The 57,671-nt window shown below is 58.2% G+C and carries 46 protein-coding genes and 1 tRNA gene (2 of these 47 running past the window's edge); 22 read left to right on the forward strand and 25 right to left on the reverse strand.

Features of this window, described 5'->3' with window-relative positions; translation table 11 throughout:
* The 4 genes from ACFVTJ_RS01940 to trxB all read right to left on the reverse strand — a co-directional run.
* Nucleotides 1–1,061: the 5' portion of an alkene reductase gene (locus ACFVTJ_RS01940; RefSeq protein ID WP_386904168.1), read on the reverse strand. 52 nt of this gene lie to the left of the window's left edge; only the first 1,061 of its 1,113 coding nucleotides appear in the window; it begins with the start codon at nt 1,059–1,061; its stop codon lies off the left edge, out of view.
* A gap of 127 nt (nt 1,062–1,188) precedes the next feature.
* Nucleotides 1,189–1,479, reverse strand: coding sequence for an ArsR/SmtB family transcription factor (locus ACFVTJ_RS01945; RefSeq protein WP_386905245.1), 291 nt, complete (start codon nt 1,477–1,479; stop codon nt 1,189–1,191).
* A 598-nt stretch (nt 1,480–2,077) separates the two neighbouring features.
* A complete protein-coding gene (locus tag ACFVTJ_RS01950; protein ID WP_020011327.1) occupies nt 2,078–2,974 on the reverse strand; it encodes a LysR family transcriptional regulator VtlR in 897 nt (298 codons plus the stop codon).
* Nucleotides 2,975–2,998: 24 nt separating this feature from the next.
* On the reverse strand, nt 2,999–3,973 hold the full coding sequence (gene trxB / locus ACFVTJ_RS01955; RefSeq protein WP_386904170.1) for a thioredoxin-disulfide reductase: 975 nt from the start codon (nt 3,971–3,973) through the stop codon (nt 2,999–3,001).
* 267 nt (nt 3,974–4,240) lie between these two features.
* Between trxB and ACFVTJ_RS01960 the strand changes: the two genes are divergently transcribed.
* Entirely contained in the window at nt 4,241–4,708 is a 468-nt protein-coding gene (locus ACFVTJ_RS01960) for an Lrp/AsnC family transcriptional regulator (protein WP_004430414.1), read from the forward strand.
* A 31-nt stretch (nt 4,709–4,739) separates the two neighbouring features.
* Here the strand turns inward: ACFVTJ_RS01960 and ACFVTJ_RS01965 are convergent, their stop codons facing one another.
* Both ACFVTJ_RS01965 and greA read right to left on the reverse strand, forming a co-directional pair.
* Complete coding sequence (locus tag ACFVTJ_RS01965; RefSeq protein WP_386904173.1) at nt 4,740–5,795, reverse strand: glycosyltransferase family 4 protein; 1,056 nt, start codon at nt 5,793–5,795, stop codon at nt 4,740–4,742.
* Nucleotides 5,796–5,875: 80 nt separating this feature from the next.
* Complete coding sequence (gene greA / locus ACFVTJ_RS01970; protein WP_026363859.1) at nt 5,876–6,352, reverse strand: transcription elongation factor GreA; 477 nt, start codon at nt 6,350–6,352, stop codon at nt 5,876–5,878.
* A 221-nt stretch (nt 6,353–6,573) separates the two neighbouring features.
* Between greA and ACFVTJ_RS01975 the strand changes: the two genes are divergently transcribed.
* The 3 genes from ACFVTJ_RS01975 (at nt 6,574) to ACFVTJ_RS01985 (ending at nt 10,541) form a co-directional block, all read left to right on the forward strand.
* Nucleotides 6,574–7,806, forward strand: coding sequence for a putative DNA modification/repair radical SAM protein (locus tag ACFVTJ_RS01975; RefSeq protein WP_386904175.1), 1,233 nt, complete (start codon nt 6,574–6,576; stop codon nt 7,804–7,806).
* Complete coding sequence (locus ACFVTJ_RS01980) at nt 7,806–9,251, forward strand: UdgX family uracil-DNA binding protein (protein ID WP_386904177.1); 1,446 nt, start codon at nt 7,806–7,808, stop codon at nt 9,249–9,251. The genes ACFVTJ_RS01975 and ACFVTJ_RS01980 overlap by 1 nt, the downstream gene beginning before the upstream one ends.
* Nucleotides 9,252–9,401: 150 nt before the next feature.
* Entirely contained in the window at nt 9,402–10,541 is a 1,140-nt protein-coding gene (locus ACFVTJ_RS01985; RefSeq protein ID WP_386904179.1) for a GGDEF domain-containing protein, read from the forward strand.
* An 8-nt stretch (nt 10,542–10,549) separates the two neighbouring features.
* Here the strand turns inward: ACFVTJ_RS01985 and ACFVTJ_RS01990 are convergent, their stop codons facing one another.
* From ACFVTJ_RS01990 to ACFVTJ_RS02000, 3 genes are all read right to left on the reverse strand, one after another.
* Complete coding sequence (locus ACFVTJ_RS01990; RefSeq protein WP_386904181.1) at nt 10,550–10,777, reverse strand: hypothetical protein; 228 nt, start codon at nt 10,775–10,777, stop codon at nt 10,550–10,552.
* Nucleotides 10,778–10,991: 214 nt separating this feature from the next.
* On the reverse strand, nt 10,992–14,480 hold the full coding sequence (gene carB, locus ACFVTJ_RS01995) for a carbamoyl-phosphate synthase large subunit (protein ID WP_386904183.1): 3,489 nt from the start codon (nt 14,478–14,480) through the stop codon (nt 10,992–10,994).
* Between the two features lie 158 nt (nt 14,481–14,638).
* Entirely contained in the window at nt 14,639–15,505 is an 867-nt protein-coding gene (locus ACFVTJ_RS02000) for a LytTR family DNA-binding domain-containing protein (RefSeq protein WP_386904185.1), read from the reverse strand.
* Between the two features lie 47 nt (nt 15,506–15,552).
* Here ACFVTJ_RS02000 and ACFVTJ_RS02005 point away from each other — a divergent pair, with 47 nt between their 5' ends.
* Both ACFVTJ_RS02005 and ACFVTJ_RS02010 read left to right on the forward strand, forming a co-directional pair.
* The gene (locus tag ACFVTJ_RS02005) at nt 15,553–16,041 is read left to right on the forward strand and encodes a DUF2306 domain-containing protein (protein WP_386904187.1); all 489 of its coding nucleotides are present in this window, start codon (nt 15,553–15,555) and stop codon (nt 16,039–16,041) included.
* Nucleotides 16,042–16,139: 98 nt separating this feature from the next.
* Nucleotides 16,140–17,057 (forward strand): neutral zinc metallopeptidase, encoded by a 918-nt coding sequence (locus tag ACFVTJ_RS02010; RefSeq protein WP_386904189.1) that lies wholly within the window; start codon nt 16,140–16,142, stop codon nt 17,055–17,057.
* Between the two features lie 30 nt (nt 17,058–17,087).
* On the opposite strand, the gene ACFVTJ_RS02015 is transcribed toward ACFVTJ_RS02010, so the two are convergent.
* The gene (locus ACFVTJ_RS02015) at nt 17,088–17,567 is read right to left on the reverse strand and encodes a DUF2938 domain-containing protein (RefSeq protein WP_386904191.1); all 480 of its coding nucleotides are present in this window, start codon (nt 17,565–17,567) and stop codon (nt 17,088–17,090) included.
* A 303-nt stretch (nt 17,568–17,870) separates the two neighbouring features.
* A complete protein-coding gene (locus tag ACFVTJ_RS02020; RefSeq protein ID WP_386904193.1) occupies nt 17,871–19,961 on the reverse strand; it encodes a methyl-accepting chemotaxis protein in 2,091 nt (696 codons plus the stop codon).
* Nucleotides 19,962–20,292: 331 nt separating this feature from the next.
* On the opposite strand from ACFVTJ_RS02020, the gene ACFVTJ_RS02025 reads away from it, so the two are divergent.
* Complete coding sequence (locus tag ACFVTJ_RS02025; RefSeq protein WP_386904195.1) at nt 20,293–21,690, forward strand: MATE family efflux transporter; 1,398 nt, start codon at nt 20,293–20,295, stop codon at nt 21,688–21,690.
* A gap of 37 nt (nt 21,691–21,727) precedes the next feature.
* Here the strand turns inward: ACFVTJ_RS02025 and carA are convergent, their stop codons facing one another.
* On the reverse strand, nt 21,728–22,933 hold the full coding sequence (gene carA / locus ACFVTJ_RS02030; RefSeq protein WP_045531978.1) for a glutamine-hydrolyzing carbamoyl-phosphate synthase small subunit: 1,206 nt from the start codon (nt 22,931–22,933) through the stop codon (nt 21,728–21,730).
* A gap of 336 nt (nt 22,934–23,269) precedes the next feature.
* On the opposite strand from carA, the gene ACFVTJ_RS02035 reads away from it, so the two are divergent.
* From ACFVTJ_RS02035 to ACFVTJ_RS02050, 4 genes are all read left to right on the forward strand, one after another.
* A complete protein-coding gene (locus tag ACFVTJ_RS02035) occupies nt 23,270–23,722 on the forward strand; it encodes a GatB/YqeY domain-containing protein (protein ID WP_386904198.1) in 453 nt (150 codons plus the stop codon).
* Nucleotides 23,723–24,115: 393 nt separating this feature from the next.
* Nucleotides 24,116–26,101 (forward strand): DNA primase, encoded by a 1,986-nt coding sequence (gene dnaG / locus ACFVTJ_RS02040; RefSeq protein WP_386904200.1) that lies wholly within the window; start codon nt 24,116–24,118, stop codon nt 26,099–26,101.
* A gap of 393 nt (nt 26,102–26,494) precedes the next feature.
* Nucleotides 26,495–28,549 carry an RNA polymerase sigma factor RpoD gene (rpoD, locus tag ACFVTJ_RS02045; protein WP_386904202.1) on the forward strand — a complete coding sequence of 685 codons (2,055 nt, stop codon included), beginning with the start codon at nt 26,495–26,497 and terminating at the stop codon, nt 28,547–28,549.
* A gap of 195 nt (nt 28,550–28,744) precedes the next feature.
* A complete protein-coding gene (locus ACFVTJ_RS02050) occupies nt 28,745–29,662 on the forward strand; it encodes a DUF930 domain-containing protein (RefSeq protein ID WP_386905247.1) in 918 nt (305 codons plus the stop codon).
* 188 nt (nt 29,663–29,850) lie between these two features.
* On the opposite strand, the gene ACFVTJ_RS02055 is transcribed toward ACFVTJ_RS02050, so the two are convergent.
* Entirely contained in the window at nt 29,851–32,403 is a 2,553-nt protein-coding gene (locus ACFVTJ_RS02055) for an HWE histidine kinase domain-containing protein (RefSeq protein ID WP_386904204.1), read from the reverse strand.
* A gap of 250 nt (nt 32,404–32,653) precedes the next feature.
* On the opposite strand from ACFVTJ_RS02055, the gene ACFVTJ_RS02060 reads away from it, so the two are divergent.
* Both ACFVTJ_RS02060 and ACFVTJ_RS02065 read left to right on the forward strand, forming a co-directional pair.
* Nucleotides 32,654–33,076, forward strand: a complete 423-nt coding sequence (locus ACFVTJ_RS02060; protein ID WP_386904206.1) for a secondary thiamine-phosphate synthase enzyme YjbQ — start codon at nt 32,654–32,656, stop codon at nt 33,074–33,076.
* 152 nt (nt 33,077–33,228) lie between these two features.
* The gene (locus ACFVTJ_RS02065) at nt 33,229–33,564 is read left to right on the forward strand and encodes a hypothetical protein (protein WP_386904208.1); all 336 of its coding nucleotides are present in this window, start codon (nt 33,229–33,231) and stop codon (nt 33,562–33,564) included.
* Between the two features lie 161 nt (nt 33,565–33,725).
* Here the strand turns inward: ACFVTJ_RS02065 and ACFVTJ_RS02070 are convergent, their stop codons facing one another.
* Nucleotides 33,726–34,469 carry an SIMPL domain-containing protein gene (locus tag ACFVTJ_RS02070; RefSeq protein ID WP_386904210.1) on the reverse strand — a complete coding sequence of 248 codons (744 nt, stop codon included), beginning with the start codon at nt 34,467–34,469 and terminating at the stop codon, nt 33,726–33,728.
* A 178-nt stretch (nt 34,470–34,647) separates the two neighbouring features.
* Here ACFVTJ_RS02070 and ACFVTJ_RS02075 point away from each other — a divergent pair.
* A tRNA-Ile gene (locus tag ACFVTJ_RS02075) sits at nt 34,648–34,723 on the forward strand.
* A 140-nt stretch (nt 34,724–34,863) separates the two neighbouring features.
* On the forward strand, nt 34,864–35,679 hold the full coding sequence (locus ACFVTJ_RS02080) for a hypothetical protein (protein ID WP_386904212.1): 816 nt from the start codon (nt 34,864–34,866) through the stop codon (nt 35,677–35,679).
* A 180-nt stretch (nt 35,680–35,859) separates the two neighbouring features.
* Here the strand turns inward: ACFVTJ_RS02080 and ACFVTJ_RS02085 are convergent, their stop codons facing one another.
* Together ACFVTJ_RS02085 and ACFVTJ_RS02090 are read right to left on the reverse strand one after the other, a co-directional pair.
* Complete coding sequence (locus ACFVTJ_RS02085) at nt 35,860–36,231, reverse strand: hypothetical protein (RefSeq protein ID WP_386904214.1); 372 nt, start codon at nt 36,229–36,231, stop codon at nt 35,860–35,862.
* 206 nt (nt 36,232–36,437) lie between these two features.
* Nucleotides 36,438–37,067, reverse strand: a complete 630-nt coding sequence (locus ACFVTJ_RS02090) for an outer membrane protein (protein ID WP_386904216.1) — start codon at nt 37,065–37,067, stop codon at nt 36,438–36,440.
* Nucleotides 37,068–37,509: 442 nt separating this feature from the next.
* Here ACFVTJ_RS02090 and ACFVTJ_RS02095 point away from each other — a divergent pair, with 442 nt between their 5' ends.
* Together ACFVTJ_RS02095 and ACFVTJ_RS02100 are read left to right on the forward strand one after the other, a co-directional pair.
* Nucleotides 37,510–37,962, forward strand: a complete 453-nt coding sequence (locus tag ACFVTJ_RS02095; RefSeq protein ID WP_386904218.1) for a hypothetical protein — start codon at nt 37,510–37,512, stop codon at nt 37,960–37,962.
* Nucleotides 37,963–38,162: 200 nt separating this feature from the next.
* Complete coding sequence (locus ACFVTJ_RS02100) at nt 38,163–38,723, forward strand: dual specificity protein phosphatase family protein (RefSeq protein ID WP_386904220.1); 561 nt, start codon at nt 38,163–38,165, stop codon at nt 38,721–38,723.
* A gap of 198 nt (nt 38,724–38,921) precedes the next feature.
* Here ACFVTJ_RS02100 and ACFVTJ_RS02105 read toward each other — a convergent pair whose 3' ends face one another.
* Nucleotides 38,922–40,181, reverse strand: a complete 1,260-nt coding sequence (locus ACFVTJ_RS02105) for an AGE family epimerase/isomerase (RefSeq protein ID WP_386904222.1) — start codon at nt 40,179–40,181, stop codon at nt 38,922–38,924.
* Between the two features lie 179 nt (nt 40,182–40,360).
* Here ACFVTJ_RS02105 and metH point away from each other — a divergent pair, with 179 nt between their 5' ends.
* Nucleotides 40,361–44,134: a methionine synthase gene (metH, locus tag ACFVTJ_RS02110; RefSeq protein ID WP_386904224.1), complete on the forward strand. Its 3,774-nt coding sequence runs from the start codon at nt 40,361–40,363 to the stop codon at nt 44,132–44,134.
* A 69-nt stretch (nt 44,135–44,203) separates the two neighbouring features.
* Here metH and ACFVTJ_RS02115 read toward each other — a convergent pair whose 3' ends face one another.
* Nucleotides 44,204–45,535 carry an MFS transporter gene (locus ACFVTJ_RS02115; protein ID WP_386904226.1) on the reverse strand — a complete coding sequence of 444 codons (1,332 nt, stop codon included), beginning with the start codon at nt 45,533–45,535 and terminating at the stop codon, nt 44,204–44,206.
* 78 nt (nt 45,536–45,613) lie between these two features.
* Nucleotides 45,614–46,390 (reverse strand): AAA family ATPase, encoded by a 777-nt coding sequence (locus ACFVTJ_RS02120; protein ID WP_386904227.1) that lies wholly within the window; start codon nt 46,388–46,390, stop codon nt 45,614–45,616.
* 352 nt (nt 46,391–46,742) lie between these two features.
* Between ACFVTJ_RS02120 and ACFVTJ_RS02125 the strand changes: the two genes are divergently transcribed.
* Nucleotides 46,743–47,342: a hypothetical protein gene (locus ACFVTJ_RS02125; RefSeq protein WP_386904229.1), complete on the forward strand. Its 600-nt coding sequence runs from the start codon at nt 46,743–46,745 to the stop codon at nt 47,340–47,342.
* A 14-nt stretch (nt 47,343–47,356) separates the two neighbouring features.
* Here the strand turns inward: ACFVTJ_RS02125 and ACFVTJ_RS02130 are convergent, their stop codons facing one another.
* The 6 genes from ACFVTJ_RS02130 to ACFVTJ_RS02155 all read right to left on the reverse strand — a co-directional run bounded on the left by ACFVTJ_RS02130 (nt 47,357) and on the right by ACFVTJ_RS02155 (nt 53,607).
* Complete coding sequence (locus ACFVTJ_RS02130) at nt 47,357–48,400, reverse strand: zinc-dependent alcohol dehydrogenase family protein (protein ID WP_386904231.1); 1,044 nt, start codon at nt 48,398–48,400, stop codon at nt 47,357–47,359.
* Nucleotides 48,401–48,497: 97 nt separating this feature from the next.
* Nucleotides 48,498–49,556 (reverse strand): ABC transporter ATP-binding protein, encoded by a 1,059-nt coding sequence (locus tag ACFVTJ_RS02135; protein WP_386904233.1) that lies wholly within the window; start codon nt 49,554–49,556, stop codon nt 48,498–48,500.
* Between the two features lie 13 nt (nt 49,557–49,569).
* Nucleotides 49,570–50,352, reverse strand: a complete 783-nt coding sequence (locus ACFVTJ_RS02140; protein WP_003522814.1) for an iron ABC transporter permease — start codon at nt 50,350–50,352, stop codon at nt 49,570–49,572.
* Nucleotides 50,349–51,233, reverse strand: coding sequence for an ABC transporter permease subunit (locus ACFVTJ_RS02145; protein WP_065655785.1), 885 nt, complete (start codon nt 51,231–51,233; stop codon nt 50,349–50,351). Before ACFVTJ_RS02145 ends, ACFVTJ_RS02140 begins: the two co-directional genes overlap by 4 nt.
* Nucleotides 51,234–51,332: 99 nt before the next feature.
* Nucleotides 51,333–52,439 (reverse strand): ABC transporter substrate-binding protein, encoded by a 1,107-nt coding sequence (locus ACFVTJ_RS02150; protein WP_386904236.1) that lies wholly within the window; start codon nt 52,437–52,439, stop codon nt 51,333–51,335.
* Between the two features lie 289 nt (nt 52,440–52,728).
* A complete protein-coding gene (locus tag ACFVTJ_RS02155) occupies nt 52,729–53,607 on the reverse strand; it encodes a MurR/RpiR family transcriptional regulator (protein ID WP_386904238.1) in 879 nt (292 codons plus the stop codon).
* 174 nt (nt 53,608–53,781) lie between these two features.
* On the opposite strand from ACFVTJ_RS02155, the gene ACFVTJ_RS02160 reads away from it, so the two are divergent.
* From ACFVTJ_RS02160 to ACFVTJ_RS02170, 3 genes are all read left to right on the forward strand, one after another.
* Nucleotides 53,782–54,555: an N-formylglutamate amidohydrolase gene (locus ACFVTJ_RS02160; RefSeq protein WP_386904240.1), complete on the forward strand. Its 774-nt coding sequence runs from the start codon at nt 53,782–53,784 to the stop codon at nt 54,553–54,555.
* A gap of 222 nt (nt 54,556–54,777) precedes the next feature.
* Nucleotides 54,778–56,292: an amino acid permease gene (locus ACFVTJ_RS02165; RefSeq protein ID WP_386904242.1), complete on the forward strand. Its 1,515-nt coding sequence runs from the start codon at nt 54,778–54,780 to the stop codon at nt 56,290–56,292.
* Nucleotides 56,293–56,355: 63 nt separating this feature from the next.
* Nucleotides 56,356–57,671, forward strand: the 5' portion of a protein-coding gene (locus ACFVTJ_RS02170; RefSeq protein WP_386904244.1) for a glutamine synthetase family protein. The gene runs 52 nt beyond the window's last position; only the first 1,316 of its 1,368 coding nucleotides appear in the window; its start codon is at nt 56,356–56,358; its stop codon lies beyond the right edge, outside the window.

Raw genomic sequence — 57,671 nt, forward strand, 5'->3', positions numbered from 1 at the left:
GTCGGCTGGTTCGGTTCATTCAAGGGCGCGTTGTCCTTGAAGCGGCGCACTAGGTCCGGATTGGCGATGAAGGCCTTGCCGAAGGCGACAGCATCGACCTTGCCGCTTTCCACGGCTTCGATGGCGCTCTCACGGTCATAACCGTTATTGGCGATCCACAGGCCCTTGCCGCCGGCATTGCGATAGGCCGCCTTGAAGGCTGCGTAATCGAAGGGCTTGTCACCCTGTTTGAAATCACGCGGTCCGCCTGTTGCGCCTTCAACGACATGGATGAAAGCGAGATTGCGCTTGCCGAGCTGTTCCACCACGTAATTGTAGAGCGGCTGCGGGTCGGCCTCGAAAATATCGTTGGCCGGGGTAACGGGGGAAAGACGGATGCCGGTGCGGCCGGCGCCGATTTCTTCCGCGACCGCATCAACGACTTCCAGCAGGAAGCGGGCGCGGTTTTCGATCGAGCCACCATAATCATCCGTGCGCTGGTTGGTGCTGGATTTCAGGAACTGCTCGATCAGGTAACCATTGGCGGCATGGATTTCGACACCGTCGAAACCGGCTTCCAGCGCTGCGCGTGCGCCGCTGCGGTAATCCTCGAGGATGAGGCCGATATCGTCGATGGTGAGCGCGCGCGGCTCGGAGGTTTCGGCAAAGGCGCCAGTGCCGTCATCATTGATGATATAGGTCTTCGACTTGGCGGGAATGGCGGAAGGAGCAACCGGCTGGCCGCCATGCGGCTGTAGTGAGACGTGTGAAATGCGGCCCACATGCCATATCTGTGCGACGATCTTGCCGCCGGCTGAATGCACACCATCGGTAACCTGTTTCCAGCCCGCAATCGCTTCCCGCTTGTAAAGGCCGGGCACGTCCGCATAGCCCTGACCCTGCTGGGAAATCGGCGTGCCTTCGGTGACGATCAGCCCCGCCGTGGCGCGCTGCTCGTAATAGGTGGCGTTGAGGTTGTTGGGAATGGCGCCCGGCGAACGGTTGCGGGTGAGGGGGGCCATGACGATACGGTTGGCGAGTGCGATATCGCCGGCCTGTGCCGGTTCGAAAAGACTTGTCATGCGACTTCACTTTCTGGTCGGTTGGCGAAATTGCGCGGGGGACGCGCTGTCTTTCTGACTGGGTGCCGGAATGAAAGCCGCCTTGCGGTTCCCTGTCCGGCACCCCGAGGCTCAAAGCTTGGGAGGCTCAGAGATTGGATTGCAGATAATTGCGGAAGGCATCGATCGTTTCTTCGTTGCGTTCGAAAAACACCCATTGCCCGACCTTCTTCGACCTGATGAGGCCGGCCGCCTGCAACACCGCCAGATGCGACGAGACGGTGGACTGGGACAGACCGCTAATCTGAAACTGGTTGGCGCAAACGCCCATACTGAGCGGATGTTCCTGGCAGAAATGACCTTCAGGGTTTTTCAGCCATTCCAGAAATTTCAGCCTTGCCGGGTGTGAAAGGGCCTTGAGGACTTCCTCCGGGTTCATCTGGGTTTCTTTGATATCTGACATGATCGATATTTATATCGATAATTTTCGATATACAAGTCACGTCTCTGTGAGGACGATGCGGAGTGGCAGGTCGCTAAAAAAAAGAAGGCCGCTGGATGTCTCCGCGGCCTGATAAGTTTGAAGGTCAAAACCTCCAGAGGGGAACAGCTGTCGCGTGCCTGAGCAAGCGTGACAGCTGACTAAAATATGGGTGTGGGAATAATGCAAAACAAGGTTGCATCATGCGATATTTCGCCAATTCGGAGAAAATTCTTGCGGGTAAAAAAAGAGGGCCGCCGGATAGATCCAGGGCCCTTTAAGTGTGAAGGTCAAAAACCTCCAGAGGGGAACAGCTGATGCGGTGGAACTGGGAGGAAAAGCCACCGTGTGCATCAGCTGAGAGCGATATGGTGCTTTTTTGTGCACGAAACAATTCTTTTTTGTGCAGGTCAGGCATGCGCACCGCGCAGCCCTCGATATTTCCGGTATATTTTATGTGCAAAGCTGAAGAGGGACACCCATGCGCCCCTCTTGCTTCTGCCTTCGTAAATCTTTGAATTTAAAAGATTATCCGTTGACGTCGATTATTTTAACGTCAGAAGTTCCAGTTCCGAGCCTTTGCGACGATAAAGTCGCGGAAAGCTTTCAGCTTTGCAGCGTTTTTCATTTCGTCCGGATAGCAGAAATAGGTATCGAATGACGGAATATCTGCCGCGAGCGAAAGCTGGATGAGGCCGGGATCGCGGCCGACGATATAATCCGGCAAGCAGGCAATACCGATTCCCAGCAGGCAGGCGCGCTTGATCGAGGTTTGGCTGTTGATCTGCAGGTGCGGCGTGCGCGTATTGTCGGAGGAGCGTCCGGCATTCTCCAGCCAGTTGACATCAAGCAGATAGTTGGGTGCCGGCTCGCCGAAGGAGATGATGCGGTGATTGTCGAGATCCTCGATCGACTGCGGCTCTCCGTGTCGGTTGATATAGGACGGTGCGGCATAAACATGCATATGCACCGTGAACAGCTTGCGCTGAATGAGGTCCGACTGCTGCGGCTGGCGCAGGCGGATGGCGCAATCGGCGTGGCGCATGTTCACGTCCAGCTCCTCATTGTCGAGGATGAGCTGGATCGACATTTCCGGGTAGAGCTGCAGGAATTCCTGCACCTTGTCCGTCAGCCAGCCTTGGCCGAGACCGACGGTCGTCGTTACGCGCAGCTTGCCACTCGGCTTTTCCGTCGTTTCGGTGAGTTGCATCTTCACCGTTTCGAGCTTCAGCAGCACGTCGTGGGCGGTGCGATACAGCAACTCGCCCTGCTCTGTCAGAATAAGGCCGCGGGCGTGGCGATGGAACAGCTTGACGCCGACATCCTGCTCCAGCGCGCTGACCTGACGGCTGATGGCCGACTGGGACAAATGCAGCTTGTCAGCAGCATGGGTGAAAGACCCTGCTTCGGCTGCGGCATGAAAAATGCGCAGTTTATCCCAGTCCAATGGCATTGCCATGCCTATCCTGCCTTTCGGTTATTCCGCTGCGACAGCAAGCGGTTGATGCGCGGTGAGATAGCGTTCCGCTTCCAGCGCTGCCATGCAGCCCATGCCGGCGGCGGTGATTGCCTGGCGGTAGATGTCGTCGGTGACGTCGCCGGCTGCAAAAATGCCCTCCACGTCGGTGGCCGTGGAATCGGGGGCGGTCCACATGTAGCCGTTGTCTTTCAGCTTCACCTTGCCTTTGAACAGTTCAACCGCCGGCGCGTGTCCGATGGCGACGAAGACACCGTCGATGGGGGTGTCGCTGATGACGCCGGTCTTGGTGTCACGCAGTCGCACACCCGAAACGGAGGGCGGCATTGGCGGCTTGGCCGGTGCGCCGGTGATTTCGGCGATCTCCGTGTTCCAGAGAATCTTGACGTTTTCCTTGGCGAACAAGCGCTCCTGCAGGATTTTTTCCGAACGGAAGCTGTCGCGACGGTGCACGACTGTCACGGATTTGGCGATATGGGCGAGATAGAGCGCCTCTTCCACGGCAGAGTTGCCGCCGCCGACAACGATCACGTCCTTATTGCGATAGAAGAAGCCATCGCAGGTGGCGCAGGCGGAAACACCGAAGCCCTGGAAATGCTGCTCGCTCTCGATGCCGAGCCACTTGGCCTTGGCGCCGGTGGCGATGATCAGCGTATCGGCGGTCCAGACCTGACCGGAATCGGTTCTGACCACGAAGGGCCGCACGTTGGTTTCAACTTCAGTCACGAGGTCGCTGACGATTTCCGCGCCCACATGCGTTGCCTGCTTCAGCATCTGATCCATCAGCCACGGACCCTGGATCGGATCGGCAAAGCCCGGATAGTTTTCGACATCGGTGGTGATCATCAACTGGCCACCCTGTTCCATGCCGGCAATCAGCACGGGTTTCAGCATGGCGCGGGCCGCGTAGATCGCCGCGGTATAACCGGCGGGACCGGAGCCGATGATCAATACCTTCGTGTGGCGGGCAGACATGGAAACGTTCCTTTCAATAACGGGGCCTCTCGGTAGCTGTGACTTTCGGCACCAGAGCCTTCCAGCCGCAAGACGGCGGACAGGCCGCAACCCCTTCGTTGCCCGGTATTTAAGGTTGTCTAGTGTCTTTATTCAAGGGCAGCCGTGCGTTACCAACAAGGCAGTTGTGGATGCATGCGCAATTTTGTGACCGGGCGGCGTCATAATGTTGCGAATCCTGCGCCTGATAGTACAAGGAAGTTCTCCAGCTTAACGAGGTACTTCTCCGTGACCAGCGTCGAACTCGATGCCATCGATCTGAAAATCCTGCGCGAATTGCAGCGCGACGGGCGCATGACCAATGTGGAGCTGGCCGAAAGGGTCGGAATTTCCGCGCCGCCCTGCCTCAGACGTGTCCGCAAGCTGGAAGAGGCGGGGGTGATCGAAGGTTATCACGCCATGTTGAACGCGCCGAAGCTCGGTTTCGACCTTGTCGCCTTCTGCATGATCGGTCTCAAGCGCCAGTCGGACAGCAATCTGAAGGCCTTTGCGGCGGCAACGGCCGGCTGGTCGCTGGTGCGGCAGGCGTGGATGGTGTCGGGCGAAAGCGACTTTCTGCTCCATTGCGTGGCTAAAAACCTGACGGAATTTCAGGATTTCGTCATCGAGGTTCTGACGGCGGACGAAAATGTCGATACGGTGCGCACCATGCTCACCATCCGTCAGGTGAAGCGCGTCGGTCTGGTGGAAATCTGATCAACAGGCTTTTTGTCGACTTCGGGGGGCATCATCCCCGCCGCAACGCCTCGTAGACTTCGCCGAGACTTGTCGCTTCTTTTTCCAGCGGAAACGTGCTGCGCACATGCGCAAGTCCGGCACTTGCGTGGGCTTTGGCCAGAGCGGGATCGGCGAGATAGGTTTTTATCGCATCTTTCAGTGAAGCATAGTCACCCGCGTCAACTACCGCCCCGGTCTTGCCGGTGACGATCATTTCCTCGTAGGCGCCGGCATTGCTGGCGACAACGGCCGTCTGCGAGGCCATGGCTTCGAGCGGCGTCAGGCCAAAACCTTCATTGCGGGATGGGGCGACATAAAGCGTTAGCCGCCGGTACCAGGGCTTGATGTCGTCGACTTCGCCCTGAAACACGATGCGGTCGGCAAGGCCGGCTGCGGCGACATCGGCCTTCAGCGCATCCCCGAAAGCCCGGTGTTCCGCCGTGACGCGGCCGGACACCACGGCTGTCCAGTCCGGATAGGCGGGCAAAAGCTCGACCATGGCGCGCACGAAGAGATCAGTGCCCTTCTGGTGGCGCACCCGTCCAAAGCAGCCGAGGAGATATTGTCCCGGCAGGCCGGTTGCCGTGATCGTATCTTCCGGGCCGGTGCCGGGGTGGAACAACTCGATATCGACGCCATGCATGACGACGCGATGGGGCACTTCCAGAAACGAGCCGGAGCGGGCATTGGTCGCAACCACGGCATCCATCTTCGAAATCAAAAACCGGGTATAGGCGGAATGCCGCCTCTGCGCCGCGGAGGTAAAGAGCAGCTTCACCTTCATGCGCAGAACGTCACGCATGAGAATGCCCGGCAACATTTCCAGATTGCGGCGGGCGTGCCAGATGCGCGGGCCGCCCAACGGGCCATTCTGCCACAGCCGCCACAGATCGCGGAAGCGCACATGCGGCAGGTGCGGCGGCAGGCCGGGGCCGATGGTGGCGACCTTTTGTCCCAGCCGGTTCTGCGCCGGTATCAACTGAACGATTGTGGAGGTGACGCCGGAGAGCCTGCGCTTGAAGTTAGGCGCGAGTACCTGCACATCTTTCAGGCTGACGTGGGACAAGATGGGCTTCCGTCTTTACGGCTTAGGATCGATTCGTCAGGAAGCGATGCGCCCGCTCGGGGCGCATCGCATCGGGGCACTCAGCCCCACTGAACCGCGAGGATCTCGTAACCCTTGGCACCACCGGGTGCATTGACTTCGATGCTGTCGCCGACTTCCTTGCCTATGAGGGCACGGGCGATGGGCGAGGAGATGGAAATGCGGCCCGCCTTCACATCCGCTTCCTGGTCGCCGACGATCTGATAGGTCTTTTCCTCGTCGCTGTCTTCATCGACCAGCTTAACGGTGGCGCCGAACTTGATCTTGGAACCGGACATCTTGGAGAGATCGATGACTTCCGCGCGCGCAGTCAGGTCTTCGAGTTCGGTGATGCGGCCTTCATTGTGGCTCTGTGCTTCCTTGGCAGCATGGTACTCGGCATTTTCCGAAAGGTCGCCATGGGCGCGCGCTTCCGCAATTGCCTCGATGATACGGGGACGCTCCTCCTGCTGACGAAAGCGCAGCTCCTCCTGCAGCTTGACGAATCCACCCTGAGTCATCGGTACTTTTTCTACCATTTTTTTATCCTTCGCATTCCGGTCGCTGTACTTGCAGACACAAAAAGAAACAGGTTCCGGAGGGGAACTCCGGAACCATGCCAAAATCATAACTGAGCCGACTATATCAGAAGACGACAGCGAAATGCCAGCAAATTTGAGGCGGGCAATTTTATAGTCTTATTCATAGACTTAACCTTTACGATTGACATTTTTCAAAAGAACATATAGTGAACATAACTATGAAGAAGTCAATCAGGCAACGGCTGGCCATTCTCTCCGATGCGGCGAAATACGATGCATCATGCGCCTCCAGCGGCACAACGAAACGCCACTCGGCCGCAACAGGCGGGCTGGGTTCCACGGAAGGGTCCGGCATCTGCCATGCCTATGCGCCGGATGGGCGTTGTATTTCCCTGTTGAAGATCCTGCTTACCAATTTCTGCATCTATGATTGCGCCTATTGCATCAACCGTTCCTCCAGCAATGTCGAGCGGGCGCGGTTCACGGCAGAGGAAGTGGTGTGGCTGACGCTGGAATTTTACCGGCGCAACTATATCGAGGGATTGTTCTTGTCTTCCGGCATCATCCGCTCCTCCGATCATACGATGGAGGAGATGGTGCGTGTGGCGCGGGAACTGCGCGTGACGCATGGTTTTCGTGGTTATATCCATCTGAAGTCCATCCCCGAAGCATCGGCCAAACTCATAGAGGAGGCTGGGCTTTACGCGGACCGGCTGTCGATCAATATCGAGTTGCCGACCGATAGCGGTATCGGTCGTTTTGCGCCGGAAAAGCAGCCTGCCAATATTCGCCGCTCGATGGCCGATATTCGCCTGAAGATCGAGGAGGCGGGCGAGCCGACGCTGCGGACGCGCCGGACCAAACGCTTTGCTCCCGCCGGGCAGAGCACGCAGATGATTGTGGGTGCGGATGGTGCCGATGACAGCACCATCCTCTCCACCAGCGCCCGGCTTTATGGCAGTTATGGTTTGCGCCGCGTCTATTATTCGGCTTTCAGCCCCATTCCGGATTCCTCGAAAAACCTGCCGTTGATCAAGCCGCCTTTGATGCGTGAGCACAGGCTTTATCAGGCGGACTGGCTTTATCGGTTTTACGGTTTTGACATTGGCGAGATAACCGCAATTGGTGGCGATGGGATGCTCGATCTCGATATTGATCCGAAGCTGGCCTGGGCGCTCAAAAATCGCGACCGTTTTCCGGTGGATGTGAATGTGGCGGATCGGGAAATGCTGCTGCGTGTTCCCGGTTTCGGCACCAAGACGGTCGCTTCCATTCTCTCGTCGCGGCGGTTTCGGCGGATAAGGCTGGAGGATATTGCCCGCTTTGGGGTGTCCTTAAAAAAAGTGAAGGCCTTTATCGTCGCGGATGGCTGGACGCCGGGAAAACTGATTGAACGGCCGGATTTGCGGGCGATGTTTGCGCCGCAGCCCGAACAATTGTCGCTGTTGTGATGTATGGCCCGGTTCTTGAAGGGCGGGGCGAGTTTGGCGAGTGGCGTGATGCGGCTCGAATGGCGCTTGCCGCCAATGTGCCGCCGGAGGCGATTGACTGGCGGTTGCGGGATGACGAAGCGGGGCTGCTGGATTTCGACGGTGAGCCGTTGCCGATGCTCAAGGTTGGAGAAACACAGGTTTCCGTACCGTCCGCTTTCGTGGCGCTGGCGCAGGCCGTCATCTGTCACAGCGATCCCTGCCGTTTCGCGCTGCTATACCGGCTGCTGTGGCGGATGAGGCAGGATCGTGCCCTGCTGCAGTTCAAATCCGACCCGGATGTGTCACAAGCGCGGCTGCTCGAAAAGTCGGTCCGCCGTGACTGTCACAAGATGACGGCCTTCGTTCGGTTCAAGGAGTTACCATTACCGCAAGGGCAGGGCGGGCGTCGGCGCTTCGTCGCCTGGTTCGAGCCGGATCATTTCATCGTCGAACGGACGGCGGCGTTTTTCCAGCGCCGGTTCACCGATATGGACTGGTTGATCGCAACACCGAAGGGGTCAGCGCGGTGGGACGGAAATGTGCTGCAGACCTCTCGGGAAGCGGCGGTGAAACCCGATCTGACGGACGAAACGGATGAACTCTGGCGGACCTATTATGCCAATATTTTCAATCCTGCCCGTCTGAAGATCAAGGCCATGACGGCGGAGATGCCGAAAAAATACTGGAAGAACCTGCCGGAGGCGGACCTCATACCCGGTCTTGTCCTTGGGGCGGAAGCGCGGGTGCTGGAGATGGCGGCGAAGGCGGCGAGCCAGCCGCAACCCTTTCACCACCGCCTGCAGGCCGCAGCATCTGCGCGCGAGATGCCGCAACCCGTGTTGGATGGCAGCCTTACGTCGCTGGCGCGGGAGGCTGGCCAATGCACCCGTTGTCCCCTGCATTGCAAGGCCACGCAGACCGTTTTCGGCGAGGGGCCGGACGATGCCGATATCATGATCGTCGGTGAACAGCCCGGTGATCACGAAGATCTCGCCGGCAAGCCCTTCGTTGGCCCGGCGGGTCAGCTTTTCGACCAGACCCTCCGTGAGATCGGTGTCGATCGCAAAAAGCTTTATGTCACTAATGCCGTCAAGCACTTCAAATATGAGACACGTGGCAAGAGGCGCATCCATCAGCGGCCGGATGCGGGAGAGGTAGAGCAATGTCGCTGGTGGCTTAACCGCGAAATTGCGCTTGTCCGGCCAAAATTGATCGTTGCCATGGGCGCGACCGCGCTTTATGCGCTGACCGGTGGCAAGGAAAAGGTTTCCGACATCCGCGGGCGTCCGTTACCGATGGAGCAAGGTCGGACGCTTTTTGTGACCGTGCATCCGTCCTATCTCCTGCGCCTTGCCGATGTGAGGGTGAAGGAGGCGGAAATGGCACGCTTCCGGACGGATGTGAGCATAATAAGGAAATTCTAATATATTGTTTTATGTATTATGTAGCTACTTCGAAAGTTGAATTTTGTCGTAGACAATACTTTTATATCTTGTTTATCTCTTATTTTTATTGAAATTTTATATGTACCTTGTAATAGGGTCTCATAAATTTATTTACCGTATGGACATATTATGCTGGGCGAACTCGACCTTGCGACAGTTATACTGATGCAAAAATGTTCTTACATCGTTGGGCTGTTAAGCTTTATCTACCTGAAGATGAGTAATCGGGCTCTGCCCGGCCCCATTCCTCTTGCGGCGGGTTTCGCGGCGATGGCGATCGGTTCGACGCTTGCCGGGTACGGTGAATGGAAAATATTATCGCCGGCTCTCTGGGAGCTTGGCAGCATTTTGTTCGGTATTGCGGGATACGCGCTGATCTGGCTCGGTCTGAAGACGTTGAGCGACGGGCGCTTCGTAAATCGCAAAACCGTAGTCTTTACATGTCTTATCGCCGTGCTGGCGATTGGCGTCGCGCTGCAGGTGGCCGGCAACAATGCGTTTCGTGCCGCGCTCTTTAATGGCTGTGCGGCTCTGGCCTATCTTGGCGGGGCGGGTGTGCTTTTTGCACGGTGGCGGAAAGAGCCGCTTCTTTCGCGACTGGCGCTTGGCGCAATCACCGGTGTCTCCGGCCTGCTGTCGCTTGCGGTAATGAAAAGCGTGCTTTTCCCCGGTTATGCCACCATCAATCTGGTCAATGCGTTTTTCTTCATCATCATGCTGAACTTCGCTATCGCTCTCTTCGTGATGATCCTGGTTGCGGAGCGGTCTGAACGGAAATTGCTGGTCCTTGCGAACACCGATCCGCTGACGGGCGTCAAGAACCGGCGTTTCTTCTTCCAGACCATGCCCGCAACTCCCAATCCCGCAGATGCGGCCATGCTGCTTGATATCGATCACTTCAAGTCGATCAATGACCGTTTCGGCCACGCCGTCGGTGACAGCGTGCTGCAGGAAGTCGCAAGGCGCATCGGCGGCAGCATCCGCGGCGGCGACGTGCTGGCGCGTTACGGCGGCGAGGAATTCATTATTTTCCTCCCGGGTGCGGGCGTGAGCAAGGCCTGCATGATCGGCGAACGCATTCGTGACGCGGTCGCGATAAATGAGGTCGATTGTGGGGGCCTGCGTGTCGGGGTGACCATCAGCATCGGCGTTGCCGCTACCGGCGAGATGCGTTGCGATCTCCAGACGCTTGCCGAAATGGCCGATCGTGCGCTTTACCGGGCAAAGACTGAAGGACGCAATTGCGTTCGTGAGGCGCTGGCCGCCTAGGGCGTGGCCTAGTCTGCCGCCCCTCTTTCCAGGCTGGCGGCCTTCTGCTCACCTTTCGGTTCGTTCGTCGCCTCCGCAGCGGCGCGATGTCGCAGAGCCTCTTTCAGCAGAATTTCGATCTGGGCATTGATGCTGCGCAACTCGCCGCTCGCGGTCTGCCGGATCGCGTTCAACGTCGCGGGTTCGATCCGAAGCGGAAATGCCACCCTCTGCGGGCCAGGTGGACGTCCGATCATGGGTTAACCCTCCCATTCAGGGAAACGGCGCGGCCGATGGTGGAGAAACGTTTTTCGGGAATGCAAAAGGACATCACGAGCCTCATGTGAGAATGATGCCGTTTTGATACGGGAAATGAATTGCAGCAGAATTGCGCAAAATAAAAACGCCGCGGGCAAGACGACCCGCGGCGTTTGTTTTCAATATTGCATTGCGGGCTTTCCCGCAGAAAACTTAGTTGAAGTAGCTCTGCAGCGGCTTCACTTCCAGATTTCCGGCCTTCAGCGCCTTGATGGCAAGCGCTGCTGCTTCCGCACCCGCCATCGTTGTGTAGTAAGGCACCTTCTGCATCAGCGTTGCACGGCGCAGCGATTTGCTGTCCGAAATCGCCTTGTTGCTGTCGGTGGTGTTGATGACCAGCTGGACCTGACGGTTGCGAATGGCGTCTTCGATATGCGGACGGCCTTCCTGCACCTTGTTGATCTTTTCGGCGTTGATGCCCTTTTCGGCAAGGAAACGCTGGGTGCCGCCGGTCGCCAGCACTCTGAAGCCGCTTTCCACGAGAATGCGGATGGCTGGCAGAACGCCTTCCTTGTCCTCGTCACGGACCGAGACGAAGACCGCGCCCGAGCGCGGCAGGTCGACACCTGCGCCGAGCTGGCTCTTGGCGAAGGCGAGCGCGAAATCCGTGTCGAGGCCGATGACTTCACCGGTCGAGCGCATTTCCGGTCCGAGCAGAATGTCGACGCCGGGGAAGCGCGCGAAGGGGAAGACGGCTTCCTTGACGGCAATGTGCTTGAGGTTACGCGGATCGGGCTTCTCGCCATAGGCGGCAATTGCCGGGCCAAGCTTTTCGCCGGCCATGACGCGGGCGGCGATCTTGGCGATTGGCGCGCCAATGGTCTTGGCAACGAACGGCACGGTACGCGAAGCGCGCGGGTTGACTTCAAGAACATAGATCGTGCCGTCCTTGATGGCATATTGAACGTTCATCAGGCCGCCGACCTTGAGCGCCTTGGCAAGTGCCGTCGTCTGGCGCTCCAGTTCGTCGAGCGTTTCCTTGCTGAGCGAACGCGAGGGTAGCGAGCAGGCCGAGTCGCCGGAGTGGATGCCAGCCTCTTCGATGTGCTCCATGATGCCGGATACGAAGACGTTTTCGCCATCGCACAGCGCGTCGACGTCGACTTCGACGGCGTTGGTGAGGTAACTGTCGAACAGAAGCGGGTTCTTGCCGAGCAGGGTGTTGATCTGGCCGGTCTTGTCGTTCGGGTAACGCTGCTTGATATCCTCGGGAACGAGACCCGGAACCGTGTCGAGCAGGTAGGTCTGGAGCTGGCCTTCCGAATGGATGATCTGCATGGCGCGGCCACCCAGAACGTAGGACGGGCGAACGACAAGCGGGAAGCCGATTTCCGACGCCACGAGCCGGGCCTGCTCGACCGAATAGGCAATGCCGTTGTTCGGCTGGGCGAGATCGAGCTTCATCAGCAGCTTCTGGAAGCGGTCGCGGTCTTCTGCAAGGTCGATCATGTCAGGCGCGGTGCCGAGGATCGGGATACCGTTCTTTTCCAGCGCTTCGGCGAGCTTCAGCGGGGTCTGGCCACCGAACTGCACGATGACGCCGACCAGTTCACCCTTTTCCTGTTCGGCACGCATGATCTCGATCACGTCTTCGGCCGTCAGCGGTTCGAAATAGAGGCGGTCGGAGGTGTCGTAGTCGGTAGACACCGTTTCCGGGTTGCAGTTGATCATGATCGCTTCGAAGCCGGCATCCTTCAGCGCGAAGGCGGCGTGGCAGCAGCAATAATCGAACTCGATGCCCTGGCCGATACGGTTCGGGCCGCCGCCGAGGATGACGACCTTCTTGCGGTCGGAGACCTGCGCTTCCGAACGGGCGGCGCCGACGAACGGGATTTCATAGGTCGAATACATGTAGGCGGTCGGCGAGGCGAATTCGGCGGCGCAGGTGTCGATGCGCTTGAAGACCGGGCGGACGTTCAGGCTGTTGCGCAGCTCGGCCACTTCCTTCGGGCGCTTGGAGGTCAGGCTGGCGAGGCGGGCATCGGAAAAGCCCATTGCCTTCAACATGCGCAGGTTCTCGGCATCCTGCGGCAGGCCATGCTCGCGAATGCGCGCTTCCGTGTCGACGATCGCCTTGAACTGGGCGATGAACCACGGATCGATCTTCGAATTTTCGTGGACTTCTTCTTCCGTCATGCCCATGCGCAGCGCCTGGGCGACCATGCGCAGGCGATCCGGCGTCGGCGTGCCGATGGCGGCGCGGATCGCGTTCTTGGAGCCTTCACCTTCTTCAAAGCCGGGGATTTCTATTTCATCGAGACCGGTAAGGCCAGTTTCCATTCCACGCAGCGCCTTCTGCAGCGATTCTGCGAAGGTGCGGCCGATGGCCATGACTTCACCGACCGACTTCATGGCGGTGGTGAGGATCGGCGAAGCGCCGGGGAACTTCTCGAAGGCGAAACGCGGGATCTTGGTGACGACGTAGTCGATGGACGGTTCGAACGATGCCGGGGTCGCGCCGCCGGTGATGTCGTTTTCGAGTTCGTCCAGCGTGTAGCCGATAGCGAGTTTGGCGGCGATCTTGGCGATCGGGAAGCCGGTCGCCTTGGAGGCCAGCGCAGAGGAGCGCGACACACGCGGGTTCATTTCGATGACGACGAGGCGGCCGTCCTTCGGATTGACGGCGAACTGCACGTTCGAGCCGCCGGTCTCCACGCCGATCTCACGCAGCACCGCAATCGAGGCGTTGCGCATGATCTGGTATTCTTTGTCGGTCAGGGTCAGCGCCGGGGCGACGGTGATCGAGTCGCCGGTGTGGACGCCCATCGGATCGATATTTTCGATTGAGCAGATGATGATGCAATTGTCCGCGGTGTCGCGGACGACTTCCATCTCATATTCCTTCCAGCCCAGAACCGATTCTTCGACCAGAACTTCCGTGGTCGGCGAGGCGTCGAGGCCGCCGGAGACGATGTCGAAGAATTCCGAGCGGTTATAGGCAATGCCGCCGCCGGTGCCGCCGAGCGTAAAGGACGGGCGGATGATGGCGGGCAGGCCTACATGGTCAATGGCCTGGGCGGCGATTGCAATTGCATGCGCCATGTAGCGCTGCTTGCGGTCGGTCTCTCCAAGGTTCCACTGGTTTTCCAGATCGTCCAGCGCCTTGTCGAGTTCAGCACCCGAAAGCTTCGCCTTGAGTTCAGCGCGGGCAGCTTCGTGCTTCTTGCGGTCGGCGTCCTTGATTTCGGTGGCGTTGGCCAGCATCGATTTCGGCGTTTCAAGGCCGATGCGGGCCATGGCTTCGCGGAAGAGGGCCCGGTCTTCGGCCATGTCGATGGCTTCGGGCTTTGCGCCGATCATTTCGACATTGTAGCGGTCGAGAACGCCCATGCGCTTGAGAGAAAGCGCGGTGTTGAGCGCGGTCTGGCCGCCCATGGTCGGCAGCAGCGCGTCCGGGCGCTCCTTGGCGATGATCTTGGCCACGACCTCAGGGGTGATCGGCTCGACGTAGGTAGCGTCCGCGAGACCCGGATCGGTCATGATCGTCGCCGGGTTGGAGTTGACCAGGATGACCCGGTAACCTTCTTCCTTCAGCGCCTTACAGGCCTGGGTGCCGGAGTAATCGAATTCACATGCCTGACCGATGACGATCGGTCCCGCGCCGATGATGAGGATGGACTTGATATCTTGGCGCTTCGGCATGGCTCTCTCGTTCCGCTTTTCGGTTGCGCAAAGCACCGGCCAGGGTGAGGGATCACCGGCCGGGGGGGCGCAATTCAAATGTTTTCAGGCTAGAAGCGGCTTATAGGCAAATGTTTTTGAGAACGGAACCCCATAAATTCTGGAATCGACAGAAACTCTTAACGGGCAGGGGCAAGCGTGGCGAAATGGGCCTGCACCGCCGCGCTGTGAGAGCGGCTGACGGGAATTTCCGTGCCATCTTTTGTGATGATGTGCAGACGGCCCGTCTGCTTGCGCAGGGAAGTAAAGTCGGCATCGGCAATCCAGTGGGAACGATGCACCTGCAGACCCGCCGTATGGCCGAGTTCTTTCAGCGCATCGGCAAAACGCAGCAGAACCAGCTGCTGCCCGCGCGTGGTGACGATTTGCGTGTAATGATCCTGCACCGATAGTCGCAACAATTCTCCGCGTTTTTGCGGCGGCAATCGTTCCAGCAAGGGGATGATGCCTTTGACCTCCCGATTTGCATTTGCATTTGTGCCCGTTTCAGCCTCCGCCGCTTTTTCGAAGGACTGGCGGGTTGTGAGGTAACTCAACAGGCAAAAGATCGCGGAGAGGGGCAGGGATGAGAGGCTGCTCTTTAAAACCGGTGTTAAACCCATCTCCTTGCCGTAGAAAATCTGATTGGTGATGGTGAGCAGCAGCCCGATCGGCAGTGCCGCCGTCAGCGAGCCGATCATCATGCGTGCCAGCATGTTGTCGATGTGGCCTGATAGGATCGTATTGGCGATGACCGAAAAGGAGATGGCGAGCATCCAGGCACCCGCCTGAACGATTGTCCAATAGAGCAACCGGTCGGCGAAGCTCATGGTTTCGCTCGTTCCGAAAGGCCCGGTCACGATGAAGATCGCCAGCACGGCAAGGAATGTCAGCCACAGCCTGCGCGATTGCAGAACCGCATGCATTTCACGAAGCGTGGATTGCAGATACGGGTGATCCACGAAGTTTTCCTGCTGATGGCGCCAATCCGTTTTTCCTGTCCGCATGTTTCGCCGAAATTGCCGGTGATTTCAACCGAGCCGAAACAGCACCCATGTCATTCCAGCCTCTGTTAGACGCACCGCTTGCCGTGCAATTCCATGTCGCCACCGTCGTGCCCGTAGCCATTCTCGGCGCCTTCATCTTCCTGCGCCCCAAGGGAACCGCCATTCACCGGCTGCTCGGCAAGATCTGGGTGCTGCTGATGGTTTCGACTTCCGTTTCGACGTTCTTCATCCATGAATTGAGGATGTTTTACGGTTTCAGCCCGATCCATCTCCTCTCCGCTTTCACGATATATGGCTGTCTGCAATCGATCTACTTCGCACGGCGTGGCGATATCAGACGCCATATGCGGATTATGCAGAGCGTTTATCTGGGCGGCATCGTGATTGCCGGAGCGTTCACCTTCCTTCCCGGTCGCATCATGAATAAGGTTGCTTTTGGTGGCGGCGGAGCGGGATTTGTGGCCGTTTCCGCCGGCGTTATCGTCTTTGCCTTCCTGTTTCTGACCGTGCTGAAACAAAGGCGCAGAGCCGCATAACAGACTCCGCTGACCGCCTCTGCTTTCTTCCGGAACAAGATGTATTATAGTGCCGTTATAAGGCAGCTTGTTGAGGCGATAGTCGCCGGGAGAATAGCATGGAATGGAGAGGGCGCCGCCAGTCGGACAATATTGAGGATCGGCGCGGTATGTCGGCGGGGCCGAGTGATCCTTTTTCCCGAGGCGGGATGCGCGTCCCAATCGGGCGTCGCGGCGGCGGTATCGGGATTGGCGGTCTTCTGGTCATTCTATTGATCAGCTGGGTGCTCGGCATCAACCCGCTGACGCTGCTGACCGGCGGTGACCTGTCGATGGATGGCGGCGGTACGACGCAATCGGGAACCCAGCAGTCCGGCACGCGACCACAGGGGCAATCGTCCGACGAGACGACGGCCTTCGTCCGCACCGTCCTTGCCGAGACTGAGGATACGTGGAGCGGCATTTTCCAGTCCGCTGGCGAAACCTATCAGAAACCGACCCTGGTGCTGTTTTCTGGCCAGGTGGCATCTGCCTGCGGTTCTGCGTCGGCGGCCAGCGGTCCGTTCTATTGCCCTGGTGACCGCAAGGTCTATCTCGACACCAGTTTCTTCAATGAGCTGGACAAGCGTTTCGGCGCGGCCGGGGATTTTGCTCAGGCTTACGTGATTGCGCATGAGGTGGGACACCACGTTCAGAACCTGACCGGCGTCCTGCCGGAGTTCAACCGCCGCCGTCAGTCCATGAGCCAGACGGACGCCAACAAGATGTCGGTGCGTGTGGAGCTTCAGGCGGATTGTTACGCGGGCATCTGGGGCAAATTCACTGAACAGAAGGGCATTCTCGAGGCCGGTGATCTCGAGGAAGCGCTTAACGCTGCCCATCAGATCGGCGACGATACGCTGCAGAAGCAGACTCAAGGCTATGTGGTGCCCGACAGCTTCAACCACGGCACCTCGGCGCAGCGCATGGAATGGTTCAAGCGCGGCTTCCAGAGCGGTCGTGTCGAGGACTGCGATACTTTCTCGGCGAATATCTAAGGAGAGGGGGCTTTTCAGCCCCTTTTTCGTTTAGCGCATCAAGAGCGCCACGACATACATGCCGAGGGCGAAGATCGTATGCGCCACGAGGTTGAGGACGCGAACCTTCGTGGGGTTCGGTGTTTTCGATGCGGCCCAGCCAATGCCGAGTCCCGGTTGCAGCAGGAACCAGCCTGCGCCCACCGTGATGATGCCGACGATCCACGGCGCTATGAAGGACGGGTTTGCAAACCATGCGGCCGGGACCACAAAGGCAAGAATGACACCATAGAGAATGCCGACGGCGTAATGCGAAATCCAGCCGAGCGCCAGTTCGTGCTCATAGGGTTCAGCCGTGGCGATGCTGTCGTGAAATATCCGGCCCTTCGGCACATGCCAGAACCAGCGGCCGACCGGCGCCCAGTTCGGGGCGGACTGGCCGAAGAACCGGTGCAGTATGATTGCCCATATATCCATAAACACGGTACCGCCAATGCCCATGGCAATGCCGCGCCAAATCAGTTCCAGCATATGTCCCTCCGCATGATCGTGATCGATCAAGATCTAGCGGATCGGGACGGTGGCGGGAACAGGCTTTTTTCGATTGCTGCGAATGGACATGAGAATGGCCGGATCGCTCCGGCCATCAGAGTGGTGAGAAAGGCGCAAGACCTCTCTTCCGTCATGCTCGAGCTTGTCCCGAGCATCTGCAACCGATCGGATTTAACGCGACGTGGTTGGATCCTCGGGACAAGCCCGAGGATGACGGAAGAGAGTAGCTAGCGGCTGGCAGCGATCTGGTGACGATAGCGCTCCGGCCACGGTCTTTTCCCATTAAGCAGCTCGCCCATATTCCGGCTGCCGCCGGCTGGCCGTGGCGAGCTGGAACTGTGCGAGCAGCTCATTCAGCGCCGCCGCTTCCGAGGCGAGGCCATGACTTGCTGCCGTCTGTTCCTCGACCATGGCAGCATTCTGCTGCGTGCCTTGATCGATGGTATTGATGGCGGTGTTGATTTCCTGAAGACCGGTCGACTGTTCGCGCGATGCGGTGACGATGGCGTCGATATGGCGGTTGATCTCCTGCACTTCGCGGACGATGGTTTCCAGCGCCTTGCCGGCATTGCCGACGAGTTCGACGCCGGACTGCACCTGCGATGTCGAGGCGTTGATCAGCGTTTTGATCTCCTTTGCCGCATTGGCGGAGCGCTGGGCAAGTTCACGGACTTCCTGGGCGACAACGGCAAAACCCTTGCCGGCCTCACCGGCGCGGGCGGCTTCAACACCGGCATTCAGCGCGAGCAGGTTGGTCTGGAAGGCGATTTCGTCGATCACGCCGATGATGTTGCTGATCTCGGACGATGATTTCTCGATGCCTTCCATGGCGCGCACGGCATCTTCCACGATGACGCCGGACTGTTCGGCATTGCCGCGGGCGCGGTCGACCAGACGGCCGACTTCTTCGGCGCGACGGGCGGAATCCTTCACTGTCGTGGTGATTTCCTCGAGTGCTGCTGCCGTTTCTTCGACGGAGGCTGCCTGCTGTTCGGTGCGTCGGGCCAGATCATCGGCCGACTGGCGGATTTCACCGGCACCCGCATCGATTGCGAGGGCGTTCTGGCCGACGGTGCTGAGGGCTGCGTTCAGCTTGGCGACCGAATTGTTGAAATCGTTGCGCAGGCGGTCGATGCGGGCCACGAAAGGCGTGTCGATGCGATAATTGAGATCGCCGTCCGAAAGATGCGCCAGGCCCTGGGCAAGTGAATCGACTGCGAACTGGATATCCGCCGCGTCTTTTGCTGCCGTTCTTTCACGCTCGTTGCGCTCCTGTTCGGAGAGCGTACGGTTCTGTTCGGCGTCGCCTTCAAGGCGCAGGCGCTCCATGGCGTTCGAACGGAACACAGCAACGGCTGCGGCCATAGAGCCGATCTGGTCCGTGCGCTCCTGACCGGGAATGGCGACATCGAGATTGCCGGCGGCAAGGCCTTCCATGGCGGACGTCATCTGCGTGACGGGGCGGACGATGAAGCGGGAAAGGACGGTTGCGAGAAGTCCGATCATGATCGTGGCTGCGAGGATCGTGGCGATGGTCGCCGCCAGCCGGAACTGGCCGATTGCGCCGTAGGCAACATCGGAATCGACGACAAAGCCGAGATACCAGTCGACCGAGGGCAGGCCGGCGACCGGAATGAAGCTGGTGATCTTGCCCTTGCCGTCGATCTCGGTCTGGGAAATCGCGGAGGAAATCGCTGGCGTATTGACCTTGAAGAGGTCGGCCATCGGCTTGTCGACGAATTTTGGGTCGGGATGGATGAGTATCTTGCCATCCTTGCTAACGAGGAAGGCATATCCCTCCGCGCCGGCATCCACCGACTTGATCATCTTCACCAGCGAGTCCAGCGAGAAGTCACTGCCTGTCACGCCAGCAAGCTTGCCATCGATGGAAACGGGAATGGCGGCGGTGATGATGAGGCCGCCGGTCGATGCATCATTGTAGGGTTCGGTCAAAACCGTCTTGCCAGCTTTCACCGCATCCAGATACCACGGGCGCTTGCGCGGATCATAACCTTCAGGCAGCGGCGTTTTCGGGAAGGTGGTGAAGCTGCCGGTGTCGGCATTGCCGAAATAGGTCGACATGAACTGTGCCGTCAGCACGTCGTTTTCCAGAAAATGCAGCTTTGCTTCGTTATCCGGAAGCTTGGCCAGCGTCTTTGCCACCGTTTCGGTCAGCATGATGCGGCCATTGAGCCAGTTGGCAATGCTTTGCGCTGCCTGTTTGCCTGATGAATCGATGTTTTCCGCCACCGCTTCCGTCGTGACGCGGTGCTGAAGGCTGTCGATGTAAAAAGAGAAGCCGGCAAAGGCGGCGACGACAAGTGATGACGCAGCAACAAGAATGCGCGTCATGAGATTGGTTTTTTTAGGCAAGCTACACGTCCTTGAAACCGGGTGAATCCGTTCGGCTCATCTAGGGGAATGGTGGGGAGAGACATGCCTTAAAGGCGGGAATATTCTGCGTCATGCAGCTTTTGGTTTAGAAGAACTACGCAATATTCTAATAAGTAAATTGAAATGGTAAAATTCGGCTAAATTTGTCTTTCGTCACTTGATGTAGGCCAAGGGGCGCGTCGGATTGCCGTTTTGCGTAAATTTTGATCATCGATCTGCAAAGGTTGCGTGCAGGAGGGGAATATTTTATTCATCACCGTGCTGCCGTTGCGCAATTCGCGGGCAATGGCCAAAGTTCAGGTGAATTACAATGTCTTCGTCGGTTGTTGCAGGAACCGTTCCTTCCGGATCGGGTTCGTGGTTTTCGCATTTCAAGGCTACGCTTGTGCTGGGAATTCCGCTTATCGGCGCACAGCTCGCGCAGCTTGGCATCCATACCACTGATATGGTCATCGTCGGCCAGCTTGGCGCCGAAAAGCTGGCGGCCATGGTGCTGGCCGGACAGTTCTTTTTCGTCGTCTTCATTTTCGGCTCCGGCTTTTCCGTCGCTGTTGTGCCGATGGTGGCGCAGGCTTACGGGCAGGGTGATGCGACATCCGCGCGCCGCTCGCTGCGCATGGGCATGTGGGTGGCAATCGCCTATTGGCTGCTTGCATTGCCGATTTTCTTCAATGCCGAGCGCATTCTCATTTCTCTTGGGCAGAACCCCAATGTGGCGGCGCTGACCGGCCATTATCTCGCCATCGCGAAATTCGGCCTTTTGCCTGCGCTGCTATTTTACGTGCTGCGCGGGCTTGTGAGCGCCATCGGGCGGGCGGGCATCATTCTTTATGTCACCATCATCATGCTGGTAATGAATGGTGTGCTGGCCTATGCGTTGGTATTCGGCCATTTCGGATTGCCCACCATGGGCATGAATGGTGCGGCCGTCGTTGCGGTCATCGTCAACGCCTTCAGCTTCATTTTCATTGTCGCCTATGTTCAGACCCGCGAGGAAACGAAGAAATACGAGCTGTTCGTTCGTTTCTGGCGGCCTGATTGGCACGCGCTTTTCGAAGTGCTGCGTCTTGGCCTGCCGATCAGCATCACCATTCTCGCCGAGGTGACCCTGTTTGCGGCCGCCTCAATCCTGATGGGGCAGATCGGCACGGTGCAGCTTGCGGCGCATGGCATCGCCCTGCAGCTCGCCTCCATCGCCTTCATGATTCCGCTTGGTCTTTCTCAGGCGGCGACGGTCCGTGTGGGCGTGGCGCGCGGGCAGGGGGATTTCAGGAATCTCATCCGTGCTTCCATCATGATTTACGCCATCGCCTGCGGCATCGCCATTTGCGGCGGCATCCTGTTTGCGGCGGTGCCGGAATTTCTGGCGAAGTGGTTCCTCGATCCGAAATTGCCTGAGGCCGCCGAGGTGCTCGCTTATGCCAGCAGCCTCGTGGTGATTGCCGGCATCTTCCAGCTTGTCGATGGCATTCAGGCGGTCACCGCAGGTCTGCTGCGCGGGTTGAAGGACGCCCGCATACCGGCGATGCTGGCGCTGATCTCCTATTGGCCGATCGGTCTGGCGCTTGCCTGGACCATGGCTTTTCCGCTCGGTTTCGGCGGGCGCGGTGTCTGGTTCGGCTTTGTGATCGGTCTTTCGACAGCCGCCGTTCTTCTCACCATCCGCTTCGTGCTGCTTGTGAAGCGTGAAATGAAAACGGCCCGCTGAGAAGCGGGCCGCATGTAACGTCCGGATTGGAAAAGTATCAGCGCTCGGCGAGCGCTGCCTCGCCCTTCTTTTCACGCAACAGGTTGACGAAGCGGCGGAAGAGATAGTGGCTGTCCTGCGGGCCGGGCGATGCCTCCGGGTGATGCTGGACGGAGAAGACCGGCTTGCCGGTGATGCGCAGGCCGCAATTGGTGCCGTCGAACAGTGAGATGTGGGTCTCTTCGACGCCCTCGGGCAGCGACTTGGTATCCACCGCAAAGCCGTGGTTCATCGAAACGATTTCCACCTTGCCGGTCGTGAAGTCCTTGACCGGATGGTTTGCGCCATGGTGGCCCTGATGCATCTTTTCAGTCTTTGCGCCAACGGCAAGGCCGAGCATCTGGTGACCGAGGCAAATGCCGAAGATCGGCAGGTCGGTCTTGATGAGGTTCTGGATGACGGGAACGGCATATTCGCCCGTCGCGGCCGGATCCCCGGGACCGTTGGACAGGAACACGCCATCCGGCTTCAGCGCCATGATGTCTTCGGCCGAGGTCTGTGCCGGCACGACGGTGACCTTGCAGTCGAGGCCGGCAAACAGGCGCAGGATGTTGCGCTTGACGCCAAAATCGACGCAGACGACGTGATATTTCGCATCGGCTTCGCCGAGCGTGCCGTAACCCTTGTTCCACACCCACGGCGTCTCAGCCCAGGTGGAGGATTGGCCGGAGGTGGCTTCGATGGCGAGATCGAGGCCGACGAGGCCGCTCCATGCCTTGGCTTCCGCCTTCAGCGCCTCGATGTCGAAGACGCCGTTCGGATCGTGGGCGATGACAGCGTTCGGCGCACCGTTTTCGCGGATCCATGCCGTCAGGGCGCGCGTATCGATGCCGCAGAGGCCGATGACGCCGCGGGCCTTCAGCCAGGCATCAAGGTGCTTGACGGCGCGGAAGTTCGAGGGGTCGGTGATATCGGCCTTGAAGATGACGCCGACAGCACCGCGGCGGGCGGCGGGCGTCAGGTCTTCGATGTCTTCCTCATTGGTGCCGACATTGCCTATATGCGGGAAGGTGAAGGTCACGATCTGGCCGAGATAGGAAGGGTCGGTCAGGATTTCCTCGTAGCCCGTCAGCGCCGTGTTGAAGCAGACTTCGGCCTGAACCTTGCCGGTTGCGCCGATGCCCGTTCCTTCAATCACCGTGCCATCGGCAAGAACAAGCATTGCGGTCGGTTTGCGGGTAGTCCAGGGCGCTGTCTCGGTCATCTCGTTCCGTTTCTGCCGCTTCGCACCCCGCCTCTTGAAAGGCAGGGGGTAAGGGGCCATTTTTGTCGCAGGCTTCGTGACATAAAGGGGCGCGCGATAAAGCTCGCGTTCCGACCCTTCGTTAAAATCTCGTGCAGGTGCCGGAAAATAACGAAAGCAGCCCAAGCGGTCAACCGCAGGGCCAAGATTTACGCGGAATTAAACCGCCGTATATTCAAGGCCTTATGCATTTGATTTGCTTGAGCCTGTTTGCTCGTTTATGTCGTTTCGAAAAATAGGGTGGAAAGTTTCCGTGTCGAGAAGCTGCGGAAGGCGCTTTCCCAAGGAGAAGAAGAAATGCTGCGCGACGTGTTCGCTAATACTTTGAAAGACGCTTTGAAGGCTCGTGATGCACGCCGCACCTCGACCGTGCGTCTCATCCAGACCGCCATCAAGGATCGCGATATCGCCAATCGCGGCGTGGGCAAGGATCCCGTCAGCGATGAGGATATCATGCAGATTCTGACCAAGATGGTGAAGCAGCGGGAAGAGTCCGCCAGCATCTATGAAGGTGCCGGCCGTCCCGAGCTTGCGGCTCAGGAGCGCGAAGAAATCGTCATCATCAAGGAATTCATGCCGGAAGAAATTCCGGCTGAGAAGGTGCGCGAACTCTGCCAGGCCGTCATCAGCGAGACCGGTGCCTCCGGCCTGCGCGACATGGGCAAATGCATGAATGCGCTGAAGGAACGTTATCCCGGCCAGATCGACTTTGCGAAGGCCTCGGGCGTCGTGAAGGATCTGCTGAAGTAAATTCGGCAATGCCAAAAAAGTAAAGGCAGGGCAGATGTGGGCTGCCCTGCCTTTTTTCTGTCGACGAAAACGCATTCCGGCGGATCAGAATGCTCTCAAGCGCAGGCGTTTTTTCGGGGGACGTGCCTGCGGGCGTCGGCAGATTTCTGCGATTTCGTTACTTTGACTGTGACTATGTTTTTACATCGCGCGGACCGACTGCTCAAATTACAAAAACATAATTTTTAGTGATGATGCAGCGCCACAAATTTGCCCAAAGCAGGCGCAAAGGGCTTTGCCAGCTTGTTGCGCCACCCTGTGAATATCGGGTATTGTGGCTGTGAACTGGTTCATGGGGTTGGTGCTGGCGCCATTCTGCGCTTATATGAAAGACTGGCCTCGAACAGGTAACCCATGCGCTTTTCCAACTCTTTCCTTGATGAGATACGCGACCGCGTGAACATCTCCGATGTGATCGGCAGACGTGTGTCCTGGGATAAGAAGAAGACCAATGCGCCACGGGGGGATTATTGGGCTTGCTGCCCGTTCCATGGCGAAAAAAGCCCGAGCTTTCATTGTGAGGACCGCAAGGGGCGGTATCATTGCTTTGGTTGCGGCGTTTCCGGCGATCATTTCCGCTTTCTGACCGAGCTTGAGGGCTTGAGTTTCCCGGAAGCCGTACAGCAGATCGCCGATATGGCCGGCATTTCCATGCCGCAGCCCGACCCGCAGGCGGAAAAGCGGGAGCGCGAGCGTACCTCTCTGCAGGACGTCATGGAAATGGCGACGCTGTTCTTTCAGGATCAGCTGCAAACGGCGCTCGGCGCTCGGGCTCGGGCTTATCTGCGCGATCGCGGGCTGACCGGGCGCACCATCGAGACTTTTCGGCTGGGTTATGCGCCTGACAGTCGCAACGCGCTGAAGGAGCATCTTGCGAGCAAGGGTGTTTCCAAGGAGCAGATGGAAGCCTGCGGGCTGGTGGTCCATGAAAACGTGCCGGTCTCCTATGATCGTTTTCGCGACCGCATCATGTTCCCGATCCTCTCCTCGCGGGAGAAGGTGATTGCCTTCGGCGGCCGTGCCATGGCTTCGGATGCGGTGGCGAAATATCTCAATTCCAACGAGACCGAGCTCTTTCACAAGGGCAATGTTCTCTATAATTTCGCCCGTGCACGCCGCGCCTCGCAGGCAGCGGGCGGTACGGTCATTGCCGTCGAAGGCTATATGGATGTCATCGCGCTTTATCAGGCGGGTGTCGAAAATGCCGTCGCGCCGCTTGGTACGGCGCTGACCGAAAGCCAGCTCGATCTGCTCTGGAAGATGTCGCCGCAGCCGGTTCTCTGCTTCGATGGTGATGGGGCCGGCATTCGCGCCGCCAACCGTGCGGCCGATCTGGCCCTGCCGCATATCAAGCCGGATCGCTCCGTCAGCTTTGCGCTGTTGCCTGATGGCAAGGACCCGGATGATCTTGTACGGCTGGAGGGGCGTGCGCCCTTCGACCGGGTGCTTTCGGAAGCCAAGCCGCTTGCCGCGATGATATGGAGCCGCGAGACCTCAGGCGTCACGTTCGATACGCCCGAAAAACGGGCTCAGCTTGAAAGTCGTCTGCGCCAGATCGTTGCCGTGATTGCCGATGAGACGGTGCGCCGTTTTTACCAGCAGGATATGCGAGACAGGCTGAACGGTTTCTTCCAGCCGCGTTTCCAGTCGGGCGGCTCCCAGGGCGGGAATTTCCGCCGCGAGGGCGGTCAGGGCGCGGGTCGCGGTTTCCAGCGCAATGCGCCGGGGCGGGGCGGAGCCATGGCTGCACCGGCCAGCAGCATTTCAGACCGGCTGACGCAATCCGGTCTTGTCAGAGGGCATCAGACCAAGCCCTCTTTGCGAGAAAGCGTTCTTGCCATCACCATCGTCAACCATCCCGAATTGCTGCTGGAGGAATATGACGAGATCGCCGCTATCGATTACGAGAACCGCGATCTGCAACGGTTGTGGTCGACGGTGCTGACCTATGCGGCCGAGAATGCGGCGGACATATCAAGGGTAGGGTTGATCGAGCGGCTGTCGCAGCAGGGTTTCGAGGCGCTTTTGAAGACCATGGATCAGCAGGTGCGTAATGCCCGCCTGTGGACGGCCACCGAACAGGCGGCGATGGAGGATGCGCGTGAAGGTTATGTGCAGGCGCTTTCGCTTCATAAGAGGACAAAATCCCTGCTCTGGCAGAAACGGGAGTTGGAGCGCGAAATCGCCGAGGCGACGGATGACGAGCGTGGCACGCTTCTGGTGCGGGCAATTGCCGAAGTTCAGCTTGAAATCGGCCGCATGGAAAATCAGGAAGCGATCATCGATGGCTTCGGGGTCATGTCCGGGCGGGTGAAGGGGCCGGCCTTCGGCCATGGTTGAGAAGGGTGACCAAGAATTGAAAGACGTGTGGGGTTGCCTTTTGCGGCAAGCGTCCTAAATAGGGGATAGTCTGGTGATAACTGCAAAATGCGGCCTTTTTTGAGAATTTCCTTGGCTGTCTCGCCTCCAAAGGCTTGACGGGGCGGGAAATAGCGGGAATCACCAATTCAGGAAAAGTAAGGTGGAATGAGCCTTGGCGGATAGAAAGTGCATGAGCAAGCATTTCCGGGTGCACTGTCTTTGCATTCTGCCTGAGGCTGCCGTGGTTAATCGGCAATTAAAGATCACTCCGTTAGGTGTCTGACAGTGATTCGCGGCAAACCGCTGGATGCTCAAGGGGCGGACGGCGATGCGGCGGAACAGGTGTTAGCGTCAGGGAAAGCGACGAGATAGATGGCAACCAAAGTCAAAGAAAACGAAGAAGCAGAAAACGAACGCGACGGTGCGACGGACGGTCCGCTTCTCGATCTTTCGGATGACGCGGTCAAGAAAATGATCAAGGCCGCCAAGAAGCGCGGCTACGTGACGATGGACGAGCTGAATTCCGTCCTGCCGTCCGAAGAGGTGACTTCCGAGCAGATCGAAGACACGATGGCGATGCTGTCCGATATGGGCATCAATGTTATCGAGGACGAGGATGCCGAAGAGGCAACCGCCAGCGAAGACGACAGCGATTCCGACGGCGAAGAGTCCGAAGGCGGCGAACTGGCGCCTTCCAGCGGCACAGCGCTTGCGACCGCCAAGAAGAAAGAACCGACCGACCGTACCGATGACCCGGTGCGCATGTATCTGCGCGAAATGGGTTCTGTCGAGCTTCTGTCGCGCGAAGGCGAAATCGCCATCGCCAAGCGCATCGAGGCCGGCCGCGAAACGATGATTTCGGGCCTGTGCGAAAGCCCGCTGACGTTCCAGGCGCTGATCATCTGGCGCGACGAGCTTAACGAAGGCACGACGCTGCTGCGCGAGATCATCGATCTCGAAACGACCTATTCCGGTCCGGAAGCCAAGGCGGCGCCCCAATTCCAGAGCCCGGAAAAGATCGAGGCTGACCGCAAGGCCGCCGAAGAGAAGGAAAAGACCCGCAAGCTGCGCGCCCCGACCGGCGACGAAGACGTGACTGACGTGGGTGGCGACGGCCTGCCGCCGGAAGAGGAAGAAGAGGACGACGACGAGTCCAACCTTTCGCTTGCCGCGATGGAAGCCGAACTGCGCCCGCAGGTCATGGAAACGCTGGACACCATCGCCGACACCTATAAGAAGCTGCGCAAGCTTCAGGACCAGCAGGTGGAGGCGCGTCTTGCCTGCACGGGTACGCTCTCTTCCGGCCAGGAACGCCGTTACAAGGAACTGAAGGATCAGCTGATCACGGCTGTGAAGTCGCTGTCGCTGAACCAGAACCGTATCGACAGCCTTGTCGAGCAGCTCTACGATATTTCCAAGCGTCTGATGCAGAACGAAGGCCGGCTGCTGCGCCTTGCCGAATCCTACGGCGTCAAGCGCGACAGCTTCCTTGAGCAGTACCACGGTGCGGAACTCGATCCGAACTGGATGAAGTCGATCGCCAATCTGGCTGCCCGCGGCTGGAAGGAATTCGCACGCGAAGAAAGCAACACGATCCGGGAAATCCGTCAGGAAATCCAGAACCTTTCCACGGAAACCGGCATCTCTATCGCCGAATTCCGCCGCATCGTTTCGATGGTGCAGAAGGGTGAGCGCGAAGCGCGCATCGCCAAGAAGGAGATGGTTGAGGCCAACCTGCGTCTCGTGATCTCGATTGCGAAGAAATACACCAACCGCGGTTTGCAGTTCCTCGATCTCATTCAGGAAGGCAATATCGGCCTGATGAAGGCGGTTGATAAGTTCGAGTATCGCCGTGGTTACAAGTTCTCGACCTATGCGACATGGTGGATCAGGCAGGCAATCACCCGTTCGATTGCCGACCAGGCCCGCACGATCCGTATTCCGGTGCACATGATCGAGACGATCAACAAGATCGTTCGCACCTCGCGCCAGATGCTGCACGAGATCGGCCGCGAGCCGACCCCGGAAGAACTGGCAGAGAAGCTGGCCATGCCGCTGGAAAAGGTACGCAAGGTTCTGAAGATCGCCAAGGAGCCGATCTCGCTCGAAACCCCCGTGGGTGACGAAGAGGATTCGCATCTCGGTGACTTCATCGAGGACAAGAACGCGCTGCTGCCGATCGACGCCGCCATTCAGGCGAACCTGCGCGAAACGACGACCCGCGTATTGGCCTCGCTGACCCCGCGTGAAGAGCGTGTTCTGCGCATGCGCTTCGGCATCGGCATGAATACGGACCATACGCTGGAAGAAGTCGGCCAGCAGTTCTCGGTTACGCGTGAACGTATTCGCCAGATCGAGGCCAAGGCGCTGCGCAAGCTGAAGCATCCGAGCCGCTCGAGAAAGCTTCGCAGCTTCCTCGATAGCTAAGCTGCTCGTTGCCTTCAAAATTGAACCCGGTCAGTCGGCTCTGGCCGGGTTTTTTGTTTCATGCACTGGCGAACTCTGCGACAAGCCTTATGTGTGAAAACAGGCATTCCGCTTTACTGGAAATGCTCAGCTTCGATTTGGTTCAACAGGATGCAACAGGTTTCGGCAAGCAAATGGCGGCGGGGAGGATGGGCTGTGCCCGTCTCCGTGTTGCTGCATCTTGCAATCGTCGCACTGTTCTTCTTTGAATTGCCGGAGCGGATAGCCGAGCCGCAGGAGCCGGAGAGCGTGAGCGTCGAGCTCGTACCGCCGCCAGAGGAAAAAAAGGCGGAAGAACCGCCGCCGCCTGCTGCGCCGGCTAAAGAGGAGAAGCCTGAACCACCGCCGCCACCGCCCGCACCGCCAAAGGAGGAGGCAAAACCGACGCCGCCGCCGCAGGCGACGCTGCCGGCCATCGCCATGCGACCCGAAGAGACGCAGGCTGACCCCGCAGATAAGCCTGGAAAGATGGAGGAAGCAGAAAAGAGAGAAGTCTCAGAGGAGCAGGCAAGCCAGCCTGAAAAGGTGGCTGACGAGAAGCCCGCACCACCGACTGCCAACAGTGATCTTCAGGCTTCCGCCGAGCAGGGGGAGATCGCGGTCTCACCCGTGAAGGAAGAAACACAGCCAGAGCAGCCACCAGTGCCGCAGGCCAAGCCAGCCGAGGAAAAACCTGCGGAGGTCGCAGAAAAGAAACCTGCGAAGCTTCCTGCCGCCAAACATGTGCTGTCTTCGTCCTTGCTTTCACCGGCCCAGAGACGGCAGATGTTCGGCGATCTGCCGCCCCGTCGTCGCATCGTCCAGCTTTGTAGCACCGAAGCTTTGGCTCAAATTCAGGGCGCGGGTTTTGCGGCAAGGGGCATGATCCCCTATTCGGATACCGGAGGCAGGATTTCAGGCAATTCGATCGACGCTTCCGGCGGCGCGTTCAATACGGGGAATGGCTGGCACGATGTCTCATTCCAGTGCGCAGTCGACCTGGAAAATTACACGGTGACGGAATTCCGCTTTAAAATCGGGAATGAAGTCAGCCCGGAAGACGCGAAAAAGCGGGGCTTCGCCCAATTTCAGTGAGGGCGGGTTGGGCGCTGTGTCATATTCATGCGTCCCCGAAGGGATATTTGGTCCTGTGCGACTAGCGAAACCTTCATCCTTGTGCTTGTCACAGAGATGGGGAACCGCGTCGGAAAAATGCGCCGCCCGCCGACATAACAGCCGGAAAACTTCGTATCGTAGGCCTCGCGGCGCTTGTCGCTTATCGCTCAAACCCGCTCCGTATCCCCCACCAAAATCCCAATCCCAGCCATCAGCGCGTCCTCATCATAAGGCTTGCGGATAACCGGCACAGCGCCAAATTCATCCGGCACCATGCTGCCATCGGCGTACCCCGTGGCGAACATGAACGGGATGCCACGGCGATGGAGTTCGCGGGCGACGGGAATGGAGGTGTCCGAGCCGAGATTAATGTCGAGAATGGCCACGTCAGGCATGTAGTTCTTCAGCTTTTCAATGGCCATCGCCGACGAGGTTGCCGTTTCGATGGTCTTGATGCCGTTATCCTCCAGCATGTTCTCGACATCCATGGCGATCAGCATCTGGTCTTCGACGAGTAAGACTTTCAATGGCTCCTCCCTGTTATAGCTTTTGGGCTGCGGCGCAATTTCAAGTTCGGTTCGCGTGTCGGCATTTGCCGTGGCCGATGAGACGTGACGGGAGGGCAGGAGAATTTCTGCCTCCAGACCATCGGGCAAATAGCGCAACGTGCTGCGCCCGCCGAGATCATAAGGAATGCTGCGGCTGATGAGTGCCGTACCGAAACCGGCACGTGAGGGCAGCGGCAGTGTGGTCGGCAGGATCTCACGCCATTCGATTTCGCAATCGCGATTCTCGTCGATGTCCCAACGCACATGCAATTGACCGCCATTCTGCGAAAGCGCGCCATATTTGGCGGCATTCGTCGCCAGTTCGTGCAGAACCAACGCCATCACCGAAAAAGCGCGGGAATCGAGCGTGACCTGCGGCCCTTCAAGCTTCACCGTCGTTTCCGGTGACCGATGGGGTGACAATTCCGCATCCAGCAGATCGCGAAGCGCGCCACCGCCTTCGCCGCGAATGATCTGGTCATGGGCAAAGGACAGCGCCTGAATGCGGCCCTTCAGCGCGGTGACATATTCCTGCAAGGTCTTACCCTCTTGCGAGGGGTTGCCGACCAGAGATTTAATGATGGCGAGGACATTTTTGACGCGGTGGTTGAGTTCCTCGTTCAGCATGCGCTGGCGCACTTCAGCGCGTTCCCTCTCGCCCGCCATGAGCTCGCTGTGATGGAATGCGACCTCGACCAGCGCAATTCTGGCGGCTTCGGCAATTTCCCGGTCATCCTCAGACCAGGGCTGCGCCTGCAAGCGCACCGTCTCTTTCCATATCGCAAAGCTTTTGCGCGGTGTGAGACGATCCCCCATCGGACCGGTTTCATAGGATTTTTCCGGATTGCCCGCCCAGTTGAGGTTCTGCACGATTTCCTTGCGGAAAAACAGCAGATAGTCGTTGTTGACCTGCGAGAGCGGGATCGCGAGCATTCCCGCTGCGGTGCCGGCGTAAATTTCCGCCTCCGGTATGGCCTGAGACAGGGCGTGCGTTGCCCAGACCTTGCCTTCCGAAGCCGAAGCAACGAAACGCGCCAGCCTTGGAATGGCGTCATGCGGCGGCGTTGCGCCGTGGCCGTGCCAATTGTTGCCGACCCACAGCCCGACACCGTCACAAGGCATCAGATCGGCAAAATCCTGAAAACTATCGACCAGCAGCTCTTCAATGTTGGCGTGATGGGCGGCAAGCTGAAGAAATCGGTCGAGTGCCGCATGCGCATGGTTGACGGTATCGAGACGGCGCTTCTGCTTCAGCACTTGCAGATGCATGGAGAAAAATTCTCCGAACATTTCCGCAGCGATCCGGACCGGCATGGTGAGCACGCGCGGGGAATAATGATGGCAGGCAATCAGGCCCCACAGGGCCCCGTCAACGATCACCGAAATTGACATGGAGGCGGCAACACCCATGTTGCGAAGATATTCGCAATGGATGGGCGAGACGCTGCGCAGATGCGCGTAAGAGAGATCAAGCGGTTCACCGGAGGCATCGAAAGCCGGCAGGACCGGAACGCGAATGCCGCTGGCATCAGAGATGATGCGAAGCGTGTTCTTGAGATAAAGCGCGCGGGCCTGCTGCGGAATATCGCTGGCCGGGAAATATTGTCCGAGAAAGCTTTCCAGCTCTGGCTGCTTTGCTTCCGACACGACCTTGCCGGCGCCGTCCTCCTCGAAACGGTAGATCATCACCCGGTCGTAACCCAGCGTCGCCTTTACCAGCCGGGTCGTTCTGGAGATCAGGCTTTCGATGCTGTCCGCCTCGCGGATACGATCCACCATCTTGCGCGCAGTGCCGAGCGGCTGCGTATCGCTGCCTGAAGGCTCGAATTCGATGATCGTGGTGGACTTATAGCGGTGGAGCGAAATATCGAAGCTGCGGCCATCGGCCATTTCCATCGCTGGAAGCATGGCGGGGCGGGTAGTTCTGCCCGTCACGGTCAGGGCGTTGCGAAGATCGTGGACGAGCTTTTTACCGAGCACATCTTCGGCTGTTCTGCCGTTGAGATCGCCATCAATCCCGAGCAGTTCGCGGCAGTTTTGGGAATGCCGCAACACCATGCGCATGGCGTTATCGCATGCGATGAGACAGCCGTGTGGTTGAATATAGCCTGGGATGTGGATGGGTTCGCGGTCGCAATTGGTCAGGTCGACATGATAATCACTGGGCGCCATAAATTAGTCTTCCGCAGCCAGTGCATACGTGTGGCAAAGACATAGTCCTTGCCTAGAGAAGGAGACGCCGAAGTAACTCATCCTAATTGGTTTGCCCTTCCTCTTCTTGCAACTATAAATGAGTTTCTTTGTTTTGGAATTTAGAAACTACAGCTGCTTGACTTATGCATCCCTATCAATGCCGGGTACAATTTGACATAGCAAAACGTCGGTAGTTCAGATTTTGTTCCGACTATTAGAAAGAAAAAATGTGCCGCAAAAGAAAATAACGATCGTAACGCGCGGACAGGGGCTTTATGAGTTCACGCGCCATGCAACGGAGCTGGTATCGGAGGCTGAAATCAACGAGGGTTTACTAACGATCTTCGTCCGGCACACTTCCTGCTCGCTGCTCATTCAGGAAAATGCCGATCCCGATGTGCGACGTGATCTCACGGCGTTCTTCTCCCGGCTCGTGCCGCCTTCCGATGATCCCTCCATGGGCTGGATCATCCACACGTTGGAAGGCCCGGACGATATGCCTGCCCACATTAAATCCGCGCTGACGACGGTTTCCATCGGCGTGCCGATCAGCGAGGGCAGGCTTGTACTCGGCACCTGGCAGGGCCTTTATCTTTTCGAACATCGAAACCAGCCGCATCGGCGGGAAATCGTGCTGCATATCTCACCCTGACATCGGGATCCGGATCGAGGTGTTTCGCGTTAACCACCCTGAACGCCTGCTGAACATTCGGTTCTGCTGATATTCAGACGGGCGGGTCTACGGTCCCGTCAATCGCCGGGGGAATGTTCCCCCGTCGGCAGAGACACAAACGGAGTGAGTTCATGTTCAGCACCTTTGCAAAAGCCGGCCTGGCTACCCTCATCGCCCTTGGTGGAATTTCCTTTACCGCGCCGGCTGCTTCCGCAGGCCCGGATGTTCAGTACAGAGTCCAGGTTCAGGATGGTTATGGTCATCGTCCCGGCTGGGGTCGCCCGGACCGCCCGCGTCGCGGCTGCTCGGCCTCGCTTGCGGAAGAAAAGGCAAGCCGCATGGGTCTTCGCCGTGCCCGCGTGGTTGATGTCTCGCCGCGCCGTGTCGTGGTGGCAGGTTTCAACCGCTATGGCCGCGACCGCGTTGTTTTCGCCAATGAGCGCGGCTGCCCGGTTATTCGCCGTTAACAACAGCTGACATTATCGATCTGTCGATATCCCCGTATGGCAGATTGATGAAAAATGCCCCTCGCTTCCGAAATGGCAGCGAGGGGCATTTCATTTTGAATATGCCTGTGGCGCAACTGAAGATGGGCAGAGCGGCACCAGGGCGCCGCCCGCCGTCGATCTTACTGGTCGAGCGCGAAGGTGACGTTGACCACCACGCTGTAGCTGTTCTCACCCGAAGCGACCGGCACGCTGTCGGCTTCCTTCATCATCGACGCACGCATCGCGCCAGCCGGTACCGGCATCGGGCGCTGCGAGTTTTCGCTGATCTGAATGACACGGCCGAGCTTTACCCCTGCCGCTTCCGTCAGCGTTTTCGCCTTGGCGATTGCGTCGGCCACGGCCTGCTTGCGGGCTTCCGTCACCGTGGCTTCGGGCTTGTCATTGGTGAAGGTGATATCGCCGCCCTGGTTGATGCCGAGCTTGACGGAGGTATCGAGGATCGCGCCAAGTTTCTTCAGGTCGCGCACCCGCACCGTCAGGCCGTTGGAAACCTGATAACCGGTGATCTCGGGCGCGACGTAGACGCCGTCCTTGGGCTCATAATGCTTGTAAAGCGGCTGCACCGAAAAATTGCTCGTCTGCAGGTCGCGGTCTTCGATGGCAGCATCCTTCAGCGCTTTCAGAACATCGGCGAGCGCCTTGGAGTTCTCAGTCAGCGCAGCCGCAGCTGTTTCCGCCTGCTTGACGACGCTGAAGGAAAGAATGGCCATATCGGGCGCGATGGCCGCCTGACCTTCGCCGGAAACACTGATGGTGGCTTCGCGCGGCGAGGCCTCCTGCGCAGATACCTGGGCGGCAAGGGGCATCATGGCCGCTGCGGTCAATGCGGTGAGTGCGAAAAGGCGGGCCGTTTTTGTCTTCATGGTGTTTCCTCGTTGATTGAGTCCCTCTGAAGGGTATTGCCTTAGATTGTGTAGCTAATACGGCGACACTGCTTTGCGGAAGCATCAATGGCTTGTCGGGCTCAAAAAATTGCGTTAGAGCGTGACCACCGGATTCGAACCATTGCGAAACCGGTGTTTCGGATCATTTTTTCCGAAAGGGCCTGTAGCTCAATGGTTAGAGCCGGCGGCTCATAACCGCTTGGTTGGGAGTTCGAGTCTCTCCAGGCCCACCATTAATTTTAGTTCCGATTAAAGTTTCAAAAGCCGGTCCCCCGGATTGGCTTTTGATCTGTGGATATCTGGTGCAAACATTGGCATAATTAGAGGTATATTGTTTTAATATTGGAGCGTCCACGTAGATACGGATATTTTGATGGCAAAAAAAACTCAAAAGCGAAATTTTTGCATGTATTGTGGCAACGGTAATCTCTCCAAAGAACATGTGTTTCCAAAGTGGCTCCAACAGTATGTTCCCACACCGGCTTATCGCAGTGGTCATAGCACTTCAGTCGTCAATGGGGATAGCGTAGAGGTCCGCCTAGATAAAGATAACCGCCTTGGTGATTTGCTAACCAGAAAAGTTAGAGCGGTTTGCGTAACGTGTAACAATGAATGGATGAGCGCACTCCAAAATAGCGCTAAACCATTAATTGTATCGCTGATGCAGAACTTTGATCTTCCTAATTCTGAGATTGAACGCCGTATCATTGCTGCATGGGTAGTAATGACTGCATTGTCTTGGGAGCGATTGGATGAAACGACTGCAACTTCAAGCAGTGAAGAGCGATTTTTTTTGAAGCAAAAACTTGAGCCGCCTACAAACTGGTTTGTATTTATTGGGCGGTTCTCGGGAGAAATGAGATCAAGGCGGATACGGCGGCGAACCGGTTTGGGACGTAATGAAAATTACCCGAATACTATAATTAGTCATCAGACAACTACGTTCGCGTTCGGGAAAGTCGCTTTTGCCGCATACAGCAGTAAAAATTTCACCGAACTTGAGCCCTCTGATCTCGAGCAAGAGTATGGCATGGTTTGCATAGGGCCTCGCTATTCGCCCATCGGCGTCTCTATTCCGCTATTAACCGATTCGGACCTCGATGATATTGCGGAACTTATTAGTAGTTATGTTCCAGCAGAAAACGAAAAAAGCTTGAACCTATTGAATCTTATCGCACGAGGAATGTAGACAAGGAGCGGGTAAATTGGCGAGCCACAAACGTTTTGGGCTAAATTTGCTCGGGCGCGAGAATTGTGCCAACTTTGAAACGCCAGAGGAATGCGCAAGGTAATTTGTCTATTTACCACAAAAAATCCGACCAGCCTTTCAGACTGATCGGATCATCCTTATGATTTTCCAGCTATCGGATCAGTTACAAACCCGCATGCTCTCCATATGCCAGCCGCCATCATAGGCGTTGGGAACGCGGCGGTCTTCGAACCAGCAGCGCGGCGGCGGTGGTGGCGGTTCGTAGTAGCGGGGTCCGCTGTTGCCGCCGTTGGCGATGGCGCCGCCGATCAGGCCGCCGATGACGCCTGCGGCGAGGCCGCCGGCAATCGCTGCACCATCATTGTGGCGGCGATGTTCGCGATAGGGCGGTGGGGGCGGGCCGCCGCGGTCATAACCACGGTCGTAGCGCGGACGATAGGGATAGTCCTGCGCGGCAGCCGTGCCGTAGGACGCGAAGACGCTGCCGGTGGCGACCAGCGCAGCAATTGTGGAAAGAATTATCTTTTTCATCGGGCGACTCCATAAGCCTGCTTCGGGAGATAGAGGCTCATTATGCCTGCATGATGGCATGGCACGGGTGAACGGCCTGTGAATGGTTCAGTCCCGGCTGTTCATCTTTTCGAGGCTTAGGGAGGGCAGATCACGGGCTCTCGCTTGGTTTCCGCAACAAAAAAGCCCGGCGGTGGCCGGGCTTTTGCTGAATTATATGGTTCGGCTCAGAACTTCACGCCGAGACCCACTTTCACAGTATGCTGGTCGACATCGGTGTTGATGCCGAAGATGTCCTTGTCGCCATAGTCGTTATAGCGATATTCCAGCCTGCCGAAGACGTTGTCGGTGAAAGCGTAGTCCAGACCTGCCCCAACCGTGTAGCCATTAAAGGTGGTGCTGTCCTTGCCGGCGGGCGTTTCGATGAAGCCGCGTGTCGCGGTCCAGCCGGCGGTACCGTAGATCAAGGCGCGATCGAAGGCGTAACCGACGCGACCGCGAACGGAGCCCTGCCAGTCGGTGCCGATGTTCACACCCGCATAATCATTGTCGTTCCAGTTATAATCGACATCACCTTCGATGCCGAGCACGACATTATTGTCGAACTGGTAATTGTAACCGGCGAAGGCACCGAGAACGCCGCCATCGAAATTATCCGACGCGACCGGGCCACCGGCCGAAAAATCGCCATTAGCCCAGCCCGCGCCACCTTGAATACCCAGATAGGGGCCAGACCAGGTGAAGACCGGCAGGGTTTCCTGCGCAACCGGCGGGGCCGGATTTTCGTAGACGGCATCCGCAGCCATTGCGGTGCTGGCCGACAGGGCCAAGAGTGACGTTACGATCAGCGTTTTCATCGTTTTTCTCCCTGAGCTGACTGACATCCATAGCATAGATTAGCTACTTTTAATATGGGTCGGGGTTCGGCGGTTCCAAGAGGCATTCCGTGTCCTCCCGGCGTTTGTCCTTCCTTGCCCCGGATCGCGGCGTTCTATCGCCCCACCATGCGGTTCTGATGCTGCGAACGTCCCTGGCCGCGTTTGGTTCCCATCGGCGCTTCTTCAAAGGTGGGCGTCGTGGTCAGCCGGTGTCACGCTTGGTTGTCTTGACAGGAGGGGAGGTGACCATAGAGTTGTGGCTGACGGCGACAATGCCGGTGCTTCGCGCCGCATCTCAGCAGGCATTCTCGCGGTCGAGACAATGACGCCGTGTCCACTCGATGAGGGTGGTCATGGCGGCGAAAAAGGGCATGGGAGGACGAGGACGTATGGGGTTTTATATTGGCTGGGGAGGAATGATGTGATTGTCGGAGCCGTTCTCAGCGCCGTTCTTCTTCTCACCCTCATTGCGTTTCCGCGGCATCTCAAACCCGTCGTCATCTGCCTGCTGCTGATCTGGAGCACCACTGCCGCATTTGTCGTTTATGATTGGTGGCGTGGCGGCCAGCGGCTCGATCATGTCGTCGCGACCGCCAGTTTCGATGCCACCTGCGCGGATCCGTCATTGCCCATTCGCGTCAGTTTCCGCAATGACAACAATGTCGCCCTGCAGCGGCTGACCTATACGCTGGAAGGCTTCGAGCCGGCGTTCCGCGCCTCCGTTGCCTTCGATCCCTACCAGGTGAGCGAAAGGCGGATCGAGGCTGGCGAAACTTTCGCCGCCTGCCGGTCTTTCCGGCTGCGCAACAATGAAAGGGTGGAGCCGCAGCGGCTGGAATGGCGCGTGACCATCATTTCCGCTGAATTCGGCTGAGCTGTTTTCGCGGAATTTCGTTATCACGCGATTTTGAGAATTTTCGACGCCGCTGGATGACGCTGGGAAAGCCCTGTATCACAGCGGCTTGATTAAACAGGTGAATGCCAGGGGCTCGCGCTGCCAAAGCGGCCGACTTGTTTTCGTCCATTTACGATGCCATCTCCCCGTCCGTCCGAGTGATATTGCGGGATGACGGTTTGTATAGCGTTCTGAAATTTCTGAAAATCGCGGCCATTGGCCTAGTCGCCTTGCCGGTTTTGGCCGGCGCGCATATGGGCATCGGCCAGCTGACCGGAAATTTTCACGAAGTCATACCCGGAGAGCTCTATCGTTCGGCCCAGCCGAGCGGCAAGGATATCGCCGCTTACGCCAAGGCCTATGGCATCAAGACGATCATCAACCTGCGCGATGAAAAGCGTGAGGGCTGGTATGAGGCCGAAAGCGTTGCGGCGAAAAACAATGGTATCCGGCTTGTTGATTATCCGCTGAGTTCAAGCGAAAAGGTCTCGGTGGAGGATTCGGAAACGCTGGCGGCCGTGCTGCGCAACGCGGAAAAGCCCGTTCTCATCCATTGTGAACATGGCGCCAACCGCACCGGGCTTGCCTCTGCCATTTACGTGGCTGCCGTCGCCGGCAAGAGCGAGGCGGCAGCCGAATTTCAGCTTTCGCCCTATTATGGGCATGTGCCGATCCCCGGTATCGGGCGCTATGAAATGTACCAGTCCTGGGATGATTTCGAGGAAACCATCGGGTTTTGAGATTGTTCAGGGGCTTTTGATATCCCAAAAGAGGTTTGTAGCCGACACCTCTGTTCCACACTCGACGTCATCCTCGGCCTTGTGCCGAGGATCTATCCACGTCTCGCCAAGTCGGCAGGTTGCAGATGCTCGGGACAAGCCCGAGCATGACGGAGAGTGGTTCTAGAGCTCCGTCGCCATCCGCCTACAACCAAGGCCTCAATAATCCCCACCGCTCTCCTTGATCACCTTCGTCAGGCTGCCCGCTGCCGGGAAAAGCGGTATCAGGCATGCCTGAAGCGCGTGATAGATATCGCCCTTGCCGGGGAACAGCGTGTGGGCCGGAACCAGATCTTCCGTCAGTTCCTCGTGCCAGCCGCCATTTTCATGGTCGATGAAGTTGTTGGCGATGGTGCTCCAGATACGGCGGTAGCTGTCTTCATAGAACGCATCCGCCGGCAGGTTCTCGTTGAGGAAATGCGCGGCACCCGCCGCCTCGGACATGGGCCACCAGAGCTTTGCCCGCTTGTCGGGAGTGTCGTTCCAGTCGAGCGTATAAAAGAAGCCGCCCTTTTCGCGGTCCCAGCCGAGCGCCATGGATTGCACGAAGAGCGATTTGGCGGCCACCGGCATCCAGTCATGGCGGCGCTCCCCCAACACCCATAATTGCAGGATGAGACGTGCCCATTCCAGCCAGTGGCCGGGAGTGGAGCCCGAGGGGCGGAACATTTCGTTGCCGCGATACTCCTTGTCGAGGGTCCAGTTTGCGTCGAAATGCTCCGGCACGCGGAAATCCAGTTCGCCGGCGCGGCGGCGGATGACGAGATCGGCGATGCGTTCGGCTTTGATAAGGTAGTTATTGTCGCCGGTCACCTCATAGGCGGCCATCAGCGCTTCGGTCAGGTGCATGTTGGAATTCTGGCCGCGATAATTATCGATGGGTGACCAGTCGCGATTGAATTCCTCGGCGATCGCGCCGTGTTTTTCTTCCCAGAACCGGGTTTCGAGCACTTCGGTAATATCGGCCAGCATCTGGTCGGCGAGCGGATGGCCGACGGTCTTGGCGGAAGAGGCGGCCAGAAGCACGAAGGCATGGCCGTAACCCTGCTTGGTGGCATCGACGGGACCGGCGTCATTCACCTGCCAGAAGTAACCGCCATGCTCGCTGTCTCGATGCCTGTTCCAAAGATAGGTCATGCCGTGATCGACAATATCACCGCAGCCCGGACGGCCGAGCAGGTGGCCGATGGAGAAGCAATGCACCATGCGGGCGGAGGCATGGATGCCGCGCACGGGATTGTTTGGCTGCAACGGCGCGCCCTTGGCGTCCAGATCGAAGAAGCCACCGGCGGGGTTGAGGGCCCGGTGCTGGAAGAAGTCGAAAAGTCCCTCGGCCTGTTTCACCAGCCACTGGCGGTGCCAGGGCAGGGTGTTCCAGTTGCGGCTGTTGTGATCGTCTTCAGGCATCTCGTCCTCCATGCGGTTTGCTGCTTCGGCTTATATCCTTGCCGTATAAACCTGTCATCTGTCAGCGATATTTCGTAACCTGCCCTAACGACGCAAAGCAATGCCTGTCCCTTGAAGATATATTGACATAAACATATCTTTATGTGACTTGACGAGTTGCTTTCTTGCAAATCGAAATGAGGAGTGTGCCCGTGTTTGACGATCTGTTTGGCCCTGAAGGGGCAAAGCGCGACGGCGCGGAAATTTTCAAGGCGTTGCGCGAAGCCGCTAGCGAACGCATCCTCATTCTCGACGGCGCCATGGGCACGCAGATCCAGGGTCTCGGTTTTGACGAAGATCATTTTCGCGGCAACCGCTTTATCGGCTGCGCCTGTCACCAGAAAGGCAATAACGACCTTCTGATTCTGACCCAGCCTGACGCCATCGAAGATATCCATTATCGCTACGCCATGGCGGGTGCGGATATTCTCGAAACCAACACGTTCTCGTCAACGCGCATCGCGCAGGCCGATTACGAGATGGAAAATGCCGTCTACGACCTCAACCGTGAAGGTGCGCAGATCGTCCGCCGCGCCGCCCAGCGCGCCGAGCGGGAAGATGGCCGCCGCCGCTTTGTTGCGGGCGCCATCGGCCCGACCAACCGCACGGCTTCCATTTCGCCTGACGTCAACAATCCCGGTTACCGCGCCGTCAGTTTCGACGACCTGCGTATTGCTTACGGCGAGCAGATCGATGGCCTGATCGACGGCGGCGCAGATATCATCCTCATCGAGACGATCTTCGATACGCTGAACGCCAAGGCCGCAATCTTCGCCTGCGAGGAGCGCTTCGAGGCTAAGGGCATCCGCCTGCCGGTGATGATCTCGGGCACGATCACCGACCTATCCGGCCGCACGCTTTCCGGCCAGACACCTTCGGCGTTCTGGAACTCGGTGCGCCACGCCAATCCCTTCACCATCGGGCTTAACTGCGCACTCGGTGCGGATGCGATGCGTCCGCACCTGCAGGAGCTGTCTGATGTCGCCGATACCTTCGTCTGTGCTTATCCCAATGCCGGCCTGCCGAACGAATTTGGCCAATACGACGAAACGCCTGAGATGATGGCCCGCCAGGTGCAGGGTTTTGCCCGCGACGGCCTCGTGAACATCGTTGGCGGTTGCTGCGGCTCGACGCCGGAGCACATCCGGGCGATTGCCGAAGCGGTCAAGGATTACAAGCCGCGCCCGATCCCCGAGCACAAGCCGTTCATGTCGCTTTCGGGCCTCGAGCCCTTCGTGCTGACCAAGGACATCCCCTTCGTCAACGTCGGCGAGCGCACCAACGTCACCGGCTCAGCCCGCTTCCGTAAGCTCATTACCGCTGGCGATTATACGGCGGCGCTGGCCGTCGCCCGCGACCAGGTGGAAAACGGCGCGCAGATCATCGATATCAACATGGATGAAGGCCTCATCGATTCGCAGAAGGCGATGGTGGAGTTCCTGAACCTCATCGCCGCCGAGCCTGATATCGCCCGCGTGCCTGTGATGATCGACTCGTCGAAGTTCGAGATCATCGAGGCTGGTCTGAAATGCGTTCAGGGCAAGTCGATCGTCAACTCGATTTCGCTGAAGGAAGGCGAGGAAAAGTTCCTTCAGCAGGCGCGGCTCGTCCACAATTACGGTGCGGCCGTCGTCGTCATGGCCTTTGACGAGGTCGGGCAGGCGGATACCTATCAGCGCAAGGTGGAAATCTGCACGCGCGCCTATAAGCTTCTAACCGAAAAGGCGGGCCTCTCGCCGGAAGACATCATCTTCGATCCGAACGTGTTTGCGGTGGCGACGGGTATCGAGGAGCACAATAATTATGGCGTGGACTTCATCGAAGCCACCAAGACCATCCGCGAAACCATGCCGCTCACGCATATTTCCGGTGGCGTTTCCAACCTGTCCTTCTCCTTCCGCGGCAACGAGCCGGTGCGTGAGGCGATGCATGCCGTGTTCCTGTACCACGCCATTCAGGTCGGCATGGATATGGGGATCGTGAATGCCGGTCAGCTTGCGGTTTACGACAATATCGATGCAGAACTGCGGGAGGCCTGCGAAGACGTGGTGCTGAACCGCCGCGACGATGCCACCGAGCGTCTGCTTGAAGTGGCAGAGCGTTTTCGTGGCACGGGTGAGAAGCAGGGCAAGGTGCAGGATCTCTCCTGGCGTGAGCTTCCCGTCGAGAAGCGGCTGGAGCACGCGCTGGTCAACGGCATTACCGAATTCATCGACGCCGATACGGAAGAGGCGCGCCAGAAGGCGGAGCGCCCATTGCACGTTATCGAAGGGCCGCTGATGGCCGGCATGAACGTGGTCGGCGACCTGTTCGGCTCGGGCAAGATGTTCCTGCCGCAGGTGGTGAAATCCGCTCGCGTGATGAAACAGGCCGTTGCCGTACTGCTTCCCTACATGGAAGAGGAAAAGCGCCTGAATGGCGGATCGGAGCGCAGCGCCGCTGGCAAGGTGCTGATGGCGACCGTGAAGGGCGACGTGCACGATATCGGCAAGAACATCGTCGGCGTCGTTCTCGCCTGTAACAATTACGAGATCATTGATCTCGGCGTCATGGTGCCGACGACGAAAATCCTCGAAACTGCGATTGCCGAAAAGGTCGATGTGATCGGCCTTTCCGGGCTCATTACCCCGTCGCTGGACGAGATGGTGCATGTGGCCGCCGAAATGGAACGGCAGGGTTTCGACATTCCGCTGCTGATCGGCGGCGCGACGACGAGCCGTGTGCATACGGCGGTGAAAATCCATCCGCGTTACGAGGCGGGGCAGGCAATCTATGTCACCGACGCCTCACGCGCGGTAGGGGTCGTGTCGGCGCTTCTCTCCGCCGAGCAGAAGCCCGCTTATATCGACGGTATTCGCAGCGAATATGCCAAGGTGGCGGAAGCGCATGCCCGCAACGAACGTGAAAAGCAGCGGCTGCCGCTTACTCGCGCCCGTGAGAATGCGCACAAGATTGACTGGTCGACCTATAGCGCCGTCAAGCCGCAGTTCTTCGGCACCAAAGTGTTCGAGACCTACGACCTTGAGGAGCTTTCTCGCTATATCGACTGGACGCCGTTTTTCCAGACATGGGAATTGAAGGGTCGTTTCCCGGCTATTCTCGAAGATGAAAAACAGGGCGAAGCGGCGCGGCAGCTTTACGCCGATGCGCAGGCTATGCTTGCGAAGATCATCGACGAGAAGTGGTTCCGGCCGCGCGCAGTGATCGGCTTCTGGCCGGCCAATGCTGTGGGCGACGATATCAGGCTGTTCACGGATGAAAGCCGTAAGGAAGAGCTGGCGACTTTCTTCACGCTGCGCCAGCAGCTTTCCAAGCGAGATGGACGCCCCAACGTGGCGCTTTCCGATTTCGTTGCGCCTGTCGATAGCGGCGTTGCCGATTATGTCGGCGGTTTCGTGGTGACGGCGGGCATAGAGGAAGTGGCGATTGCCGAGCGTTTCGAGCGGGCGAATGACGATTATTCGTCCATTCTCGTCAAGGCGCTGGCCGACCGTTTCGCGGAAGCCTTTGCCGAGCGCATGCATGAGCGGGTGCGCAAGGAGTTCTGGGGTTATGCACCTGACGAGGCTTTTGCTGGCGAGGAGCTGATCGGCGAGGCCTATGCCGGTATACGCCCGGCACCTGGTTATCCGGCCCAGCCCGACCATACCGAAAAGAAGACGCTGTTTGCCTTGCTGGATGCCACCAATGCGGCAGGTGTGGAGCTGACGGAAAGCTATGCCATGTGGCCGGGCTCCTCCGTCTCCGGCATCTATATCGGTCATCCCGAAAGCTATTATTTCGGCGTGGCCAAGGTCGAGCGCGATCAGGTTCTCGATTATGCGCGCCGCAAGGATATGCCGGTGGAAGAGGTGGAGCGCTGGCTCGGTCCTGTCCTCAACTACGTGCCGACGAATGGTGCTGAGGAAATCGACAGCGCGGCCTGATGTTCCGGTGTGCTGCCATTCAATAAAAAAGCGCGGGTTTTGCCCGCGCTTTTTGCATTTAGTCGGTGCTTAAGACCGTAACGCCGCCAGTTCCTCGATGCCGACATGGCTCTCCACCTCGCTGCCGCGCAGATAGAGATAGAGGCCGATGGCGAAGGCGAGGACGGCGATGAAGACCAGATACCAGGCATGCGCCATGGGATTGACGGCAAGCGCCGTGGTCACGCCAATCGGCGTCAGCCCGCCGAAGACGGCATAGGAGACGTTATAGGCGAAGGAGAGGCCGGAGAAACGGACCGACGCCGGGAAGGCGCGGACCATGACATAGGGCACCGCACCTGCCATACCCACTGACAGGCCCATGACGCCGTAAAGCACGAACATGGTTTGAAGCGATGTGCCGGCATAGCTGTAGAAGGTGAAGGTGGCGATGCCGAAGAAGATGCTCGCACCCATGAAGAAGATGCCGGAGCCGACGCGGTCGATCAGGGCGCCGGCGATGATGACGCCGAAGATCAGGAACAGCGTGCCGAAGCTGGTGCCGGCCAGTGCCTGCGTCGGGGTGTAACCGTAAAGCTTCTGCAGGAAGGTGGCCGTCATCAGCGTGGTGACGACGATGGCCGCCGACAGGACCCAAGTCAGCAGGGCAGAGATGATCACGCCGCGCATATGGTGCTTCAGCACGAGGCCAAGCGGCAGCTTGTCCGTCAGTGACTTCGACTTTTTCATTTCCATGAAGATCGGCGTTTCTTCCAGCCAGCGACGCAGATAAACCGCGATGAGGCCGAAAATGCCGCCGAGCAGGAAGGGAATGCGCCAGGCGTAACCGGCGACGTCTTCCGGTGTGAAGAGCGAGTTGATGGCAAAGGCTATCAGTGACCCGAGCATGATCCCGAAAGAGAGGCCTGATGTCAGGAAGCCGCAGGCAAGCCCAACGCGCCGGAAGGGCACATGTTCGGCAACGAAGGTCCATGCGCCCGGTACTTCACCACCGATGGCCGCGCCCTGCAGCATGCGCAGGATGATGAGCAGGATCGGTGCCGCCACACCGATGGTAGCATAGGTCGGCATCAGCGCCATGCCAAGGGTGGAGAGTGCCATCAGCAGGATGGAGAAAGCGAAGACGCGTTTGCGGCCATACCGGTCGCCATAATGCGCCAGCACGATGCCGCCCAGCGGCCGCACCAGATAACCGGCGGCGAAAATGCCGAAGGTCTGGATCATCACCAGCCAGTCGGGCATTTCCGGTGGAAAGAACAGATGGCCGATGACGGTGGCGAAAAATACGAAAATGATGAAGTCGTAAAATTCGAGCGCGCCGCCCAGGGCCGAAAGGCCAAGAGTTTTGTAATCCTGACCGTTAAGGGGCCGGGCTGCCGCCGGTGTAGTGGTGGGAGACATGAGGCTGCTTCTTTTCTAAATTACGTAGTACTTATGGGCATGCGGCAAGAGTGGCGGGATTTCAAGCCTTATCGATCCTTAATCACTCAGGTATTTGGATGGACGATCAAGAAAGCGCCGCAGGAAGGCGATGTTTTCCAGTTCGTCATAGAGGCGCTCGGTGATGCCATCCTCATCGAAATAATAAATCGTGGCCTCTGGAATGGCCAACAGCACGGGCGAATGGGTGGCGATGATCAATTGTCCGCCGCTATCGGCCGCGTTGCGGATGATCGCCGCCAGTTCCAGCTGCTTTTGCGGTGAAAGCGGACTTTCCGGTTCGTCGAGAAAATAGAGGCCGGCGCCATGCAGGCGCTGATGCATGATATCGAGGAAGCCTTCGCCATGCGATCGCCGGTCAAGGCTATTATTCCTGACAATCCCGCGAAATGTCTCCGGCGTTTCCTCCGGAAAATCCTCGCCGTTTTTCAGAGCCTTTTCCCGCTCCCAGCGAAAATCGTCCAGTGCTTCCTCGTTCTGTCGACGGATATAACCCAGCACGTCTTCCGCGCGCAGGAACATTCGGATCTTCGGATATTTCTTCCGGGCAAAATAGAAGGACTTCGCCACGGTTTCGGCATGCTGGAGATAGAGGTCACCCTTGACCTGACCATGATTGCCGATGGCATAGGCCGTCATTCCCGCCGCCAGACCCTCCAGCAGTGTCGATTTTCCCGAGCCGTTATTACCGGCAAAAAAGGTGATCGGCGTCTTGAATTCGAGGCGTTCCAGATGGCGCATGGCCGGAACGGAGAAGGGATAATCATCCCTTCCGTCCGGCATTTCTTTCATCGTAACGCTGTCGAGAAACAGCATATCGCAGTCCTTAATCCGTGATGTCGATTGCCATTGCACTCTGGTGCGTGATGGCGGCCCATGTCGCCAATCGATTGCGTAAGATTGCAGCTTATCGTTGGCCGCCCTCTGCGCAATGCTTGCGACACGGCATGTGTCTGTCGCGTCGTTTGCCTGAACTTAAGCTAAATGTAAATTACTCAAATATATTTAAGTTGTAATTGAAAATTCCGGATTAAATTTGTGATATACTTAGTATAAACTTCAAATTAATATAGTAATTATAATTGTTTTACATTGTTTTTTCGTTGGGGATGTCCGGGTGAAGCACATTGCATTATTTTCGGCCGCTATTTTGTTTTCCGCGATATCTGTGAGTGAAGCCGAGGCGCGTGGATCTAGATTTTTCGGAGGTTCATGGTTTGGCGGCGGTGAGACGATCGATCTCGTTTATGATCTTCCGGAGACCGAGCTGTTTCTTCGCAACGGCGAGGCCTATGATCTCGGTTATCTCAATAGCGATAACAACAGCGGGTACGTCCTCTATCGCGGCGAGCGGTACAGCAAGCTCACCGAAGCGGATATCGCCCGACTGAAGGCAATGCTTGGCTTCGATCCGACAACAAAGGACCGGATGGAGCGGGCGGCAAGGAGCCGCGATTCATCCTGGACGCTTGCGATCGTGATCGCGGTGGCAATCATCGGCATCTTCGTGCTGGTCCACAAGACGATACAAATCGTGCGATGGATGTCGCAACTGTCCACGACGTCAGGGGTCACGGCAAACAAGTTGCAGGAGGAGCCGCCCGCACCGCTTGACGTCCGCAGGGCGCGTTTGGCGAAACGAAACTGGAGCGACGGCGTTGCCGATCCAGCTGCGCGCGCCCGTGCGGATCATGCTGTCGCCGAGGCGGAGCCATTGCCGACCCGCACCGGCGCCACGGTGCAAGCCTTCGGACGCCGAAATGTGTGAAAAGGTTTTGAGCCTTATTCGAACCGGTCGATAATGCTGATGCCGCTTTCCCGGAAACTGTCCATGGCGGGCAGGGCTGCTGCCGCTTCGGTCAGTGAGATATGGCGGCCGATCAGCTTTTCCGGCGCGAGCCTGCCGCTTTCGATCATTGAAAGCATGTCCTCGTAACGCCATGCCTGCATGCCATGGCTGCCGTAGATCTCCAGCTCATGGGCGATCACCCGGGCCATGGGAATGGCTGGCATGGCATGGTCTGCCAGCATCAATCCCACCTGCACATGGCGTCCGCGCCGGCGCAGATTGCTGATGGAATTGCAGCAGGTCTGCGGATGGCCAAGGGCATCGACGGAGACATGCGCGCCGCCTCCGGTGATGTCTCGCACCGCTTCGGCAACATCGGCAACCGAACGGCTGTTGATGGTTGCGGTTGCGCCCAGCTGCCGGGCGAGTTCCAGCTTGTCTTCGGCAATATCGATGGCGACGACCTGTGCGCCGAGGCCCGCGCCGATCATGATGGCGGAAAGCCCGACGCCGCCGCAGCCGTGCACGGCCAGCCATTCGCCGCCCTTCAGGCGTCCCTGATCCGTCACCGCCCGGAAGGACGTGGCGAAACGGCAGCCGAGACCGGCTGCGGTGGCATAGGCCATCGATTCCGGCAGGTGCACCAGATTCTGATCGGCATAGTCGATGGCGACATATTCGGCGAAGGAACCCCAATGGGTGAAGCCGGGCTGGAACTGCGTTTCGCAGACCTGCTGGTTGCCGGAACGGCATTCGTGGCAATGGCCGCAGCCCGAGACGAAGGGGACGGTGACGCGATCACCCGTTTTGAATCGGGTGACGTGTCTGCCAACTGCGGCGATAACGCCGGCAAATTCATGGCCGGGCACATGCGGCAGGCGGATATCCGGGTCGTGCCCCATCCAGCCGTGCCAGTCGCTACGGCAAAGGCCGGTCGCTTTCACCGCGATAACCACGCCGCCATCGCTCGGTTCCGGATCGGGCAGAGACGCGACTACAGGGCTCTCGCCGAAGTGTTCGTAATAAAGTGCGCGCATCATGGCCTCCATCATTGATCAGCAGGTTCAAACCTGAACCTGCTGCTAGAGCATTTTCAGGAAAAATGCGAAGCCGTTTTACGTCAGGAGAAGCGCTTCAGTCCTTGATCAGCATCAGGTCGCCGGCTGCGAATTTCAATGTCACCCGCTCACCGACGGCGGGCGGCGCGGTGCCGGGATCGTTGAACATGTCGAAGGACAGCGTCGAACCGCCCAGATCAAGGCGGGTGCGGATGACGGAGCCGAGGAACTGGCTGGAGGTGACGAGGCCGGAAATGGCGACGTCGCCTTTCGCGTCGCTGCCTAGGGAGCCAGCTTCCGGGCGAAGCGCCAGCGTGATTTTTTCGCCGTTGGCTGCATCGACCGGCTTTGGCAGGGTAATCTGCTGCTCCCCGACCTGAATGGTGTTGGACGAGGAATCCACTACGGTCGCGTCGATGAGATTCAGCGTGCCGACGAAGGAGGCGACGAAGCGGGTGGCGGGTTTGTTGTAGATATCGAAGGGCGAACCGATCTGGTCGGCACGGCCGCCATTCATCACCACGATGCGGTCAGAGATCGACAGGGCCTCTTCCTGATCGTGGGTCACGAAAATCGTGGTGATACCGAGTTTCTGCTGGATCTGGCGAATTTCCTCACGCAGCGAGACGCGGATCTTGGCGTCGAGCGCAGAAAGTGGCTCGTCGAGCAGCAGCACTTCCGGCTTCGGGGCGAGCGCGCGGGCGAGCGCCACGCGCTGCTGCTGACCGCCCGACATCTGATAGGGATAACGGTCGGCCAGATGTTCCAGATGGATGAGCTGGAGCATTTCCTTCACGCGGGCGTCGATCTCGGCTTTCGGCTTGCCAGCGACCTTCAGGCCGAAGGCGACGTTTTCATAGACGTTCATGTTGGGGAACAGCGCATAGGCCTGGAACACCATGCCGATATTGCGCTGGTTCGGTCTGAGCGCCGTCTGATCCTTGCCGTTGATGACGATCGATCCGCCGGTCGGGATTTCGAAACCGGCGATCATGCGCAGAACGGTGGTCTTGCCGCAGCCGGATGGCCCGAGAAAGGAGACGAATTCGCCTTTTTCGATGGCCATGTTGAAATCATGTACGACCTGCACGGAGCCGAAGGATTTCTTGATGTTGCTAAGTGTCAAAAAGCTCATGAAAATCTTGTCCTCAGGCCTTGGGAGGCGCGCCCTTCTGATAGCGGGAAACGAGTTGGATCAGACCGAGGCAACCCCAGGTGATGCCGAAGGAAATCACGGCAAGCGCTGCCGGTTCATAGGCGCGGTTGGCGCCAAGCAGCTGCATATAGGGGCCAAAGGCCGGGCGGTTCAAAAGGGCCGCCATGGTGAATTCACCGATGACGATGGCGAAGGTCAGGAAGGCGCCCGAGAGCACGGCGACAAGAACATTCGGCAGGATGATGCGTGAGAGAATGGTCGTCCAGCCCGCACCCAGGCTCTGCGCCGCTTCCGTCAGTGTGGCCACATCTATGGTGCGAAGACCGGTGTCTACGGCGCGGTACATATAGGGCAGGGCGAGCGTGGCATAACCGAACATCAACAGCAGGTTGGTGCCAAAGCTCGTGCCGGTCAGCGGCAACCAGCTTGAGGTGTTGTAAAGCCTGATATAACCGAAAACGATGACAATGGCCGGGATGACCAGCGGCAGAAGCGTGATGAATTCGATATAGGGCCGCAGGCCGGGCAGCTTCAGACGCACCCAGTAGGCTGTCGGTACCACCAGCAGGACACCGAAAACGATGGTGAACAGTGCCATCACCACAGAATAGCTGAAGGTTTCCTGGAAACGCGGATCGGTCAGCACCTTGCCATAGGCGTCGAAGGAGTACTCGCCGCGCCGCATTTTCAGCGAGAAGTTGGTCATGCCGATCAGCGGTAGGGCAAAATAGAGCAGGCCGAAAATCAGCGCGCCCCAAGCGAAGAAACGCTTCATTTCAGCCACCTTTCGCTGCGGGCGCGCAGCCAGATATAAAGTGTGTTGGCGACACCGGTAACGACGATCATACCGAAGGCAAGCGCGTAACCGAGATGGGGATCGCCCAGCACGTCGCCGCGTATCTGGGCAAAAAGCAGTATGGGTGCAATGTTAAGCGAAGAGCCGGTCAGCGCTATTGCTGTTGCAACAGCACCGAAAGCATTGGCAAACAGGAGCGCGAACGTGCCAAGCAGTGACGGCAGCAGGATGGGAAATGCGATAAATCGCCAATATTGCGTTCCCGTCGCGCCAAGAACTTCCGCTGCCTCGCGCCATTCGCGCTTCAACCCATCCAGGGCAGGAGCGATGATCAGTATCATGAGCGGAATTTGGAAAAAGAGATAGGTGATTGTCAGCCCCCAGAAAGAGATGAGGTTGAAGCCCATCAATCTGAGGTCTATCCCCAGCTGGGATTTCAGGAAAACCGTCAATATGCCGACCGGGCCGAGGGTGGCGAGAAATGCGAAGGCCAGCGGAACGCCGGCAAATTGCGACGCAACCCCGGAAAACGTCATCAGCGGCCCGCGCAACACATTGGGAAGGCCACCAAGTATGACGGCGGCTGCGACGGAAAAGCCGATCAAACACCCCAGCAATGATGATGCGAGGCTGATTTTGATCGATATTGTAAAAGCGCCCATGATCGCCGGCGTGAAAAGCCCTGCAATATTGGCGAGCGTGAAACTGCCGCTCGGATCCTGAAATGCACCGATGACGATCTTCATCGTCGGCATGATCAGAAACATCGCAACAAATACGACAAATGGCAGCACACCTATCCAATGAAGCGGCAGCTTTCTGCCCGCGTCGGATGGTCCGCCGGTGTTGGTTGATGGCATGCCTTGTCCCCACACGCCGTTTTAAAACGGTCTATATATTGCGGTTATCACGAAAGAAACACCCCGGCCGTTCTTCAGCCGGGGTGCGTTTTCAACAACTTACTTGACGTTCGCGCCGACGGTCTTGTCCCAGCCGCCGGTAACGGCAGCCTTGTTGGCGTCAACTTCCTCGAGCGTCGGGAAGATAGCCTTTTCATAGGCCGCTGCCGGCGGCAGGCTGTCGATCAGTTCCTGCGGAACCTTGCCAGCCTTGACCATTGCGTTGAAGCGGATCGGATGGCAATAGCCCTTCAGCCAGCCGAGCTGACCGTCGTCGGAATAGAGATGCTCCATCCAGAGCTTCGCTGCATTCGGATGCGGTGCATAGGCAGAAATGCCCTGCACGTAAACGCCGGCCAGAACGCCCTTTTCAGGCACGACGACTTCTGTCGGCGGGTTGTCGTTCAGCGTCTTTTTCCAGGAAAGCGCGTTGTAGTCCCAGGCGATGATGATTGGTGTCGAACCCTGTGCGAGCGTGCCGGCCTTGCCGACGGTCGGAACGAAGTTGCCTGCCTTGTTGAGGTCGGCGAAATACTTCAGACCGGCTTCACCGGCTTCCTTGCCGGACTTTGCGCCCTGGCCAAGACCGGCGGCGAGAACGCCGAGAATTGCCTGGTTAGACGTCAGCGGGGGACCGGCAAGTGCGACCTGACCGGAATATTCCGGCTTCAGCAGGTCGGCCCAGTCCTTCGGCGTGTTCTTCACGAGGTCCTTGTTAACAAAGAACGACATGACGCCGTAATAGTCACCGTACCAGTAGCCGTCGGCATCCTTGACGTTGTCAGGAATTTCGTCCCAGGTGGAGACCTTGTAAGGCTGCAGCAGGCCTTCGGCCTTCATCTGCGGGCCGAAAGCGAGACCGACGTCAACGACGTCAGGAGCCTGCGGGCCCTTGTTGTCCTTGTTCGCCTTGATGGCTTCGACTTCGTCGGCAGAGCCGGCGTCGGGGTTCAGTTCGTTGACGGTGATTTCCGGGTACTTCGCCTTGAAAGCGGCGATGACGTCGCCGTAACCGCACCAGTCGTGCGGCAGCGCGACGGTTGTCAGCATGCCTTCCTTCTTGGCGGCAGCGATCAGTTCGGCGCTCGGCTCAGCGGCGGCAATTGCGGTGGAAGCGATGACCAGTGCGGTGGTCGTAGCAAGCAGTCGGCGGCAGTGCGAGATCACTTTTTTCTCCTCTTCGTGTTCTCATATTGCGGACGCTGATACGGAGTCTCGATGAAGCTAATGTGACGGCTGGATTGCAATTTATTTATCCGGATTCCGCCACTTTACACCCGTTTTCCGCCATCATCAGGCTTTTTGGCCTGCAATTGCGGGAGTTGTCCGTTCTCGTCCGTTAGACCAGATGTGTTCCCCAGCTTGGTTTTTTCCCTACTTTATCGTGCTGGTAGCGATAGCAGGTATCCAATCAGCGAGCAGCATCGGCGTCAAGTCGTATGCCGGCTACGCATATTCACGTTCTGTCGGGACGCCGGAAGAGGCGTGTCTGTTCAAACAGGCCTTCCAGTGCGTTCATGCGTTCCTTGGTTTCGTCCCATGTCCCGCTCTGCACCGCTTCGATCAGCGCCTCGACGACGAACAGGGTCACGACAGACGAATCCCATGCGGATGGGGCCTCGATCTTCACCCGGAAAATATGCAGCGCATGGCGTGCCACCGGCGATGTCCACTGGTCGGTAAAGAGGATGATTTGCACCCCATTTGCCTTGGCCACCTCGGCGAGCGTCGTCATATCGTGCTCGTAGCGTCGGATGTCGAAAATGACGAGCACGTCGCCAGAGCTCATGTTCAGCATATATTGCGGCCAGGCGCTGGAATTGGACGACATCAGCGTCGTCTTCGGCCGGATCACCTGCATGTGGGTGAAGAAATACTCGGCAATCGCACCGGTGATCCGCCCGCCGACGAAATAGATGCTGCGCTTGCGGTCCGACAAAAGCGCTGCGGCATTGTCGAAGACGGCGGTGTCGAGATCACCAAGCGTATCGCGCAGATTGCCGGTAATGGCGTCGGCAAAGCGGTTGAGAATGTGCAGGCCCGGCGCATTGGTCGCCCAGCGGTCATGCTTGGCAACGGGGCCGGAAATCGTCGCCTCCAGTTCCTGGTGCAGATGCGCCTGAAACTCTGGATACCCCTTGTAGCCCAGCTTCTGAACCATGCGCGCCACCGTCGGCGTGGAAACGCCGGCATTGTCAGCGATGGTGGTGATGCTGCCGAGACCGGATACGGGATAGTTGCCAAGCAGGCTTTCCGCCAGCCGTTTTTCCGAACGGGTCAACGCGTCGTAATGGGCATGGATGACATCCGAGACGGTCGCCGTCGTGCTGCGCAAACTTTTCCCCTTCCGGTCTTCTGCCGGTACATGGTCAAAATAAACATCTGCGCGCGCCGCCGAGTCAATGGGAAAATGAAGAGAAAATTTCAAAAATCCATTTGACACTCGCATTAATGTGAAGAATTCTTTTCGGTATTGAAGGAACGCGGGGGTTCCGGGTGGGGTTCGTGCATGACGCTGCGGTCGCGGTTTTTCACAGAAGCGGAAGGGCATGCCGTCGGCGTCGAGAACGCCGGGGGTAAGGGCGATATCCTTCTCGTCTGCGAACATGCGTCTTCGACCATTCCGCAGAAACTGGGTAATCTAGGGCTTGCGGCTGATGTGCTTTCCAGCCACGCGGCCTGGGATCCGGGCGCTCTCGCCGTTGCCCGGCTGCTGTCGGAGAAATTCGACGCGACGCTGGTTTACCAGCGCTTTTCGCGCCTCGTATACGATTGTAACCGCCCGCCCGAATCGCCTTCCGCCATGCCGGTGAAAAGCGAGATTTATTATATTCCCGGCAATTTCGATCTCGGGGAAGCGGAGCGCTTTGCCCGAACGTCGGCGCTCTATGTGCCGTTTCATGACCGGGTGAGCGGGATTATCGCAGAGCGTCAGGCCGCTGGCCGCAATGTGGTGGTGGTGACGATCCATAGTTTTACGCCGGTTTATCATGGCCAGTTCCGCGAGGTGGAAATCGGCATCCTGCACGATAGCGACAGCCGGCTTGCGGATGCGATGCTCGCCGGTTCCGAGGGGTCATCGCTCACCGTCAATCGCAACGATCCATACGGGCCGGAAGACGGTGTGACCCATACGCTGCGGCTACACGCGCTGCCGGATGGGCTGTTGAACGTCATGATCGAAATCCGCAACGATCTTATCACCAATGAAGGAGAGCAGGCGCAGATCGCCGCTTTTCTCTACGAGCTTATGGGGAAAGCACTCGCATCGATAGACGAGTGAGGGAGCAGGGGAGGCCGACGGTGAACACACCGGGGCCTGCCATTAAAAGAGAGACTGCCGCCATCCGATCAAGCCGGTCAAAGAAGCCGGGGCAAGGAGCGGCACGGGAACAGCAGATGCGTGCGGCGCGATCCGGGAATTCCCTGACGGCGTCGAAGACTGGGGCACAATCGGCCAATAATGGCTGACTGGCTTGTTTTTTTCTTATCAGGAGAGAAGGGCATGGACAGTTCATCATCAGGCGTCAGCTACAAGAAGGCTGATGCATCCTATTTCGAAAAACGCGGACTTTCCCGTTATGCGGGCGTGTGGTCGCTCTGGGCGCTTGGCGTCGGCGCGGTCATATCAGGGCATTTTTCCGGATGGAATTTCGGATTTTCCACCGGCGGCTGGGGCGGCATGCTGGTGGCGGGCATCATCATCGCCATCATGTATCTTGGGCTGACATTTTCGATCGCGGAAATGAGCCCGGCCCTACCGCATACCGGCGCGGCCTATTCCTTCGCCCGCACGGCCATGGGTCCGTGGGGCGGCTTCATCACCGGACTTTGCGAGAATGTCGAATATGTGCTGACGCCGGCGGTCGTCGTCACCTTCATCACCGCCTATGTGAACTCCATTCTCGGCCTCGATCCGGCCTATTCACCTTTCGTGTGGATCGTGTTTTATGCAATTTTTTTGGGACTCAACGTCTTCGGGCTTGAGCTTTCGTTCAAGGTAACGCTCGTTATCACGTTGATTTCGCTTGCCGTTCTGGTGTTCTTCTGGATCAGCGCAATCCCCAACATCGATTTTTCGCGTTTTGCGCTCAACATCGGTGTCGGTCCTGACGGCAAGGCGGTGGAACTGCCGGAGGGCGGCGGATCCTTCTTCCCCTTCGGTTTCTCTGGCGTTCTCGCCACGCTGCCTTTCGCGGTCTGGCTGTTTCTGGCCATCGAGCAGTTGCCGCTGGCGGCCGAGGAATCCGTCGATCCGAAACGCGACATGCCGAAGGGTATCATCCTTGGCATGGTCACGCTGATGGTTTCGGCCTTCATGATCGTGCTGCTAAACCCGTCGCTTCCGGGCGTCGGCGCCTTCCATCTCAGCTCGTCGCTTGAGCCGCTTTTGGACGGTTTCAAGGCGATCTATGGCGATGGCGGGGTGGTGCTGCTTGGTCTCGTGGCGCTCACGGGCCTGATCGCAAGTTTTCATACGATCCTCTATGCGCAGGGCCGTCAGATCTATTCGTTGTCGCGTGCGGGTTATTTCCCGACCGTGCTGTCCATTACCCACTCGAAATACCGCACGCCATATGTAGCCAACATCACCGGCGCGATCGTGGGCCTTGCGGTCATGCTGGTCATCTGGTTCTCGCTGGGTGCGGAACAGGGCGGCAGCATCATCGGCAGCGTGCTTTTGAACATGGCCGTTTTCGGTGCGATGTTCTCCTATATCATGCAGGCGATTTCCTTCATCCTGCTCCGCAAGAACCTGCCGCATATCGAGCGGCCGTTCCGCTCGCCCTTCGGCATTCCCGGTGCGGTGCTGACAATCATCATCGCCATCGTCACGCTGCTTTACCAGATCCAGGATCCGAACTTCACAAAGGGTGTGCTCTGGGTTGCCGTCTGGTTTGCCGTGGCGATCGCATACTTCGCTTTCATCGGCCGCCATCGCCTCATCCTGTCGCCGGAAGAGGAATTCGCGCTGGAGCACAAGCAGGCTGCCATGGCAGCGGCGGCTGCAAAGGCCTGATACTCAAACAAACGGGCGGCCGGATACGGCCGCCCGGTCACGACAATAAAGGGAACGGATAAAATGACGAGCTACACATTCGACGCGCTTAAAATGGATGTCGCTGAGGGTCGCATCGACACGGTTCTGGCCTGCCTTGTGGACATGCAGGGGCGTCTGATGGGCAAGCGGTTTCAGGCCGAGTTCTTTGTTGAAAGCGCCTATGAGGAAACCCATAGCTGCAATTACGTACTCGCTACCGACATGGAAATGGAAACCGTTCCCGGCTATAAATCCTCCAGCTGGGAAAAGGGTTACGGCGACTACATTCTGAAGCCGGACCTTTCGACGCTGCGGCGGGTGCCGTGGCTGGAAGGCACGGCGCTGGTGCTCTGCGACGTGCTCGATCACCACACCCACGAAGAAGTGCCGCATTCGCCGCGCGCGCTTCTCAAGAAGCAGGTGGCGCGGCTGGAGGCCATGGGGCTGAAAGCCTATATGGCGACCGAGCTGGAATTCTTCCTGTTCGACCAGACCTTCGATGCGGCGCGCGCCAGCGGTTACAGGGACTTGAACCTCGCCAGCGGCTATAACGAGGATTACCACATCTTCCAGACGACCAAGGAAGAGGACGTCATGCGGGCGCTGCGCAAGGGGCTGCAGGGCGCCGGCATTCCGGTTGAAAATTCCAAGGGCGAGGCGTCTCCCGGTCAGGCGGAAATCAACGTTCGTTATGCCGAGGCGCTGACCATGGCCGACCGGCACGCCATCATCAAGAACGCCACCAAGGAGATCGCCTGGTCCAAGGGCAAGGCGGTAACGTTCCTCGCCAAGTGGAACTACAATGCTGCCGGCAGTTCTTCACACATCCACCAGTCGCTGTGGAGCCTCGACGGCAAGACCCCGGCGTTTCTGGACAAGGACGCCAAGCATGGCATGTCGGAACTGATGCGGCATTATGTTGCCGGGCTTCTGGCCCATGCCAGCGAGATCACCTATTTTCTGGCGCCCTACATCAATTCCTACAAGCGGTTCATGGCCGGCACCTTTGCGCCCACCAAGGCGATCTGGAGCCTCGACAACCGCACCGCGGGATATCGTCTGTGCGGCGAAGGCACAAAGGGCATCCGTATCGAGTGCCGCGTCGGTGGCTCCGACCTCAATCCTTATCTTGCGATGGCGGCTCTTCTTGCGGCGGGCATTGACGGCATCGAAAATAAACTCGAACTTGAACCCGCTTTTGTCGGTGACGCCTATGGCGGCGAGGACGTGCGCGAGATACCCAAGACATTGCGCGACGCCACTGCCCATCTGGACGGATCGAAAATGCTGCGCAGCGCCTTTGGCGACGATGTGATCGATCATTACGTCCGCGCCGGGGCGTGGGAACAGGAAGAATA

Source organism: Agrobacterium sp. NPDC058088, from assembly GCF_042885035.1.
In the GTDB taxonomy this organism is placed as follows: Bacteria; Pseudomonadota; Alphaproteobacteria; order Rhizobiales; family Rhizobiaceae; genus Agrobacterium.

Coding starts and splice junctions, on each gene's coding strand:
- ACFVTJ_RS02055 (WP_386904204.1), bottom strand. CDS start 32,403: ATGGCGCCCAGTGATTATCATGTCGACCTGACCAATTGCGACCGCGAA.
- ACFVTJ_RS02015 (WP_386904191.1), bottom strand. CDS start 17,567: ATGCTGGAACTGATTTGGCGCGGCATTGCCATGGGCATTGGCGGTACC.
- ACFVTJ_RS02085 (WP_386904214.1), bottom strand. CDS start 36,231: ATGAAAAAGATAATTCTTTCCACAATTGCTGCGCTGGTCGCCACCGGC.
- ACFVTJ_RS01980 (WP_386904177.1), top strand. CDS start 7,806: ATGTATGGCCCGGTTCTTGAAGGGCGGGGCGAGTTTGGCGAGTGGCGT.
- ACFVTJ_RS01990 (WP_386904181.1), bottom strand. CDS start 10,777: ATGATCGGACGTCCACCTGGCCCGCAGAGGGTGGCATTTCCGCTTCGG.
- ACFVTJ_RS02160 (WP_386904240.1), top strand. CDS start 53,782: ATGACGCTGCGGTCGCGGTTTTTCACAGAAGCGGAAGGGCATGCCGTC.
- ACFVTJ_RS02165 (WP_386904242.1), top strand. CDS start 54,778: ATGGACAGTTCATCATCAGGCGTCAGCTACAAGAAGGCTGATGCATCC.
- ACFVTJ_RS01945 (WP_386905245.1), bottom strand. CDS start 1,479: ATGAACCCGGAGGAAGTCCTCAAGGCCCTTTCACACCCGGCAAGGCTG.
- ACFVTJ_RS02070 (WP_386904210.1), bottom strand. CDS start 34,469: ATGAAGACAAAAACGGCCCGCCTTTTCGCACTCACCGCATTGACCGCA.
- carB (WP_386904183.1), bottom strand. CDS start 14,480: ATGCCGAAGCGCCAAGATATCAAGTCCATCCTCATCATCGGCGCGGGA.
- ACFVTJ_RS01975 (WP_386904175.1), top strand. CDS start 6,574: ATGAAGAAGTCAATCAGGCAACGGCTGGCCATTCTCTCCGATGCGGCG.
- ACFVTJ_RS02105 (WP_386904222.1), bottom strand. CDS start 40,181: ATGGAGGACGAGATGCCTGAAGACGATCACAACAGCCGCAACTGGAAC.
- ACFVTJ_RS02130 (WP_386904231.1), bottom strand. CDS start 48,400: ATGCGCGCACTTTATTACGAACACTTCGGCGAGAGCCCTGTAGTCGCG.
- ACFVTJ_RS02145 (WP_065655785.1), bottom strand. CDS start 51,233: ATGCCATCAACCAACACCGGCGGACCATCCGACGCGGGCAGAAAGCTG.
- ACFVTJ_RS01950 (WP_020011327.1), bottom strand. CDS start 2,974: ATGCCATTGGACTGGGATAAACTGCGCATTTTTCATGCCGCAGCCGAA.
- ACFVTJ_RS02115 (WP_386904226.1), bottom strand. CDS start 45,535: ATGTCTCCCACCACTACACCGGCGGCAGCCCGGCCCCTTAACGGTCAG.
- ACFVTJ_RS02005 (WP_386904187.1), top strand. CDS start 15,553: ATGTCATTCCAGCCTCTGTTAGACGCACCGCTTGCCGTGCAATTCCAT.
- ACFVTJ_RS02025 (WP_386904195.1), top strand. CDS start 20,293: ATGTCTTCGTCGGTTGTTGCAGGAACCGTTCCTTCCGGATCGGGTTCG.
- ACFVTJ_RS02140 (WP_003522814.1), bottom strand. CDS start 50,352: ATGAAGCGTTTCTTCGCTTGGGGCGCGCTGATTTTCGGCCTGCTCTAT.
- ACFVTJ_RS02035 (WP_386904198.1), top strand. CDS start 23,270: ATGCTGCGCGACGTGTTCGCTAATACTTTGAAAGACGCTTTGAAGGCT.
- rpoD (WP_386904202.1), top strand. CDS start 26,495: ATGGCAACCAAAGTCAAAGAAAACGAAGAAGCAGAAAACGAACGCGAC.
- ACFVTJ_RS02000 (WP_386904185.1), bottom strand. CDS start 15,505: ATGCGGACAGGAAAAACGGATTGGCGCCATCAGCAGGAAAACTTCGTG.
- ACFVTJ_RS02010 (WP_386904189.1), top strand. CDS start 16,140: ATGGAATGGAGAGGGCGCCGCCAGTCGGACAATATTGAGGATCGGCGC.
- greA (WP_026363859.1), bottom strand. CDS start 6,352: ATGGTAGAAAAAGTACCGATGACTCAGGGTGGATTCGTCAAGCTGCAG.
- trxB (WP_386904170.1), bottom strand. CDS start 3,973: ATGTCTGCCCGCCACACGAAGGTATTGATCATCGGCTCCGGTCCCGCC.
- ACFVTJ_RS02090 (WP_386904216.1), bottom strand. CDS start 37,067: ATGAAAACGCTGATCGTAACGTCACTCTTGGCCCTGTCGGCCAGCACC.
- ACFVTJ_RS02135 (WP_386904233.1), bottom strand. CDS start 49,556: ATGAGCTTTTTGACACTTAGCAACATCAAGAAATCCTTCGGCTCCGTG.
- ACFVTJ_RS02080 (WP_386904212.1), top strand. CDS start 34,864: ATGGCAAAAAAAACTCAAAAGCGAAATTTTTGCATGTATTGTGGCAAC.
- ACFVTJ_RS01985 (WP_386904179.1), top strand. CDS start 9,402: ATGCTGGGCGAACTCGACCTTGCGACAGTTATACTGATGCAAAAATGT.
- ACFVTJ_RS02065 (WP_386904208.1), top strand. CDS start 33,229: ATGTTCAGCACCTTTGCAAAAGCCGGCCTGGCTACCCTCATCGCCCTT.
- dnaG (WP_386904200.1), top strand. CDS start 24,116: ATGCGCTTTTCCAACTCTTTCCTTGATGAGATACGCGACCGCGTGAAC.
- carA (WP_045531978.1), bottom strand. CDS start 22,933: ATGACCGAGACAGCGCCCTGGACTACCCGCAAACCGACCGCAATGCTT.
- ACFVTJ_RS02120 (WP_386904227.1), bottom strand. CDS start 46,390: ATGCTGTTTCTCGACAGCGTTACGATGAAAGAAATGCCGGACGGAAGG.